The sequence below is a fragment of the Vreelandella sp. GE22 genome (assembly GCF_968212445.1).
In genome coordinates this window covers 1-56,580 of record NZ_OZ309110.1, presented here as the reverse complement: position 1 = coordinate 56,580, position 56,580 = coordinate 1, and the positions used below count along the sequence as shown (strand labels likewise).

47 protein-coding genes, 3 rRNA genes and 1 other RNA gene (1 of these 51 only partly in view) are annotated in these 56,580 nt (G+C 61.3%); 24 read left to right on the top strand and 27 right to left on the bottom strand.

Translation table 11 applies throughout. The features are described 5' to 3' along the window. The 7 genes from ACWHRL_RS00255 to ACWHRL_RS00225 all read left to right on the top strand — a co-directional run. Nucleotides 1–999, top strand: the 3' portion of a protein-coding gene (locus tag ACWHRL_RS00255; protein ID WP_447894805.1) for a type I glyceraldehyde-3-phosphate dehydrogenase. It extends 48 nt beyond the left edge of the window; the window shows 999 of its 1,047 coding nt (coding positions 49–1,047); the start codon falls outside the window, past its left edge; its stop codon occupies nt 997–999. 34 nt (nt 1,000–1,033) lie between these two features. Then, a complete protein-coding gene (locus ACWHRL_RS00250) occupies nt 1,034–2,206 on the top strand; it encodes a phosphoglycerate kinase (protein WP_447894804.1) in 1,173 nt (390 codons plus the stop codon). A 46-nt stretch (nt 2,207–2,252) separates the two neighbouring features. Next, nucleotides 2,253–3,317, top strand: coding sequence for a class II fructose-bisphosphate aldolase (fba, locus tag ACWHRL_RS00245; protein WP_447894803.1), 1,065 nt, complete (start codon nt 2,253–2,255; stop codon nt 3,315–3,317). Nucleotides 3,318–3,470: 153 nt separating this feature from the next. Next, nucleotides 3,471–3,809 (top strand): hypothetical protein, encoded by a 339-nt coding sequence (locus tag ACWHRL_RS00240; protein ID WP_447894802.1) that lies wholly within the window; start codon nt 3,471–3,473, stop codon nt 3,807–3,809. 253 nt (nt 3,810–4,062) lie between these two features. Further along, nucleotides 4,063–4,779: an HAD family hydrolase gene (locus ACWHRL_RS00235; protein WP_447894801.1), complete on the top strand. Its 717-nt coding sequence runs from the start codon at nt 4,063–4,065 to the stop codon at nt 4,777–4,779. Further along, a complete protein-coding gene (locus ACWHRL_RS00230) occupies nt 4,763–5,137 on the top strand; it encodes a translation initiation factor Sui1 (RefSeq protein ID WP_447527303.1) in 375 nt (124 codons plus the stop codon). Before ACWHRL_RS00235 ends, ACWHRL_RS00230 begins: the two co-directional genes overlap by 17 nt. 55 nt (nt 5,138–5,192) lie before the next feature. Next, nucleotides 5,193–6,101: a nuclease-related domain-containing protein gene (locus ACWHRL_RS00225; RefSeq protein ID WP_447527302.1), complete on the top strand. Its 909-nt coding sequence runs from the start codon at nt 5,193–5,195 to the stop codon at nt 6,099–6,101. A gap of 5 nt (nt 6,102–6,106) precedes the next feature. Here ACWHRL_RS00225 and ACWHRL_RS00220 read toward each other — a convergent pair whose 3' ends face one another. The 4 genes from ACWHRL_RS00220 to ACWHRL_RS00205 all read right to left on the bottom strand — a co-directional run bounded on the left by ACWHRL_RS00220 (nt 6,107) and on the right by ACWHRL_RS00205 (nt 12,701). Beyond that, a complete protein-coding gene (locus ACWHRL_RS00220; protein ID WP_447894800.1) occupies nt 6,107–7,438 on the bottom strand; it encodes a deoxyguanosinetriphosphate triphosphohydrolase in 1,332 nt (443 codons plus the stop codon). Nucleotides 7,439–7,763: 325 nt separating this feature from the next. Beyond that, nucleotides 7,764–7,879: ribosomal RNA gene (rrf, locus tag ACWHRL_RS00215) — 5S ribosomal RNA — on the bottom strand. Between the two features lie 105 nt (nt 7,880–7,984). Then, nucleotides 7,985–10,877: ribosomal RNA gene (locus ACWHRL_RS00210) — 23S ribosomal RNA — on the bottom strand. Between the two features lie 290 nt (nt 10,878–11,167). After that, nucleotides 11,168–12,701: ribosomal RNA gene (locus ACWHRL_RS00205) — 16S ribosomal RNA — on the bottom strand. The 16S, 23S and 5S rRNA genes sit together here, the layout of an rRNA operon. Nucleotides 12,702–13,244: 543 nt before the next feature. Between ACWHRL_RS00205 and pyrB the strand changes: the two genes are divergently transcribed. Further along, a complete protein-coding gene (gene pyrB / locus ACWHRL_RS00200; RefSeq protein WP_447894799.1) occupies nt 13,245–14,270 on the top strand; it encodes an aspartate carbamoyltransferase in 1,026 nt (341 codons plus the stop codon). Between the two features lie 65 nt (nt 14,271–14,335). On the opposite strand, the gene ruvX is transcribed toward pyrB, so the two are convergent. The 4 genes from ruvX to ACWHRL_RS00180 form a co-directional block, all read right to left on the bottom strand. After that, nucleotides 14,336–14,791, bottom strand: coding sequence for a Holliday junction resolvase RuvX (gene ruvX, locus ACWHRL_RS00195; RefSeq protein WP_447894797.1), 456 nt, complete (start codon nt 14,789–14,791; stop codon nt 14,336–14,338). Beyond that, a complete protein-coding gene (locus ACWHRL_RS00190) occupies nt 14,791–15,348 on the bottom strand; it encodes a YqgE/AlgH family protein (RefSeq protein ID WP_447894796.1) in 558 nt (185 codons plus the stop codon). Before ACWHRL_RS00190 ends, ruvX begins: the two co-directional genes overlap by 1 nt. A 70-nt stretch (nt 15,349–15,418) precedes the next feature. Continuing rightward, the gene (gene gshB / locus ACWHRL_RS00185) at nt 15,419–16,378 is read right to left on the bottom strand and encodes a glutathione synthase (RefSeq protein ID WP_447894795.1); all 960 of its coding nucleotides are present in this window, start codon (nt 16,376–16,378) and stop codon (nt 15,419–15,421) included. A 71-nt stretch (nt 16,379–16,449) separates the two neighbouring features. Beyond that, complete coding sequence (locus ACWHRL_RS00180; RefSeq protein ID WP_447894794.1) at nt 16,450–17,133, bottom strand: CvfB family protein; 684 nt, start codon at nt 17,131–17,133, stop codon at nt 16,450–16,452. Between the two features lie 155 nt (nt 17,134–17,288). Between ACWHRL_RS00180 and ACWHRL_RS00175 the strand changes: the two genes are divergently transcribed. Further along, nucleotides 17,289–18,917: a sodium:solute symporter gene (locus ACWHRL_RS00175; protein ID WP_447894793.1), complete on the top strand. Its 1,629-nt coding sequence runs from the start codon at nt 17,289–17,291 to the stop codon at nt 18,915–18,917. Continuing rightward, nucleotides 18,910–19,452 (top strand): hypothetical protein, encoded by a 543-nt coding sequence (locus tag ACWHRL_RS00170; RefSeq protein ID WP_447894792.1) that lies wholly within the window; start codon nt 18,910–18,912, stop codon nt 19,450–19,452. Before ACWHRL_RS00175 ends, ACWHRL_RS00170 begins: the two co-directional genes overlap by 8 nt. A gap of 31 nt (nt 19,453–19,483) precedes the next feature. Here the strand turns inward: ACWHRL_RS00170 and ACWHRL_RS00165 are convergent, their stop codons facing one another. The 3 genes from ACWHRL_RS00165 to ACWHRL_RS00155 are packed head-to-tail and all read right to left on the bottom strand — an operon-like array spanning nt 19,484 to nt 21,253. Next, nucleotides 19,484–20,236, bottom strand: a complete 753-nt coding sequence (locus ACWHRL_RS00165; RefSeq protein WP_447894790.1) for a 16S rRNA (uracil(1498)-N(3))-methyltransferase — start codon at nt 20,234–20,236, stop codon at nt 19,484–19,486. 22 nt (nt 20,237–20,258) lie between these two features. Continuing rightward, complete coding sequence (secB, locus tag ACWHRL_RS00160) at nt 20,259–20,774, bottom strand: protein-export chaperone SecB (protein ID WP_447894789.1); 516 nt, start codon at nt 20,772–20,774, stop codon at nt 20,259–20,261. 56 nt (nt 20,775–20,830) lie between these two features. Next, complete coding sequence (locus ACWHRL_RS00155) at nt 20,831–21,253, bottom strand: rhodanese-like domain-containing protein (RefSeq protein WP_447894788.1); 423 nt, start codon at nt 21,251–21,253, stop codon at nt 20,831–20,833. Nucleotides 21,254–21,510: 257 nt separating this feature from the next. On the opposite strand from ACWHRL_RS00155, the gene gpmI reads away from it, so the two are divergent. The 3 genes from gpmI (at nt 21,511) to ACWHRL_RS00140 (ending at nt 25,598) form a co-directional block, all read left to right on the top strand. Beyond that, the gene (gene gpmI, locus ACWHRL_RS00150; RefSeq protein ID WP_447894787.1) at nt 21,511–23,076 is read left to right on the top strand and encodes a 2,3-bisphosphoglycerate-independent phosphoglycerate mutase; all 1,566 of its coding nucleotides are present in this window, start codon (nt 21,511–21,513) and stop codon (nt 23,074–23,076) included. Beyond that, nucleotides 23,073–24,230 (top strand): murein hydrolase activator EnvC family protein, encoded by a 1,158-nt coding sequence (locus ACWHRL_RS00145; RefSeq protein ID WP_447894786.1) that lies wholly within the window; start codon nt 23,073–23,075, stop codon nt 24,228–24,230. Before gpmI ends, ACWHRL_RS00145 begins: the two co-directional genes overlap by 4 nt. 66 nt (nt 24,231–24,296) lie before the next feature. After that, nucleotides 24,297–25,598 (top strand): S41 family peptidase, encoded by a 1,302-nt coding sequence (locus ACWHRL_RS00140; protein ID WP_447527288.1) that lies wholly within the window; start codon nt 24,297–24,299, stop codon nt 25,596–25,598. 15 nt (nt 25,599–25,613) lie between these two features. Here the strand turns inward: ACWHRL_RS00140 and ACWHRL_RS00135 are convergent, their stop codons facing one another. The 4 genes from ACWHRL_RS00135 to ACWHRL_RS00120 all read right to left on the bottom strand — a co-directional run bounded on the left by ACWHRL_RS00135 (nt 25,614) and on the right by ACWHRL_RS00120 (nt 30,162). Then, nucleotides 25,614–26,870: a UbiH/UbiF/VisC/COQ6 family ubiquinone biosynthesis hydroxylase gene (locus tag ACWHRL_RS00135; protein ID WP_447527287.1), complete on the bottom strand. Its 1,257-nt coding sequence runs from the start codon at nt 26,868–26,870 to the stop codon at nt 25,614–25,616. Between the two features lie 51 nt (nt 26,871–26,921). Beyond that, entirely contained in the window at nt 26,922–28,154 is a 1,233-nt protein-coding gene (gene ubiH / locus ACWHRL_RS00130; protein WP_447894785.1) for a 2-octaprenyl-6-methoxyphenyl hydroxylase, read from the bottom strand. A 75-nt stretch (nt 28,155–28,229) separates the two neighbouring features. Beyond that, nucleotides 28,230–29,570 carry a Xaa-Pro aminopeptidase gene (gene pepP, locus ACWHRL_RS00125; RefSeq protein ID WP_447894784.1) on the bottom strand — a complete coding sequence of 447 codons (1,341 nt, stop codon included), beginning with the start codon at nt 29,568–29,570 and terminating at the stop codon, nt 28,230–28,232. Nucleotides 29,571–29,583: 13 nt separating this feature from the next. Continuing rightward, a complete protein-coding gene (locus ACWHRL_RS00120) occupies nt 29,584–30,162 on the bottom strand; it encodes a UPF0149 family protein (protein WP_447527284.1) in 579 nt (192 codons plus the stop codon). 175 nt (nt 30,163–30,337) lie between these two features. On the opposite strand from ACWHRL_RS00120, the gene ACWHRL_RS00115 reads away from it, so the two are divergent. From ACWHRL_RS00115 to ACWHRL_RS00105, 3 genes are all read left to right on the top strand, one after another. Then, a complete protein-coding gene (locus ACWHRL_RS00115) occupies nt 30,338–30,646 on the top strand; it encodes a cell division protein ZapA (RefSeq protein WP_447527283.1) in 309 nt (102 codons plus the stop codon). Nucleotides 30,647–30,702: 56 nt separating this feature from the next. Beyond that, nucleotides 30,703–30,886: non-coding RNA, 6S RNA (gene ssrS, locus ACWHRL_RS00110), on the top strand. Between the two features lie 4 nt (nt 30,887–30,890). Next, nucleotides 30,891–31,520: a 5-formyltetrahydrofolate cyclo-ligase gene (locus ACWHRL_RS00105; protein WP_447894783.1), complete on the top strand. Its 630-nt coding sequence runs from the start codon at nt 30,891–30,893 to the stop codon at nt 31,518–31,520. Between the two features lie 431 nt (nt 31,521–31,951). On the opposite strand, the gene ilvA is transcribed toward ACWHRL_RS00105, so the two are convergent. Further along, nucleotides 31,952–33,466, bottom strand: a complete 1,515-nt coding sequence (ilvA, locus tag ACWHRL_RS00100; RefSeq protein ID WP_447527281.1) for a threonine ammonia-lyase, biosynthetic — start codon at nt 33,464–33,466, stop codon at nt 31,952–31,954. 157 nt (nt 33,467–33,623) lie between these two features. On the opposite strand from ilvA, the gene rpiA reads away from it, so the two are divergent. Then, nucleotides 33,624–34,295, top strand: coding sequence for a ribose-5-phosphate isomerase RpiA (gene rpiA / locus ACWHRL_RS00095; protein WP_447894781.1), 672 nt, complete (start codon nt 33,624–33,626; stop codon nt 34,293–34,295). Here the strand turns inward: rpiA and waaA are convergent. The 3 genes from waaA to ACWHRL_RS00080 are packed head-to-tail and all read right to left on the bottom strand — an operon-like array spanning nt 34,292 to nt 38,093. Further along, a complete protein-coding gene (waaA, locus tag ACWHRL_RS00090; RefSeq protein ID WP_447894780.1) occupies nt 34,292–35,578 on the bottom strand; it encodes a lipid IV(A) 3-deoxy-D-manno-octulosonic acid transferase in 1,287 nt (428 codons plus the stop codon). The two genes, rpiA and waaA, sit on opposite strands and share 4 nt — an antisense overlap. Beyond that, nucleotides 35,578–37,008, bottom strand: coding sequence for a bifunctional D-glycero-beta-D-manno-heptose-7-phosphate kinase/D-glycero-beta-D-manno-heptose 1-phosphate adenylyltransferase HldE (hldE, locus tag ACWHRL_RS00085; protein ID WP_447894779.1), 1,431 nt, complete (start codon nt 37,006–37,008; stop codon nt 35,578–35,580). Before hldE ends, waaA begins: the two co-directional genes overlap by 1 nt. Continuing rightward, nucleotides 37,005–38,093 carry a glycosyltransferase family 9 protein gene (locus ACWHRL_RS00080; RefSeq protein WP_447894778.1) on the bottom strand — a complete coding sequence of 363 codons (1,089 nt, stop codon included), beginning with the start codon at nt 38,091–38,093 and terminating at the stop codon, nt 37,005–37,007. Before ACWHRL_RS00080 ends, hldE begins: the two co-directional genes overlap by 4 nt. Between ACWHRL_RS00080 and ACWHRL_RS00075 the strand changes: the two genes are divergently transcribed. Beyond that, entirely contained in the window at nt 38,092–38,820 is a 729-nt protein-coding gene (locus ACWHRL_RS00075; protein WP_447894777.1) for a 3-deoxy-D-manno-octulosonic acid kinase, read from the top strand. The two genes, ACWHRL_RS00080 and ACWHRL_RS00075, sit on opposite strands and share 2 nt — an antisense overlap. Here ACWHRL_RS00075 and ACWHRL_RS00070 read toward each other — a convergent pair. Next, nucleotides 38,802–39,893, bottom strand: coding sequence for a glycosyltransferase family 4 protein (locus ACWHRL_RS00070; protein WP_447894776.1), 1,092 nt, complete (start codon nt 39,891–39,893; stop codon nt 38,802–38,804). The genes ACWHRL_RS00075 and ACWHRL_RS00070 overlap by 19 nt on opposite strands. A 107-nt stretch (nt 39,894–40,000) precedes the next feature. On the opposite strand from ACWHRL_RS00070, the gene ACWHRL_RS00065 reads away from it, so the two are divergent. After that, complete coding sequence (locus ACWHRL_RS00065; RefSeq protein WP_447894775.1) at nt 40,001–41,041, top strand: glycosyltransferase family 9 protein; 1,041 nt, start codon at nt 40,001–40,003, stop codon at nt 41,039–41,041. On the opposite strand, the gene ACWHRL_RS00060 is transcribed toward ACWHRL_RS00065, so the two are convergent. Then, a complete protein-coding gene (locus ACWHRL_RS00060) occupies nt 41,003–41,764 on the bottom strand; it encodes a glycosyltransferase family 2 protein (protein WP_447894774.1) in 762 nt (253 codons plus the stop codon). The two genes, ACWHRL_RS00065 and ACWHRL_RS00060, sit on opposite strands and share 39 nt — an antisense overlap. Before the next feature lie 118 nt (nt 41,765–41,882). On the opposite strand from ACWHRL_RS00060, the gene ACWHRL_RS00055 reads away from it, so the two are divergent. Beyond that, entirely contained in the window at nt 41,883–43,532 is a 1,650-nt protein-coding gene (locus tag ACWHRL_RS00055; protein ID WP_447894773.1) for a sulfatase-like hydrolase/transferase, read from the top strand. Here ACWHRL_RS00055 and waaF read toward each other — a convergent pair. Both waaF and rfaD read right to left on the bottom strand, forming a co-directional pair. Beyond that, nucleotides 43,522–44,568, bottom strand: a complete 1,047-nt coding sequence (waaF, locus tag ACWHRL_RS00050; protein ID WP_447894772.1) for a lipopolysaccharide heptosyltransferase II — start codon at nt 44,566–44,568, stop codon at nt 43,522–43,524. The two genes, ACWHRL_RS00055 and waaF, sit on opposite strands and share 11 nt — an antisense overlap. Continuing rightward, nucleotides 44,561–45,517 carry an ADP-glyceromanno-heptose 6-epimerase gene (gene rfaD, locus ACWHRL_RS00045; RefSeq protein WP_447894771.1) on the bottom strand — a complete coding sequence of 319 codons (957 nt, stop codon included), beginning with the start codon at nt 45,515–45,517 and terminating at the stop codon, nt 44,561–44,563. The genes waaF and rfaD overlap by 8 nt, the downstream gene beginning before the upstream one ends. A gap of 107 nt (nt 45,518–45,624) precedes the next feature. Between rfaD and glyQ the strand changes: the two genes are divergently transcribed. The 4 genes from glyQ to gmhB all read left to right on the top strand — a co-directional run bounded on the left by glyQ (nt 45,625) and on the right by gmhB (nt 50,179). Continuing rightward, entirely contained in the window at nt 45,625–46,584 is a 960-nt protein-coding gene (glyQ, locus tag ACWHRL_RS00040) for a glycine--tRNA ligase subunit alpha (RefSeq protein WP_447527270.1), read from the top strand. Continuing rightward, on the top strand, nt 46,585–48,648 hold the full coding sequence (gene glyS, locus ACWHRL_RS00035) for a glycine--tRNA ligase subunit beta (RefSeq protein WP_447894770.1): 2,064 nt from the start codon (nt 46,585–46,587) through the stop codon (nt 48,646–48,648). 176 nt (nt 48,649–48,824) lie between these two features. After that, nucleotides 48,825–49,616, top strand: a complete 792-nt coding sequence (locus tag ACWHRL_RS00030) for an RIO1 family regulatory kinase/ATPase domain-containing protein (protein WP_447894769.1) — start codon at nt 48,825–48,827, stop codon at nt 49,614–49,616. Further along, on the top strand, nt 49,613–50,179 hold the full coding sequence (gene gmhB, locus ACWHRL_RS00025; RefSeq protein ID WP_447894768.1) for a D-glycero-beta-D-manno-heptose 1,7-bisphosphate 7-phosphatase: 567 nt from the start codon (nt 49,613–49,615) through the stop codon (nt 50,177–50,179). Before ACWHRL_RS00030 ends, gmhB begins: the two co-directional genes overlap by 4 nt. Before the next feature lie 104 nt (nt 50,180–50,283). On the opposite strand, the gene gyrB is transcribed toward gmhB, so the two are convergent. The 4 genes from gyrB to dnaA form a co-directional block, all read right to left on the bottom strand. Then, nucleotides 50,284–52,704, bottom strand: coding sequence for a DNA topoisomerase (ATP-hydrolyzing) subunit B (gene gyrB, locus ACWHRL_RS00020; RefSeq protein ID WP_447894767.1), 2,421 nt, complete (start codon nt 52,702–52,704; stop codon nt 50,284–50,286). A 39-nt stretch (nt 52,705–52,743) separates the two neighbouring features. Continuing rightward, a complete protein-coding gene (gene recF / locus ACWHRL_RS00015) occupies nt 52,744–53,847 on the bottom strand; it encodes a DNA replication/repair protein RecF (protein ID WP_447894766.1) in 1,104 nt (367 codons plus the stop codon). A gap of 102 nt (nt 53,848–53,949) precedes the next feature. Beyond that, entirely contained in the window at nt 53,950–55,053 is a 1,104-nt protein-coding gene (dnaN, locus tag ACWHRL_RS00010) for a DNA polymerase III subunit beta (protein ID WP_447894765.1), read from the bottom strand. A 63-nt stretch (nt 55,054–55,116) separates the two neighbouring features. Then, the gene (dnaA, locus tag ACWHRL_RS00005; RefSeq protein ID WP_447894764.1) at nt 55,117–56,580 is read right to left on the bottom strand and encodes a chromosomal replication initiator protein DnaA; all 1,464 of its coding nucleotides are present in this window, start codon (nt 56,578–56,580) and stop codon (nt 55,117–55,119) included.

Sequence of the window (56,580 nt, the reverse complement as noted above, 5' to 3'; positions counted from 1 at the left end):
ATCGGCCAGTGCGTTTTGCGTGCGCTGATCGAGCGCGGCCCCACGGAGCTCGAGGTCGTGGCGATCAACGAGCGCTCGGACCTGGCAACGATCACCTACCTCACCCGGTTCGACACCACTCATGGGCGCTTTCCAGGCGAGGTGGAAAACGACGGCGAAGCGCTCATCGTGGGTGGCCAGCGCATCCAGATACTCAACGAGCCCGACCCGGCGAAGCTGCCCTGGCGCTCGCTTGGCATCGACCTGGTGCTGGAGTGCTCGGGCAGTTTCAAGGACCGCGTCACCGCCGAAAAACATATCGAAGCCGGCGCGAAGCGACTGCTGTTCTCCCAGCCGGCGGAATCGGACGTGGATGCCACCATCGTATGGGGCATCAACGAGGATTCGCTTTCGCTCGAGCAGCGCATTCTGTCGGCGGCTTCGTGTACGACCAACTGTCTGGTGCCGCTTTTGACCGTGCTGGACGAGGCGCTGGGCCTGGAGCACGGCGTCACCACGACCATCCACTCGGCCATGAACGACCAGCCGGTGATCGATGCCTACCACCAGACCGATCTTCGCCTGACCCGCTCGGCGATGCACTCCATCGTGCCCGTGGACACGGGCCTGGCCGTGGGTATCAGTCGATTGATGCCGCGCTTTGCCGGACGCTTCGAGTGCTTGCACGTGCGCGTGCCGACGATTAACGTTTCGGCCATGGACGCCTCGCTCACCGTGCGCCGCGATACCGACGCTTGCGAGGTCAACGCGCTGCTGGGCCAGGCTGCCGAAACGCGCTTGGCCGGGGTACTGGGTTATACCGAGGCACCGATGGCGTCGATAGACTTCAATCACGACCCGCACTCGGGCATTCTGGATGCTACCCAGACCCGCGTAGCCGGCAAGCGCCTGGTCAAGCTGCTCTGCTGGTTCGATAACGAATGGGGCTTTGCCAACCGTATGCTGGACATCAGCCAACGCCTGGCCACTTTGACCGCCACCGCGCGCTCGAAACCATGACGCGTCACTGCCCAACCACAAGGAAGTCGCTTAGATGAACGTGCAAAAAATGTCCGAATTATCACTTCAAGGACAACGTGTACTGATCCGTGAGGACCTGAACGTACCGATCAAGCATGGCCGTGTGTCGAGTGATGCGCGCCTGCGCGCCGTTTTGCCGACCGTTCAAGCGGCGGTAAGCGCAGGGGCCAAGGTCATGCTGATGAGTCATTTGGGCCGGCCTACCGAAGGCGAGTCGGCACAGGAGTTCTCGCTGGCCCCGGTCGCCGAACGCTTGAGTGAGCTTCTGGGCCAGCCGGTCACGCTCTCGACCGACTATCTGGAGCAGCCGCCGACCCTCGATGACGGCCAGGTGGTGCTACTCGAAAACGTACGCTTCAACCGCGGCGAGAAAGGCGACGACGAGGCGCTTGCCAAGCGCTACGCTGCGCTTTGCGATATTTTCGTAATGGACGCCTTCGGCACCGCTCACCGCGCTCAGGCCTCGACCCACGGCGTTGCACGCTTTGCGCCAAAAGCCTGCGCCGGCCCGCTGCTGGCCCAGGAGCTGGAGGCGCTGGAGAAGGCGCTGGCCAACCCGAAGCGCCCGATGACGGCGATCGTCGGCGGCTCGAAAGTCTCCACCAAGCTCGACGTGCTCAACGCGCTTTCCGAAAAATGCGACCAGCTGATCGTCGGCGGCGGGATTGCCAACACGTTCATCGCTGCGGCAGGCTACAATGTGGGCAAATCGCTTTACGAGGCGGAGCTAGTCGACAAGGCCAAAACGCTGATGGCCACGGTCGATATCCCGCTGCCGACGGACGTGGTGGTCGCCACTGAGTTTTCCGAATCCGCTGAAGCGACGGTCAAGCCGGTCGACCAGGTCAATGACGACGAGATGATTCTGGATATCGGCCCTGAGACCGCCAAGCGTTTGGCCGGCCTTTTGAAAGAGGCGGGTACCATTTTATGGAACGGCCCGGTGGGGGTGTTCGAAATCGATCAGTTCGGTAAGGGCACCGAGGCGCTTTCCAACGCCATCGCCGAAAGCCCGGCGTTCTCGATTGCCGGCGGGGGCGACACCCTGGCGGCTATCGACAAGTACGCCATCAGTGACCGCGTCTCGTATATCTCGACCGGAGGAGGCGCGTTTTTAGAGTACGTCGAGGGTAAGGAGCTCCCCGCCGTGACCGCCCTTGAAGCCGCCGCCCGCGGCACCCGATAATTGCATCCACCTCATCCATCAAGACAGACAAACTTAAGGTGACTTCATGGCTTTAATCAGCATGCGCCAAATGCTCGACCACGCCGCCGAGCAGGGCTACGGCATCCCGGCCTTCAACGTCAACAACCTCGAGCAGATGCGCGCCATCATGGAGGCCGCAGACAAAACCGACTCGCCGGTCATCATTCAGGCCTCGGCGGGGGCGCGCAAGTACGCCGGTTCGCCGTTTTTGCGCCACCTGATTCTCGCCGCGGTCGAAGAGTTTCCGCATATCCCCGTGGCCATGCATCAGGACCATGGCACCAGCCCCGCGGTATGCCAGCGCTCGATTCAGCTCGGCTTCTCCTCGGTGATGATGGACGGATCACTCGGTGAAGATGGCAAGACACCCATGGACTACGACTACAACGTCGACGTGACCCGTCGCACGGTGGAAATGGCCCACGCCTGCGGTGTTTCCGTCGAGGGCGAGCTTGGCTGTCTGGGCAGCCTGGAAACCGGCATGGCCGGTGAAGAGGACGGCATCGGCGCGGAAGGCAAGCTCGATATGGAGCAGCTTCTCACCGACCCGGAAGAGGCCGCTGAGTTCGTCAAGGCGACCCACGTGGACGCGCTGGCCATCGCCATCGGTACCAGTCACGGCGCCTACAAGTTCACCCAGCCGCCCACCGGCGATACGCTCTCGATCCAGCGGATCAAGGAGATCCACGCCCGCATTCCCGACACCCACCTGGTGATGCACGGCTCCTCCTCGGTGCCCCAGGAGTGGCTGGATGTCATCAACCAGTACGGCGGCGAGATTCCGGAAACCTACGGCGTGCCCGTCGACGAAATCGTCGAAGGTATCAAGCACGGCGTGCGCAAGGTCAACATCGACACCGACCTGCGCCTGGCCTCCACCGGCGCGGTACGTCGTTTTCTGGCGCAGAACCCGGCTGAATTCGACCCGCGTAAATTCCTGAAAGAGACCGTCACGGCCATGCGCGATCTGTGTATCGCCCGTTATGAGGCCTTCGGCACCGCCGGTAACGCCAGCAAGATCAAGCCGATCAACCTGGAAGCGATGTTTGAGCGCTACGCGCGCGGCGAGCTGGATCCCAAGGTAAAATAACGCCGGGTTCCACACGTAAAGAAAAGGCGGCCCTGGCCGCCTTTTTTATTTGCCCGCCCCAGGCGCTAAAACGGTTGTTGCAGCGCAGCATCGGTGTAGTATGGCGCTTAGGGGCGCTTGGGCGCCTATCCCGCATCGTTACAGGTAGCTCTTATGAAACAAACGCCGTTTAGCGCCCCCTTTCTGCCCGTCATGGGCATCTACAAAGCGGGCTTCATGGCTTTCGAGCTTTGGAGCACCTCGCTTTCGACGATTACCGAGCGACAAAAGTTATGGCAGACGCAGCCGTTTTTCAGCCCCTCGATGATGCTGGAGAATCAGCGCATGGTTACCGAGAAAATCGAGGCGAGCCTGGAAGCCGGAATGGTGATGCAAAAGACCTTTCTTAACGCGCTAAGCGGCCATTACGCGCCCTGGTGGGTCACCAGCCAAAACACGCTTTCGCCCTACCATCGCCGCAGCCGGGCCAACTCCCGCCGACTCACGCGCTAAGGTTTTAGCTTTTGCATCGGCGCGGTTTGCGCCGGATTAGCTTTCGTCGTTGTAGCTTGAGTCGTTAGGTGAAGGTTTTAACACGCTTTTTGCCATTCCCTGCCATTACCCGCAGCCCCAAAAGGGCCGCGGCGGTAATATATAACTGTAAAAAAATTATAAAACAGTGTTCACAAAACCCTAAAAATCTCGTTCAATAGGCCAACGGTCGGCTTTTATCACTACACGCAGCGAAACGCTGCAAGGATCAACGATGCCGCTTCCACTTTTGTTGTTCGATTGTGATGGCACTTTGGTTGATAGCGAACCCCTTCTTGCCGAAGAGATGGCCACGGCGCTGAGCAGTGTCGGGCTGCCCTTCGAACGTAGCGATTACATGGGTGAATTCCGCGGCGCGCGCTTTCGCAATATCGTCGCCGAGCTTCAGGCCCGTTTCGGCGCCGTCGATGTCGAAACCCTCGATCAGGCCGAGCGCACCATGCGCGAAAATTTGGCTTTTCGCCTCGCCCAGGAACTTACGACGCTAACCGGGGTGTACGATGCGCTCGAAAATCTGAGCCATTTTCCCAGCGCCGTGGTCTCCAACGGTCCGGAAACCAAGATTCAGACCGCCCTCAAGGCTACTCGGTTAGACACCTACTTCGGTAAGCGCTTTTTCAGTGGCTATACGGCCAACTGCTGGAAGCCCGAACCCTGTCTACATTTACACGCAGCCAGTATCATGGGGTATAGCGCCGGTGAGTGCATCGCCATCGATGATGCCTTGGTCGGCGTGCGCGCCGCCTTGAAAGCGGGGATGACGGTCATCCACCTCAACCGCTTTCCCGAGACAGAAACCACGCCCGAGGGTGCGCTCGAGATTCGCAGCATGCGCGAGTTGACCGGGGTGGTGGAGCGTCTGGCCTTCGAACGAGAGCCCGCGGCAATACCCGAATCGTTAGTAGAGAAACAGTATGGCGTCATTACGTGACCAGTTGGGTGGTCTTGTATACTCAACCGAACAGGGTAAAACCTGCCCCGATTGCCGCGAACCGGTCGAGCAGTGTCGCTGCGAAGAGGCCAGCGAACAGGCGCGGATCGAAGCCCTCGATGGCATCGTGCGCATCCGCCGCGAAACCAGCGGACGTAAGGGCAAAGGGGTCACCACGCTAAGTGGCATTCCGCTTGGCGGTGAAGAACTCAAAACGCTTGCCAAGACGCTCAAGAAGCGCTGCGGTACCGGCGGCGCGGTGAAAGACGGTATCGTCGAGATTCAAGGGGACCATCGCGAAACGCTAAAAGCGGCGCTTGAAGCGATGGGCTACAAGGTCAAGCTGGCGGGTGGCTAGACGACCCGCCAGGCAAACACCGCAGAGTGACTCTGCTTACCGGTAAGGCACTGCAATGGTTTGGCTGGATTACCTGCTACCGCTCATTTTCCTGTTCCCGATGGCCGCCATGGCCAGCGTCGTTCTGGCGCTGCGCAGCCTGCACGATGCGCGGGTCCAATCGCCCTTCGATGCACCGCTACGCGAACCGGGTCAAGCCCTTCGCCACCGCCTCGACCAGGCCTATTCCAGCCTGTTTTTAAACGGTGCACTAGGCCCTATCATAAGCCTTGCACCGCTGGTCTACGGCATGGGGCGCATGCTGTTCGTGGTCCGTCAGGAGTGGATCGAATGGGCGCTCTACGGCCTGCTGAGTACGCTGTTGGTGGTGGCATTTTCGCTGCTTTTGATTCGCGACTACCAGCGCATTCGTCGGCTCAAACTGGGGCTCGCTTGCGAGCTGGCCGTCGGCCAGGAACTCGAGCGGATGATTCGCCCCGAAGCGCATCCCTATTACGTGTTTCACGACGTGCCTACCGATAGCTTCACCCTCGACCATGTCGTGGTCACGCCGCAAGGCGTCTTCGTCGTGGAAACCCGGGCGCGCACGCTGGCGATCAATACCCAGGGTAAAGAGGACAACCAGGTCGCGGTCGAGCGTGAACGGTTGCGCTTTCCCCACTGGCAGGAGCGCCGCCCGTTGCATAAAACCCGCCAAGGGGTGGCCTGGCTTTCTCAGTGGCTGGAGCAGCGCTGCGGCGTACCCGTCAAGGTGAAAGGCGTACTGGTGCTACCCGGCTGGGAGATCGACACGAGTGAAGCCGCGCCGGATGTGATGGTGGTCAGCGGCGAGCAGCTCTCGCGTCAGCTAAACCACATCACGACGGGGCCGCTTAGCGATATCATGCATGACAAGGTCATTCATGTGCTCATGGAGCGCTCACGGATCATGGAACCCCGCCATCTGCGTCAGCCGTCGGTATAACGCCTTTAGTCGCCGCGCAGCCGACCGCCCATCTCCTGCGCCAAATCCACCGCGTAGTGATCGGTCATCCCGCCGATGAAATCGAGCATCCGCCGATAGCTGTCGTAAAGCGTCCAGGAGGGCAGTGGCGTGTTCTCACCAATCAGCGCCAATACGCGCTGATGCTTGAACGAGCTCTGCCCGGTGTGATGCAGCTCGTGGGCCGCACCGATAAACGCCTCCAACAGAATCCCTAGCGTCGTATAGGCGCCGATCTCGAGCTTCGCCTTGCGCTCGTTTTGAAAGATCCGCTCTCTTGCCAACTGTTTAGCAGCCTGTACCCCCCACCCCAGGTCCGGATGGCAAAGTTCCAGCAAATCGTCGCCCAGTGTGCCGGTCAACAGTGCCTGCTCGTTTTGCACGAATACCGAGGCTACTTCGTTGACCGCGCGTTCCATGGCGGCCCCGCGCAATAGCGCAATACGCCGGCGTTGAGAGACGTTACGGCTGAGCATCTCGTCGTACTCCGGCGGAAACTCGCCGGCGACCTGCCGCAGAATCTCGACGACCTCTTCATAGCGCAGAATGCCCATCTCCAGGCCATCTTCCAGGTCGAGCAGCGCGTAGCAGATGTCGTCTGCGGCTTCGACCAGCCACGCCAACGGGTGGCGACACCAGCGCTGCTCGCCCTGGGGTAAAAGGCCCACCGCCTCGGCTACCTCTTTGAGTAACGCCTGCTCGGACTGATAGCAACCAAATTTGCCCGCCCGGCCGCCGTAGCGCGCCGTCCAGGGGTATTTCAGCAGCGTCCCCAGCGTCGCTGCCGAGAGACGCATACCGCCGTTGAACTGGTTGTACTCGATCTGGGTGATGACCCGAAAGCCTTGGGCGTTGCCTTCGAAGGTAAGCAAGTCCTCACACTCGGCCTCGGACAACCCCTCCAGCAGCCCGCTGCCCTGGGCGCGGCGGAACCAGTCGCGAATGGCGTACTCGCCGGCGTGGCCAAAGGGGGGATTGCCGATATCGTGACCCAGGCAGGCGGTCTGCACGATCACGCCCAGATCCGCCGGTGTAATCCATGCCGGGAGCTGGTCCTGAAGCAGCTCGCCTACGATCATGCCCAGCGAGCGCCCAACGCAGCCTACTTCCAGGGAGTGGGTCAGGCGGGTATGGATATGGTCGTTTTCGGTCAGCGGATGAACCTGGGTCTTGCGACCCAACCGACGAAACGAGCCCGAGAATACGATGCGGTCGTGGTCCTTGTGAAACGGAGTACGCCCCATTTCACGGCCAGTGGTTGAGCGCTTGTCGTGCAAACGGCGGGGCGAGAGCAGCTGCTCCCAGCGCATCTGTGTCATGGCAATCCTCCTTGAGACGTGCATTTTGACACAAACGGCGATCCGGCGTGAGTGGGCAGCGTGCTATACCGGCGCAGGACATTGCAGGAGCAGGCTTCAGGCCGCGATGCGGCGCACCGCGCCGCCGGGGTGGATGGCCGGCACGGTGCCGGATTCAACCCCGGGCGGCTGGGCGCCGCCATCGCCGAGGTGTCGGACCACCGATGAATCGGGCTCCTACAGGGGAGCGGAGGCACCGTGGCGGGCCCTGTTCGGGCCGTTTTCCTTTTCCTGCGCGCATAAAAAAGCCCCGAACACAAAGTGCTCGGGGCTTTTTCGAAGAGGTGCCTGACGATAACCTACTCTCGCATGGGGAGACCCCACACTACCATCGGCGCGTTGCGGTTTCACTTCCGAGTTCGGCAAGGGATCGGGTGGTTCACGCAAGCCATGGTCGTCAGGCGTAACTTTCAATGTATATCGGCTGACGTTTTGTGATCGTTTCAATGTATCCGGTGCTCTATCGAGCGTCGTTGTCACTACAGGACCAGACCCCTTGGGTGTTATAGGGTCAAGCCTCACGGGCCATTAGTACACGTTAGCTCAACGCCTTGCAGCGCGTCCACACCGTGCCTATCAACCAGCTGGTCTCGCTGGGCCCTTCAGGAGGCTCGAGGCCTCGGGGATGTCTCATCTTGAAGGGGGCTTCCCGCTTAGATGCTTTCAGCGGTTATCCCGTCCGCACATAGCTACCCGGCAATGCCACTGGCGTGACAACCGGAACACCAGAGGTGCGTCCACTCCGGTCCTCTCGTACTAGGAGCAGCCCTTCTCAAACATCCAACGCCCACGGCAGATAGGGACCGAACTGTCTCACGACGTTCTAAACCCAGCTCGCGTACCACTTTAAATGGCGAACAGCCATACCCTTGGGACCGACTTCAGCCCCAGGATGTGATGAGCCGACATCGAGGTGCCAAACACCGCCGTCGATGTGAACTCTTGGGCGGTATCAGCCTGTTATCCCCGGAGTACCTTTTATCCGTTGAGCGATGGCCCTTCCATACAGAACCACCGGATCACTAGAACCTGCTTTCGCACCTGCTCGACGTGTCTGTCTCGCAGTCAAGCACCCTTATGCTCTTGCACTCATTGCACGATGTCCGACCGTGCTGAGGGTACCTTCGTGCTCCTCCGTTACTCTTTGGGAGGAGACCGCCCCAGTCAAACTACCCACCACACACTGTCCTCGATCCGGATAACGGACCCGAGTGAGAACACCAATGATGCCAGGCTGGTATTTCAAGGTTGGCTCCCTCCGAACTGGCGTCCGGAGTTCAAAGCCTCCCAGCTATCCTACACAGGCAACATCAGTATCCAGTGTGAAGCTATAGTAAAGGTTCACGGGGTCTTTCCGTCTAGCCGCGGGTACACCGCATCTTCACGGCGATTTCAATTTCACTGAGTCTCGGGTGGAGACAGCGTGGCCATCATTACGCCATTCGTGCAGGTCGGAACTTACCCGACAAGGAATTTCGCTACCTTAGGACCGTTATAGTTACGGCCGCCGTTTACCGGGGCTTCGATCAAGAGCTTCGCCCAGAGGGCTAACACCATCACTTAACCTTCCGGCACCGGGCAGGCGTCACACCCTATACGTCCGCTTGCGCGTTAGCAGAGTGCTGTGTTTTTACTAAACAGTTGCAGCCACCTGGTATCTTCGACCGGTTCGGGCTGAAGGAGCAAGTCCTCTCACCCTAATCCGGCGTGCCTTCTCCCGAAGTTACGGCACCATTTTGCCTAGTTCCTTCACCCGAGTTCTCTCAAGCGCCTTGGGATTCTCACCCTGACCACCTGTGTCGGTTTGGGGTACGGTCGCATGTCATCTGAAGCTTAGAGGCTTTTCCTGGAAGCGTGGCATCAGTGACTTCCGGATCGTAATCCGTTCGTCTCGCGTCTCGGCTTTAAAGGGTCCCGGATTTACCTGAGACCCAGGCCTACTCGCTTTCACCAGGACAACCAACGCCTGGCTCACCTAGCCTTCTTCGTCCCCCCATCGCAATGACATCCGGTACGGGAATATTGACCCGTTTCCCATCGACTACGCCTTTCGGCCTCGCCTTAGGGGCCGACTCACTCTGCTCTGATTAGCATCGAACAGAAAACCTTGGTCTTCCGGCGGGGGAGTTTTTCACTCCCCTTATCGTTACTCATGTCAGCATTCGCACTCGTGATACCTCCAGCAGACCTCTCGATCCACCTTCATCGGCTTACACGACGCTCCTCTACCGCTCATCCCTAAGGATGAACCCGTAGCTTCGGTACCTGGTTTGAGCCCCGTTACATCTTCCGCGCAGGCCGACTCGACTAGTGAGCTATTACGCTTTCTTTAAAGGATGGCTGCTTCTAAGCCAACCTCCTAGCTGTCTGAGCCTTCCCACATCGTTTCCCACTTAACCAGGATTTGGGGACCTTAGCTGACGGTCCGGGTTGTTGCCCTTTTCACGACGGACGTTAGCACCCGCCGTGTGTCTCCCACGCTGCACTCACCGGTATTCGGAGTTTGCCTCGGGTTGGTAAGCCGGGATGGCCCCCTAGCCGAAACAGTGCTCTACCCCCGGTGGTGATACGTGAGGCGCTACCTAAATAGCTTTCGAGGAGAACCAGCTATCTCCGGGCTTGATTAGCCTTTCACTCCGATCCACAAGTCATCCAAATCTTTTTCAACAGATCCTGGTTCGGGCCTCCAGTTGATGTTACTCAACCTTCACCCTGCTCATGGATAGATCGCCCGGTTTCGGGTCTATATCCAGCGACTGGTCGCCCAGTTAAGACTCGCTTTCGCTACGCCTCCCCTATCGGTTAAGCTCGCCACTGAATATAAGTCGCTGACCCATTATACAAAAGGTACGCAGTCACCCAACAAGTGGGCTCCTACTGCTTGTACGCACACGGTTTCAGGATCTATTTCACTCCCCTCGCCGGGGTTCTTTTCGCCTTTCCCTCACGGTACTGGTTCACTATCGGTCAGTCAGGAGTATTTAGCCTTGGAGGATGGTCCCCCCGTCTTCAATCAGGGTTTCTCGTGCCCCGACCTACTCGATTTCACATGATCAGACTTTCGACTACGGGGCTATCACCCGCTACGGCCGGACTTCCCAATCCGTTCGTCTAGCCATTCACATGCTTAAGGGCTGGTCCCCGTTCGCTCGCCGCTACTGGGGGAATCTCGGTTGATTTCTTTTCCTCGGGGTACTTAGATGTTTCAGTTCCCCCGGTTCGCCTCGTATCCCTATGTATTCAGGATACGATACTGACCTTGTGGTCAGTGGGTTTCCCCATTCAGAGATGTCCGGGTCGCAGGTTGTTTGCCACCTCACCGAACCTTATCGCAGGCTACAACGTCTTTCATCGCCTCTGACTGCCTAGGCATCCACCGTGTGCGCTTCATTGCTTGACCCTATAACCCGAAGGAGTCTGGATCCCGCAATGACAACGATTGCCGGATACGCTTGAAACGTATCACAAAACAATTGCGTATCGAGATCACGCTATAAACACAGCCACCCTAAAGGCACTTGTCTTCATATCGTCATTCGATACTGTCAGCATGATATACATTGTTAAAGAGCGACTGCCATAAGCAGTGATAAGGCATCGCCGAAGGCGATTGACTTATCACTGCTCATTCAACAGCTACTTGATCAGGTAATTCATTGTGAGCGCTTGCCGGGAGAGTGACGCATCGTTTAAGGAGGTGATCCAGCCGCAGGTTCCCCTACGGCTACCTTGTTACGACTTCACCCCAGTCATGAACCACACCGTGGTGATCGCCCTCCAAAGTTAGGCTAACCACTTCTGGTGCAGTCCACTCCCATGGTGTGACGGGCGGTGTGTACAAGGCCCGGGAACGTATTCACCGTGGCATTCTGATCCACGATTACTAGCGATTCCGACTTCACGGAGTCGAGTTGCAGACTCCGATCCGGACTGAGACCGGCTTTCTGGGATTCGCTTACTCTCGCGAGTTCGCAGCCCTTTGTACCGGCCATTGTAGCACGTGTGTAGCCCTACCCGTAAGGGCCATGATGACTTGACGTCGTCCCCACCTTCCTCCGGTTTGTCACCGGCAGTCTCCCTAGAGTTCCCACCATTACGTGCTGGCAAATAGGGACAAGGGTTGCGCTCGTTACGGGACTTAACCCAACATTTCACAACACGAGCTGACGACAGCCATGCAGCACCTGTCTCTGCGTTTCCGAAGACACCCCGGGATCTCTCCCGGGTTCGCAGGATGTCAAGGGTAGGTAAGGTTCTTCGCGTTGCATCGAATTAAACCACATGCTCCACCGCTTGTGCGGGCCCCCGTCAATTCATTTGAGTTTTAACCTTGCGGCCGTACTCCCCAGGCGGTCGACTTATCGCGTTAACTTCGCCACAAAGTGCACAAGGCACCCAACGGCTGGTCGACATCGTTTACGGCGTGGACTACCAGGGTATCTAATCCTGTTTGCTACCCACGCTTTCGCACCTCAGTGTCAGTGTCAGTCCAGAAGGCCGCCTTCGCCACTGGTATTCCTCCCGATCTCTACGCATTTCACCGCTACACCGGGAATTCCACCTTCCTCTCCTGCACTCTAGCGTGACAGTTCCGGATGCCGTTCCCAGGTTGAGCCCGGGGCTTTCACAACCGGCTTGTCATGCCACCTACGCGCGCTTTACGCCCAGTAATTCCGATTAACGCTTGCACCCTCCGTATTACCGCGGCTGCTGGCACGGAGTTAGCCGGTGCTTCTTCTGCGAGTGATGTCTTTCCTGGCGGGTATTAACCGCCAGGCGTTCTTCCTCGCTGAAAGTGCTTTACAACCCGAAAGCCTTCTTCACACACGCGGCATGGCTGGATCAGGCTTGCGCCCATTGTCCAATATTCCCCACTGCTGCCTCCCGTAGGAGTTCGGGCCGTGTCTCAGTCCCGATGTGGCTGATCATCCTCTCAGACCAGCTACGGATCGTTGCCTTGGTGAGCCGTTACCTCACCAACCAGCTAATCCGACATAGGCTCATCCGATAGCGGGAGCCAGAGGCCCCCTTTCTCCCGTAGGACGTATGCGGTATTAGCCTGGGTTTCCCCAGGTTATCCCCCACTACCGGGTAGATTCCTATGCATTACTCACCCGTCCGCCGCTCGTCAGCGTCCAGCAAGCTGGACCTGTTACCGCTCGACTTGCATGTGTTAAGCCTGCCGCCAGCGTTCAATCTGAGCCATGATCAAACTCTTCAGTTTAAAATCATTGTGATTCTTGCCTGCCCCACATACGAAGACGTGACGCAGAGGCGAATCAATCCTGGCTCAAGGTTCAAACGAATTTGAAGAATTCGAAAATTCTTCTTGTGCGCTTGCCTTGATATAAGGTGACTTGTCACCCTCATCGGCAAACGCCCACATGAATTACCTGATCAAATTGTTAAAGAGCGGTTTCGCTTCGACTAATACTTGACTCGATGACCTGAGCCGGTTGCCGTAGCGAGGAAGGCGTATTCTACGCTCATCCTTGAATTTGTCAACCGCCGATTTTGGCGAGTGAAGCGAGCGAACAAAAAAACCGCTAACCTCCTGACAAACCGAGAGTTTTCACTCTCATTCACCGCTGGCAACGCCTTGCGTCCCCGGCAGCGGATGCGTACTTTACGGATTCGAAGGCTTGAGTGCAAGGCCTTTTTGAACAAAATGCTTCGATGGATACAGGAAGCTTATTAAAGCGTTTCGGCAAGGTGCGGGTTGGCGGTTACACTAGCGCTCTCGCCCACCATTTCACCGAGGTCCGTGATGAGCCCCCATCTGCTATCCGTTGACTCATTAAACCGCGAAAGCGTTAACCACCTTTTACGCGTTGCCGCGCAAATGGAGCCCATCGCCAGCCGCCAGCAGGTTACTCGCGTGTTGGAAGGCGCGGTGTTGGGTAATCTGTTTTTCGAAGCCAGTACGCGTACCCGCGTGAGCTTCAACGCCGCGTTTTGTCGTCTGGGGGGCAGCGTGTGCGATACCACCGGCTTTACCTTCTCTTCCATGGCGAAAGGCGAGTCGCTTTACGATACCAGCCGGGTCATGAGCGGCTACTGCGACGCCATCGTGATGCGCCACCCCGACCAGGGGTCGGTGGCCGAGTTTGCCGAGGCAACCAACGTGCCGGTCATCAACGGGGGCGACGGCCCCGGCGAGCACCCAAGCCAGGCGCTTTTAGACCTTTATACGATCGACAAGGAGTTTCAGCGCCTCGGCAAGACGTTAAGCGGTGCGCACATTCTATTGACCGGGGATTTGAAGTACGGCCGCACCGTACACTCGCTGATCAAGCTGCTCTCTTTATATGACCCGCTGCGAATTACGCTGGTCTCGCCGCCGGGCCTGGAGATGCCGACCTCGCTTATCGACCTGGTGACATCCCGCGGCCACCGGGTAGAGACACGCGAACATCTGGGCATGGACTTCAGCGACCTGGACGTGGTGTACACCACGCGGATTCAAAAAGAGCGCTTCACCGAAGAAATGAACGAGGGCTTCAAGGGGCTTTCCAGCGACTTCGTGGTGAACAAGGCGTTTCTGGACCAGTACTGCGGCAAATCCACCATCGTGATGCATCCGCTGCCGCGGGACAGCCGGGCCCAGGCCAACGATCTCGACGTGGATCTCAACGGCGACCCGCGGCTGGCGATTTTCCGCCAGACCGATAACGGCATCCCCATGCGTATGGCCATTTTTGCCACGCTTTTGAAAGTGGATGGGCTGATCGCCGAGGATCTGCGCCCGGTACGCTGGTTCGTGCCCGGCCAAACCGGCACGCTGGATATCTGACGCCCTGGCCATTTGGGTCGTGTAGAAACGACGAGCATTAAAAAGCGCTCTTTAAAGAGCGCTCTTTAGAGCGAAAGCCGCCCGCCGGGTAAGCCTTCCTGGTGGGCGAACCAGCCTTCCAGTATCAGCACGGCGGCAATGCCGTCGACACTCTCTTCACGGTAATTGCCCCGATGCCCCGCCTCCCGGGCGATCGCCTTGGCCTCGCGGGTGGAACCACGCTCGTCGACCATCTCGACCGGTTTGCCAAAGCGCCCGTGCAGGCGGTTGCCGAATTTGCGTGCCCGGGTGCTCATGGCCGATTCGCTGCCGTCCATGTTGAGCGGCAGGCCCACCACCAGCAGATCCGGCTGCCACTCCTTTAATAGCGCCTCGACACGCTGCCAGTCCGGAATGCCGTCCCGGGCACTTAGAGGGTCGAGTTCACGGGCGCTTCTTAAAAGCTCGTTGCCCACCGCTACGCCGATACGCCGCGTGCCGTAATCGAAGGCAAGTATCAGGCGCTGACCCGCCATGGCCATTAGGCGTGTCCTGCATCGCGGGTCATCAGATTAAGGTCGACGCCGAGAATACCGGCGGCGGCGGCCAGCCGCTCAGCGGGCGGGGTTTCGAAAATAACGCCGCCGTCGCCTTCCACGGTCAACCAGCTATTGTCCTTGAGTTCCTCTTCGAGCTGACCCACTTCCCAGCCAGAGCAACCCAAGCAGACCAGAAACTGCTCGGGGCCTTCGCCATCGGCCAGCGCTTTAAGAATATCCATCGAGGTGGTCAGCGCGATATTGTCATCGACCTGGACGCTTGAGTCCCACGCTTGGCTTTCGCCCACATGCAGAATAAAGCCGCGGTCCTTGTGCATCGGCCCGCCGTAGTAAACCGGCGCATTGCGATGGGGGCTGTCGTCTCCGCCCAGCGAGAGCTGCTCGAACAGCGTATCGAGGGTGATATCCATCGGGCTATTGAGAATCACGCCCATGCAGCCGTTGTGATCGTGGTCGCACAGATAGATCAGACTACCGGCGAAGTTGGCATCATCCAGGTGCGGCATGGCCATTAAAAAGTGGTGCTTTAAGCTTTGCATGCGTCTCCTATGGCGCGCGGAAATCCAGCGCGCCTCGCTTGATGTGCAGTAAATCGCGGGTTATTGGGCCTTACGAGGCGAGCCGACGCTCGACGGCGTCCAGTAGCAAGCCTGCGATATCGGTCCCGCGCTGGTCGTCGATTTCGCGCACACAGGTAGGGCTTGTGACGTTGATCTCGGTAATGTAATCGCCGATGACGTCGAGGCCTACGAACATCAGGCCCTTTTCCTTGATGGTCGGCTTGACCTGGTCGATCAGCCAGTGGTCGCGCTCGGTGAGCTCGCGGGCTACGCCACGCCCACCGGCGGCCAGGTTGCCCCGGGTTTCACCGGCAGAGGGAATGCGCGCCAGCCCAAAAGGCACGGGCTCCCCATCCACCAGCAGAATGCGCGTGTCGCCATCCTTGATTTCGGGCAGGTAGCGCTGGGCCATGATCTGGCGCTGACCGCGCAGGGTGAGCTGCTCGATCACCGCGCCGATGTTGCGCCCGTCCGGGCCGATATGAAAGATGCCGGTACCGCCCATGCCATCCAGCGGCTTGAAGATCACATCGCCGTGCTCGGCATGAAACGCGCGCAGTACGTCATCGCGGCTGGCCACGATCGTCGGCGTGCAGCACTCATGGAACTGCTGGGCGAAGAGCTTCTCGTTGCACTGCAAAAGCGCCGGGGTCGGATTGACGATCAGCACGCCTTCACGCTCGGCAAACCCGAGCAGATGCACCGCGTTGATGAACTCGGCGTCCACTGGCGGGTCCTTGCGCATCAAGACCGCATCAAGATCCGACAGCGGACGCGACTCGGTCTCGCCCAGATCGAACCAGTGCGCCGGGTCGTGGTGCACGGTGAGCGCGCGCATGCGTGCGTAGGCTTTGCCCGCCTGCATGAAAAGATCGCCCTGCTCCATATAGTAGAGGGTATAGCCACGCGCCTGGGCAGCCCACAGCATGGCCAGGGTCGTGTCTTTTTTGTAGGCGATGTCGCTGATGGGGTCCATCACGACGCCAAGCTGCAGATTCGATTGACTCATCGGGGCACTATCCATTCATAAACGTAGGGAAGCAGTATGCCGCACTGGTGATACGGCTCCAACCTCAGGGCTCAAGTGCCGGGCACCAGGCGTATTGCATCCGGCGCAAGCGTGATCAGTTGCTGCTTGTAAAGCCGACCGATCGCCTGCTTGAAGGCGCTTTTACTGACCCCCAGGCGCGCCTTGATCGCGTGGGCGTCGCTTTTATCGCCCAGCGGCAGATAACCGCCGCTTTCGCGAAGCGCAACGAGAATTTTCTCGCCCACCACGTCCAGGCGCGCCGCCCCGGGCGGCAGCAGCGAGATATTCACGCGGCCATCCTCACGGCGCTGCTTGACGTAGCCGGTGACCGATTGGCCACGGCGCAGAGGCTTGGTGATGTCGTCCTGATAGATCAGGCCCCAGTAGCGGTGATTGACCACCACTTTCAAGCCAAGATCGGTACGGTCGGCAACGATAATGGCGACTTCCTCGCCGTTTTCAAGGGGGGTGGCGTCGTCGCTCAAAAAGCGGTCCAGCCGCATCGTCGCCACCGGGCGGCCCTGGTCATCCTCGTAAAGCATCACCAGGACGCGCTTGCCAGGGTCGGGGCGAAAGCGCTGTTCGCTATAGGGCAGTAGCACGTCCTTGGGCGGGCCCCAGCGCAGAAACGCACCGGTATTATTGACAGCCGTTACCGTCAGGTAAGCCACTTCCCCTATTTGGGCGCTTGCATCGCTTGCCGACCTGGGGGTTGAGCGCGCGTCGTCAGCCATGAACAGCATCCTCGAAAAATGAGCCCTCATTATGGCGCCTGGCCCGCCCCCGGGCAAAGCCGCCGGAGTGTTTTTACCCAGGCGCGCTTGATTCAATGGCCTTAAGACAACCTGCTATGCTCAAAAAAGACACAACAAAAGGGCAGGAGAGGTATATGCAAGGGTTCACGTTGTTGGATACGGTCGTATTGATCGGTTATATCGCGCTGATCGCCTGGATCGGCTCGCGCTTTGGCAAGGACCAGCACAGTCCCGAAGATTACTTTCTGGGTGGGCGCAAAATACCCAGCTGGGCCATCGGGCTTTCGGTCATGGCGACCCAGGCAAGCGCGATTACCTTTATCGGCGCGCCGGGCTGGGGGTTCGAAGGCGGTCTCGAACGGCTGGTCACCTTCATCAATGTGCCGCTTGCGATGATCGTACTGATCCTGGTGTTCGTCCCGATCTTTCACCGCGCGGGGATTTACAGCATCTACGAGCTTCTGGAGCGCCGCTTCGGCCCGGGTACGCGTACGCTGACCGCGCTTTTGTTTTTGATCGCCCGCGGCCTTGCCACCGGCGTCGTGCTCTATGCCCCGGCACTGGTGCTGGCGGTCGTCACCGGCTGGAGTGTGAACCTCACCATCATCATCATGGCGGTGCTGGCCATCAGCTACACGGTGCTGGGCGGGATTAGCGCGGTGATCTGGACCGACGTCATCCAGATGTTCGTGCTCTGGCTCGGCGCGCTATTGAGCATGATTTTTTTGGTCACGAGCCTCCCCGGCGGATGGAGCGATGTGTTTGCCTTCGGCGCGGACTCTGGCATGTTCAACGCCATCGACCTGTCGCTTGACCCAAGCGTCACCTACTCCCTCTGGGCGGGCCTTTTTGGCGGCTTCTTTCTCCACGTGGCGTACTTTGGTACCGACCAAAGCCAGATTCAGCGTGTGCTCTCGAGCCCCTCGGTGCCGGATGCCCAGCGTTCGCTGCTGATCGGCGGTTACCTGCTCATTCCGCAGATGCTGCTGTTTTTGTTCGTCGGCATCATCCTGGCCGCCTACTACCAGCAAAACGGCCTGACCGCGCCGGAGAACCTCAACGAATTGCTGCCCCGCTACGTGGTCGAGACCTTCCCCTCCGGCATGGCGGGGCTGGTGATCGCCGGAGTGTTCGCCGCGGCGATGTCGAGTCTTGATTCGGCGCTCAACTCGCTCTCGGCGGTCACCGTGCGGGATTTCTACAGCCGCTATATAAAGCCCGATGCAAGCGACACCCACTACCTGAAAGCTTCCCGCTGGGCGACGGTCTTCTGGGGCTTTTACGCCACGCTCTTTGCGTTTTTCGCGGGTAATCTGGGGCCGGTCATCGAGGTGGTCAATCAGGTGGGCTCCTGGTTTTACGGGGCGCTTTTGGGCACGTTCCTGTTGGCGATTTTCAGCCACCGCAGCAACGGCCGGGGCGCCCTGGCAGGGCTCTGCACCGGCATGCTGGCGGTCTGGGCGACCACCGCCTTCATGGACATCTCCTGGCTTTACAACAACACCATCGGCGTGGCGGTGTCGGTCGGCGTGGGCTATTTGGTGAGCCTGACGAGCCCCGCGCCGCAAAGCGAGCAGCTCAGCGATGTCCTCATCGACGAGACCGCCCCGGACATGCAGGCGATCCTTGCCGCCCGGGCCAACAGCGCCCCGGAAGTGGGCTTCGAGGCACGCCTGACCCGGCGGCGCTGCCTGGGGCTCGCGGCGTGGTTTGTGCTGATGCTTGCCCTGCTCGCCTTGCTTCAGGGATGGGCGAATGGATAAGCCTTTAACGCTTGCGCGGCGTATCGACTTCGACGCCGCCCAAAAACGCTTCAAACGCTTGGGCGCCCAGCGCTTCGAGCCGGTCTGGGTGCCGCTCTGGGCATTTGCCTTGGGCACATCGCCCCACACGCCCTGCGCGTGGCTGCTGGCAAGTCTTACCCTGCGCCGACCGATGCTTTTAACCAGTGCCATGCTTGCCAACCAACAAGAGCGCCCCGCCAGGGAACTGGCGCTCGAGGGTAGTGAAGCACCCGCCACCGACGCCGTCACCAGGCAGTGGTTTTGGGAGCGAATGGCCAACCCCAAGCGCTGGAAGGTGCAGCTACTAAAAGGCCCACCAACGCCGCTCTGGCTGCCCTGTTGGCTTGGCTACTCGAAGGGGCGCCAGCACCGCGTGATAGTGCTGAGCGGACTTTCCGGCGAAACCCTGCCGGTACTCAAACCCGTGATACTCGACGGGCTCGAACGGGCGGCACGGCAAAACACGCGCGGTGAACCGCTTTTGGAGAAAGGAAGGATGAAAAGCGAAAGTTGATTCAGAAGGGGTGCATCATGTAAGTAAGCGCTTACATATCGCCAAAGTGGTGCTGAAGAAGGGTCAGCGCAACCACCGGGGCGGTTTCGGTGCGCAGTACCCGCGGCCCCAGGGTCAACGGTGTGAAGCCCATGGCCTGGGCTGCGCTAATATCCTGCTCGGTCAACCCCCCCTCCGGGCCGATCAATAGCGCCGCTCTTTCGGGGCGCTCGATCGAATCGAAGCGGTTGCCGGTGGCCAGGTGCAGCATCAGCCTGAGCGGCTCATCCCGCGCGCCAAGCCAGGCCTCGAGCGCCATGGGCGGATGCACCACCGGCACCGTCGCCCGCCCGCTTTGCTCGCAGGCGCTTTCGGCCACCGCTTGCCAATGGGCGTGCTTTTTGGCTTCGCGCTCGTCTTTCAAGCGCACATCGCCGCGCTGGGTATAAAGCGGGGTGATCGCCGCTACGCCCAGTTCCACGGCTTTCTGGATGGCGTAATCCATCCGGTCGCCCTTGGAGATCGCCTGGCCCAGGTGAACCGCCAAGGGCGACTCGCCTTCGCCTAACCACACGGTTTCGACCTGGGCGATGGTACGCTTGCGCCCGGCCTCGACAAGGCGTACGCCGGCCTCCTGGCCGTTACCGTCGAACAGCACCAGCGGCGCGCCTTCCCCCATGCGCAAAACCCGGGTGACGTGACGCGCCGGCCCTTCCGGTAGCTCCACCCGGGCACCGACGCTGAGCGCGGCGCTCACGTAGAGGCGCGGCATTTTACCGTGCTGAGCGTACCAGTCGGCTTTCATGGCGTGGTCCTGGGCGTGCGACTTAGTGGGTATTTTCGGTAGCGGCCGGATCCTGCTGCGCTTCGCGCTTTTTGCGCTGGGCGTACATGGCCTCGAAGTTGACCGGTGCCAGCATCAGCGGCGGGAAGCCGCCCCGGTTGACCAGGTTATCCACGCACTCGCGGGCGTAGGGGAACAGCAGGTTCGGGCAGAACGCACCGAGGGTCTGGTCGAGCTGCGCGCCTTCGATGCCGGCGATGCGAAAAAGCCCTGCCTGCTCTACTTCGGCCAAAAACGAGGTCGTGCCGGTTTCGCTGTCGTTGACCTGGGCGGTCACCTTCACCACGACTTCATACTGATTTTCGTCGATTTTGGTGCTGGTGGTGTTCAAATCCAGATTGACCTTGGGCTTGAACGACTGCTTGAAGACCGACGGCGAATTCGGCGCCTCGAAAGAGATGTCTTTAACGTAAATACGCTGCAGCGAGAATTTCAGCTGGGGCTTTTCGCCTTCGGCTGCGCCAGCGTCGGCTTGAGGGGCATTGTTGTCTTCCGCCATGGGAGTTCTCCTGATGATTTATACGTTTGAATGAGCTGCGCCGCAGCGCAAAAGGCTTACTTTTTCACCACCGGCAGGCCGTCGGCTTGCCACTGCGCCATGCCGCCCTTGAGCTTGTTGGCGCGCTCGAAGCCCGCCTTGGCGAGCTTGGCTTGAACGGTGCCCGCGCTCTGGCCATGCTTGCACACCACGATGATGGGCTGGTCTTTTACTTTCTCCAGCTCCTTCATGCGGCTGTCCAGGCTGCTTTGGGGAATGTTGCGCGCACCGGCGATATGGCCGGCCTTGAACTCTTTACTCTCGCGCACATCCACCACCACCGCGTCTTCGCGGTTGATGAGCTGGGTGGCCTGCGAGGAGGTCACGGCATGCGTCGACGCATTGCGGGTTTCGTAGACGAGCCACGCCAGCAGCACCAGCAAAAATGCGCCCACCAGCAGGGGGTGGTTCATTACGAATTCGAACAGCTGATCGATCATCGCGAACACAATCTCTTGGTATATGCAAAAAAAGCGGCCAGGCCACTGTCAAACCCGACAAGTATACACGTCACGGACCGGTAAGCGCAGGTCATGACGCCTAACGACTGGCTGCGTTATGATGCCCCAAGCGGGCACGCGCCGCGACCCCCACCAAAAGGGCATGCTGGAAAAGCCACGCAAGCGCACCGCTTTTCCAGCACGTCTTTATTATCGCAGGATGTTTTTACACCACGATCCGACATAACGAGGCTTCAATGGCTACATCGACCCCGCGCCCGGTAGCGCTGATCATTCTGGACGGCTACGGCCACAACCCCGATGCGGCGCACAACGCCGTGGCCGCCGCCAACACGCCGAACATGGACGCGCTCTGGTCATCGCGCCCACACGCCTTCCTTCACACCGACGGCGAACACGTGGGCTTGCCCGAAGGGCAAATGGGCAACTCCGAGGTCGGCCACATGAACCTGGGCGCGGGGCGCGTGGTGTATCAGGACTTCACGCGAATCACCAAGGCGGTCAAGGAGGGCGAGCTCGAACACATCGCACCGCTTACCCGGCCCATCGACGAAGCGGTGGCCAATAACCGTGCGGTGCATCTTTTAGGGCTTTTATCGCCTGGCGGCGTTCATAGCCACGAGGATCATTTTCTCGCCATGGCGGAGCTTGCCGCCAGCCGCGGTGCCAAGCGCATCTACCTGCACGCCTTTCTCGATGGCCGGGACACCGCGCCGAAAAGCGCGCTGGCCTCGATCGAGCGCGCCAATGCCAAGCTTTCCGAGCTGGTCGGGGCGGACAACGGCTTCGTCGCCTCATTGATTGGGCGCTTTTACGCCATGGATCGCGACAATCGCTGGGAGCGCGTGGAAAAAGCCTACCGCCTGCTCACCGACGGTGAGGCCGAGCACACTGCGAAAAGCGCCGAGGCCCTGGTGGACGCCGCCTACGCGCGGGGTGAAACCGATGAGTTCGTCACGCCAAGCCAGGTACGCCCTGCTGATCACGGCGTGACCCTGGAAGACGGCGACGCGGCGATTTTTCTCAATTTCCGCTCCGATCGCGCCCGGGAGCTGACCCGCGCCTTCGTCGACGACGACTTCGACGGTTTCACCCGCCAGCGCCGCCCGGCACTGGCCGGCGAGGGCCTGGTGATGATGACCCAGTACGCCGCCGACATTCCAGCCCCGGCCGCCTTTCCGCCCACGGATTTGACCGATACCCTGGGGGAAGTGGTCGCCAAGCGGGGTTTGAGCCAGCTGCGCATCGCCGAAACCGAGAAGTACCCCCACGTGACGTTTTTCTTCTCCGGCGGCGAGGAGAACGAGTACGAAGGTGAAGAACGCATTCTGGTGCCCTCGCCGCGGGATGTGAAAACCTACGACGAAAAGCCCGAGATGAGCGCTTTCGAGATCACTGACAAGCTGGTCGAGGCGATCGACAGCCACCGCTTCGATTTGATCGTGTGCAACTACGCCAACGGCGACATGGTCGGCCATACCGGCGACTTCGACGCAGCGATGAAAGCCATCGAAACCGTGGACACCTGCGTGGGCCGGGTGGTCGAGGCGATCGAGCGGGCCGGCGGGGCGTGTCTGATCACCGCCGATCACGGCAACGCCGAGCAGATGGTCCACCCGGAAACCGGCGCGCCGCAAACCGCCCATACCACCTTCCTGGTACCTTTGATCTACGTGGGCGAGCGCCAGGCCGCGCTTGAAGAGGGCCGTCTTTGTGATCTAGCGCCGACGCTTTTGACCATGATGGAACAAAACGTGCCCGACGCCATGACCGGCAAGCCGCTGCTTACTTTTTCATCATGATGAAACGCCCCGCCTGCGCCCTGCGCCGCACGCTGCTGAGCACCGGCGTTGTCCTGGCGCTCAGCGCCGGGAGCGCGGCGGGCCAGGACGAGCGCGCCGCTCGGGAGGAGCTCGACGCCCTGGGCCAACAGATCGATTCGCTGGCCACGCGGCTAAGCGAGACAGACCAGGCCCGAGACAGCGCGACCCAGGCGTTGGCGGAGGCGGAAACCGAGCTTTCCAGGACCCACCAGCGCCTGGATACCCTGCAGGCCGAGCGGCGTACCCTGGACGATGAAACCCAGGCCCTGCGCCGCCACCGGGACCGCCTTCAGAGTGAGCGCACCGGCCAGGTGGCGGCGCTCGCCGAGCAGTTCGCCGCGCTCTACCGGCTGGGGCCGACGCCGCAGTTGAAGCTTCTGCTCAATCAGAGCGACCCGGCCCAGCTCGATCGCATGCAGGCCTACCTGAACCGCCTGACCCGGGCGCGCCAGCAAAAGCTCGACGATATTGCCCAGCTGGATAGCGCCCTGGCCGAGACCGAAACCGAGCTTGATGCACGTCAGACACGGCTTGCGGCGCTGACCGATGAGCTCGAGACGCAAAGCGAAAAGCTGGCCGAAACCAGCGCCGAACGCCAAAGTGTGGTGGCTACCCTGGACGACCGCTACGCAAGCGAAGCCGACCGCCTGGCGGATCTCAACCAGACCCGCGAAGAGGCCGAGGCACAGCTTCGCCGCATTCAGGCGGAAATGGCGCGGCTGGCCGAGGCGTCGCCGACCACCCACATCGGCCGTACCCAGGGCGATCTCCCCTGGCCGGTACAGGGGGCGATCAGCGCGGGCTTTCGCGGCCAGGACGGCGTTCACTACAACGGCATCGTCATAGAGGCCAGCGCCAATACGCCAGTCACCTCGGTCCATGCCGGGCGGGTCGTGTTCGCTGACTGGATGCGCGGCTTTGGCAACCTGTTGATCATCGACCACGGCGACCAGGTCATGACCCTCTATGCCCATATGCAGCAGTTCAGCGCTCGGCCGGGCCAACAGGTGAGCCGCGGCGACGAAATCGGCCGGGTGGGAAATAGTGGCGGCCAGAGCCGCGCCGCGCTTTACTTCGAAGTAAGAAACCGTGGCGAGCCAATTAATCCACAGCGTTGGATTGCGCGCCGCTGACGGGATAAGCTGACACGACTATACACGCGGCGTCCTTCACGCCGCCCACTGCCTTGCGGAGTCTGCATGACGCGAACTGTTAACGAGGTAATGGCCCCCGCCAGGCGGCTGATGGTGACGCTGCTACCGCTGGCGCTGCTGGCCGCCCCGCTGCCGCTAACGGCCCAAGGCGTAGACGCGGCCGATCAAGACGAGCTGCCGCTGGAGGAGATCCAAACCTTCGCCGAGGTATTCGAGCGCATCAAGCGCGGCTACGTCGAAGAGGTGGACGACGCCACCCTACTGCGTAACGCCATGCGCGGGCTTTTGAGCGAGCTCGACCCCCACTCCGCTTACCTGGACGTGGACGAGTTCCAGAGCCTACGTGAATCCACCCAGGGCGAGTTCGGCGGGATCGGCATCGAGGTGGGCACCGAAGGCGGCCAGCTGATGGTGATTACGCCGATCGACGATACCCCCGCCTCCCGGGCGGGGCTGCTCGCCCGGGATATCATTTTGACCATCGACGGTACGCCCACCGAGAGCCTGTCGCTGCAGGAAGCCGTCACGCTGATGCGCGGCGAGCCCGGAAGCGAGCTCAACCTGACGATTCTGCGCGCCGGCGAAGAGAGCCCCCGGGACATCACCCTGGCCCGCGAGGTGATACGCAGCGAAAGCGTCAAGCACGAGCTGCTGGAGTCCGGCTACGGTTATCTGCGCATTAGCCAGTTTCAATCGCGCACGCCAGAACAGGCCAGCCAGGCACTCGAGCGCATGGCCCAAAACCAGCCGCTGGAGGGTTTGGTGCTCGACTTACGCAACAACCCCGGCGGCGTGCTGCAGGCCGCGGTGGGCGTGGCGGACCTTTTCCTGGACAACGGGCTGATCGTCTACACCGAAGGGCGTCTCGACAATACCGAGATGTCGTTTTCCGCCAACCCGCAGACCCCGGCTCGGGACATTCCGCTGGTGGTACTGATCAACGGCGGCAGCGCCTCCGCCGCCGAAATCGTGGCCGGTGCGCTGCAGGATCAGCGCCGGGCGGTCATCATGGGCACCGAAAGCTTTGGTAAAGGCTCGGTACAGCAGATCATGCCGCTGGGTAACGGCGAGGGCTTGAAGCTTACGACCGCGCTCTACTACACCCCCAACGGGCGCTCCATTCAGGCCCAGGGGATCACGCCGGACGTAGACGTGGTACGCGGGCGCCTCGAGGTCGCCGAAGGGCGCCGCGAAATTCGCGAAATCGACCTGGAGGGCCACCTGAACAACCAGGCCGGCGCCGCGCGCGAGCGCAGCGGGCTTTCCGAGCGGCTGCGCGACGACTACCAGCTCAGCGAAGCGCTCAATCTGCTCAAGGCCCTCAACGTGGTGGACCGCCGCCGCTAGGCCTTAAGCTTTGGCCTAGCGGCACGTTTGCGGCAGGCGACCCCGCTCCCCGGTCGCCTGGCGCATGATCAACCGTTTGAGGGGCACCGCCTGATTCATACCACTCAGCCCCAGGTTGCGTGCCAGCGTCAGCACCGGCAGGCGGCTGCCAAAAAGTCCCTTGAACCCCTTCATGAGCGCAAGCATAGCAGCGTTGTCCAAACGGCGGCGGCGCTCGAAACGCGAAAGCGTCGAAAGCTCGCCCCAGGGGGCGCCGCGCCGCCAGGCGTACACCACTTCTTCGGCGAGTACCGCGGCATCCATCAACCCCAGATTCACCCCCTGGCCCGCCAGCGGATGAATCGTGTGGGCGGCGTCGCCCACCAGCGCGAAATGTGGCTGTACGTAGGTGTTGGCGTGGCGCTGAATGAGCGGGAAGCGATAGGTTTGATCCAGCACCTCGACGCCGCCCAGCCGATGGCCAAACGATTCGCCAAGCGCCGCCCCCAGCGCCTCCCGAGAAAGCCCTTCCAGGGTGTCCGCGTGCTCGGCCGTGGTCGACCAGACGATCGAGCAGTAGCGTTCGTCGCCGTCGACCGTGAGCGGCAAAAAGGCCAGCGGCCGGCCATCGCTGAACACCTGGCGGGCGCAGCCGCCGTGAGGCTTTTCACAGCGCACGGTGGTCACGACCGCGTCCTGGGCCATGGATTCTTCGGTGGTCTCGATCCCGGCCAGTTCACGCACCGCCGAGCGGGCGCCATCGGCGGCGATCAAAAGCGATGTTTGCAGCGTACGGCCATCCTCGAGCACCAGGTAGCGCCCCTGGGGCGTGGTTTGCAACGCCGTGACCTTAACGCCGTAAAAAAGGCTCAGCGCGGGCAGGCCCAACACCTGCTCGTTGAGCGCGGCCAGCGTGACGCTGTTCTCGACGATGTGGCCAAGCACCGGCGTGCCGGCCTCGTCGGCGGAAAAATCGATGCTGCCGCTGCCCTCGCCGTCCCATACGTGCATATAGCGGTACGGGGTGACCCGTTTGGCGGCCATGGCGGGCCAAGCGCCCAGCTGGGTTAAAAGCCGCTGGGACACCGGGGTCAGCGCGCTTACCCTGGGCGTCGGCGTTGTCACGTCGAGGGTTTTCAAATCGAGCGGCGCGGCGTTGGCCTCGACCAGTGCGGTGCGCATGCCGGCGCTGGCCAAAAGCCCCGCCAGGGCGGTGCCCACCATGCCCGCGCCGACGATGACCGCATCGAACGGCTCGCGGGTGTTGCGCGATGACGCCTGTTGGGTATGCATAACCTTCCTTGTCGTGAGTGGTAGAGGGTGGGCCGTGGATGACCGGCCGATTTAGCGCTCGAGGCCCATGGCGCGACGCGCCAGGCTGCGCCTCAGCGGGCCGATGAGATTGAGGCCGATCAACCCCGCGGCGCGGGCGTGAGGCAGCAGCGGAAACGAGGCGCCAAAAAGGCGCACGAGACTGTCGCTAAAGCGGATCACGTTGGTGCGATCTCGGGCCCGGCTCTGCTCGAAGGCGAGCAGGGTGTGCATATCACCGAGCCCCCGGCCCTGCTGCGTGCCCTGCTCGAGCGCTTCGACCAGGTCCATCACCGAGCGCAGCGCCAGGTTAAACCCCTGGCCCGCCACCGGGTGCAGCGCGTGGGCGGCGTTGCCCAGCACCGCAAGCCCCGGGCGAACCGGCTCCCTGGCGGTGACCAGAGACAGCGGGTAGCTAAAGCGCTTGCCCACTTTGGTAAAGCGGCCCACCCGGTCGCCAAAGGCGCGCTGTAGCTGATCCAAAAACGCCCCGTCATCGAGCGCCATGCGCGCGTGCTCGGCACCGTTTTCATGGGTCCAGATCAGCTCCATGGCCTGGTTGGGCAACGGCAACAGCGCAATCGGCCCTTCGTCCGTGAAGCGCTCGAACGCCACACCGTGATGAGGCTCGCTAATGCCTACGTGGGTAATCAGCGCGGTCTGCTCGTAGGAGCGCCGCTGGCTTTCGATGCCCAACTGCTCCTTGAGCCCGGACCGCCCGCCATCCGCCAGCACGGTCAACGCGGCGTGAAGCGAGTCGCCGGTCGACAGCGTCAGCCGATGGCCACCGCCGTCGGCGGCCATGGTGTCGACCTTCGCCGGGCAGTACCAGTCGATAGGCAGCTCGCCCAGTTTTTGATGCAGCACCTGGCCCATCCAGGCATTGGGGATAACGTAGCCCAGGGCGTCGACGCCCAGCTCACTAGCATTGAGGCGCGTGGCGCCCAAACGGCCGCGCTCGCTGATATGAATACGCGAGATCGGTGAGGCCTCCTGCTGCATCGCCGCCCACACGCCGAGCTCGCGAAAGCGCTGCGCGGAGCCGGCGGCGATGGCACTGGCCCGGGCGTCGAAACTCGGCTGCCAGGTGGGCGCCTGGTCCGGGGACGAAAGCGCAGTGGCCTCGACGATCGCCACGCTCAAACCATGACGCTCGATCAGCGGCGCCAGCGCGCAGCCAAGGCTTGCCCCCACCAGCCCGCCACCCACGATCACGATATCGTAAGCAGCCGTTTTTGAAGCTTTTTCAGACGCCTTCGTGGGCATTAAGCGGCCTCCCTAAGCCATTCGTAATTTCGTAACGTAACTTACATAAAGATATTTTCTGACGTTTTAATCTGGTTACTTATTCGCCATTAACGCTTCGATATCAGCAACCTGCTTGGGCACGTCTGTGGTGAGCACCTCGCCGCCGGTTTCGCTCACCGCGACGTTATCCTCGATACGAATACCGATACCGCGATAGGACGCCGGGATATCGTCGTCGTCGGGCACGTAAAGGCCAGGCTCCACGGTAACGACCATGCCCGGTTCGAGCGGGCGCGGCGTTTTTTCATCCAGCCGGTAGGTGCCGACATCGTGAACGTCCAGGCCCAGCCAGTGCGAGGTGGAGTGCAGATAGAAGCGCCGATAGCTTTCATCCTCGATGCGCGCCTGCACATCGCCTTCGAGAAGCCCGAGTTCGACCAGGCCGCGGGTCAAATCCTCGACCACGTTAGCGTGAATAGCGGCCAGGGTGGCGCCGGGGACCACGTCGGCCACGGCGCGCTCCTGGGCCTTGAGCACCACCTCGTAAAGTGCGCGCTGCGCCTCGTTGAAGCGCCCGCTGACCGGGAAGGTACGGGTAATGTCGCCGGCGTACAGGTCGAACTCGGCGCCGGCGTCGATCAGCACCAGCGAATCGCGCGTAAGCTCGGCGCTGTTTTCAATATAGTGCAACACGCAAGCGTTAGCGCCGCCGCCAACGATGGTGCTATAGGCCGGGCCGCTGCCACCCTGCCAGACGAACTCGTGCTCGAGCTCGGCCTGAAGCTGGTATTCGAAAAGCCCGGGCGTACAGGTGCGCATGGCCCGGCAATGGGCGCGGGCGGAAATCGCGCAGGCATGGCGCAATAGCGCAAGCTCCGCCGGGCTTTTGACCAGCCGCTGGGCGTGGATCAATTCGCGGCTATCGAGCCAGCCCTTGAGCGCGGGCAAACCGCGGCGCTTGCCCGCTTGCGCGCTCGCCAGCGCCTCTTCGGCGATGGCGAGCGCTTCGGGCTGATCCAGCGGCGCGTAGAGCAGCGTGCGCCCTTCGAGCAGGCCGGCCAAACCCTCTTCGCACTCGACGTTCTCGAAGGCTTGATCGATATCGTGGTGCGCCACTACGCCGCTGGCACCCAACCGGCGGCCGGTCCAGGCCTCCAGGGTAGCGTCGCGGTCCTGGCAGAACACCACGCTTTGCCCCGCCTCCCGGCCAGGCAGCAGCAACAGCAGCGCGTCGGGCTCGGTGATGCCGGTCAGATAATAAAAGTCGCTTTGCTGGCGAAAGGCGTACTCGCTGTCGTTGGAGCGGGTCGCAAGCGAAGCGCCGGGAACGATCACGGCGGCATCGTCGGGGATCTGCGCCATCAGCGCCGCGCGGCGGGCGCGGTATTCGTCGTTGGCGATCGCGGCGGGGCGCGCAAGCATCTCGGGTAACATCAAAACTCCTTGATCAGTGAACCGGGGCGTCGGTCTGCTCTACCTGGGGCTGGCCCGGGTGCTGCTCGGTGTAGAGCATCATCGCGGCCATGCGCGCATGCTCGCTCAGCGCGAACAGATCGTTCTCGTTTTCCGGCGAGTCGTCGATGTCCGAATCGATCTGGCCAAAGTTCGATAGATCGTCGATCGCCTCGGCGAGCGGCTGCGACCAGCGCTTTTTGAGCGCCTCATCGGCCACCTCGTCGATGACCTCCATAAAGCCTAGCGCCCACTCCTTGAGCGCCTGGGCCTGCTCGCCGAGGGAGAAAAGCTCGTCGGGCAAAAGCGGCGCGTAGTTCAAGTCGCTGGCGCTTAATGCCTCCAGAGTTTGCCGGCGCCAGCCAAGCAACCGCTCGGCGCTTGGCTCGTCTTTGGGCTGCTCGACCCCCAGGCTCATACAAACTTCATCGAGCCAGGCCTCGGCGCTGACATCGCGAAGCGCCAGAAGCGCGCAAAGCCGCCCGTCGAGGAACGCGGGTGACTGCATGCTGCCGTGAAGAAGAAAGACGTCGGCCACGTCGGAAAAGTCCTGGCGCTGTTCAATGAGGGACATGGTGTTCTCGCTTTTACGCTTTAAAAAATGGGCAAGGGGCCGACATGAAACACCCGAGCGGGCGAGTGCGCGTTGACCCCGCGCAAGTGGCTCTCTTATAGTGAACGCCGACCTGCCTTCCTATACCGTGATGTTAACGCATTCGGGCCCTGACGTGCCCGTGCCGGAGCCTTCGATGAGTAACGCCAAGCGGCCAACCAAAGAAATTACCCTGCTGGGTCGCGGCTACATGATCGCCTGCGACACCGGCGAACAAGCCAAGCTTGAACGCGCCGCTCGCTACCTGGACCGCGCCATGCAGGGCATCCACAAGCAAAGCAGCGTGCTGGGCAGCGAGCGCATCGCCATCATGGCGGCGCTGAATATCACCCACGAGCTTCTCGAGGCGCTTGACGAACACAAAGCGGGCGAGGCGAGCCTGAACCGGCTGCACGACCGGCTGGAGCGTGCCTTACAAGGTACCCGCCCGGCGGAGCAGCCCTAGGGCAAACCGTTAAGCCCGGGTCTATGGCATCGGGCCTGGCTCTGTTAAGATAAGCGGGTTCTCTGGAGTGTGCGCCAGTCGTTATAGTCCCTCGAGCCTATGCGATGTACCCAGGGGGCCAAATGCTAGCCAGACCCGTGTGCATGTCCGTGCGTCGGAAAGCCTGACGGTCTGGCTGCGGCCACCCACTCTGAACCAGTAGGTTCAGGGCCAGAATGACAGCGGCACTCTGGGGAACCCTATTTTGAACGACCACACCGTGATCGACGCCCAACGTTTTGATAAAAACGCCCTGCGCCGCGAACTTCGCCGCAGACGGCGCAGGTTGAGCGAAGCGCAGCAGCAAAAAGCGGCCACCGCGCTTTGTCAGCGTCTCAAACACCTTCCCGAACTTCAGCGCGCCAGCCGCGTAAGCCTCTATCTGCCCGTAGGCGGCGAAATCGACCCGACCCCGCTACTTGGCTGGTTGGCCAAGCGCCGCGTGCAGGTCTACCTGCCGGTGCTACGCCCGCTAAGCCACAATGCGCTCTGGTTCGTTCGCTTCGACGACGATACCCCCATGGTCGAGAACCGCTTCGGCATCCGCGAGCCCTGCACCCGTTTTGGCGCCAGGCGCCACAACCGGCTGCCCGCCTGGGCGCTGGATACGCTCATCGTGCCCCTGGTGGGCTTCGACGCTCAGGCCAACCGCATGGGCATGGGCGGCGGCTTCTACGACCGAACCCTCGCCTTCATGCGCCGCAAAGGCCCAAAGCCCAACCTGATCGGCGTGGCTCACGCCTGTCAGCAGGTGAACGAACTAGCCGTCGAGGCCTGGGATATCCCGTTGAACGCGGTGGTGAGCGATCGAGGGATCGCACGGCGTAGCTCATGAACGAAAAAACGAACGAAAAAAAGGGCTGATAGAAATCAGCCCTTTTTTTAAGCGTGTGTGTCAGCGGTTGGTTGCATCATACCCGGCGCTGACCTTGCCAGTGGCGATCAGCTCCCTGCCAATGCCTGGGCGTATCCGGTGGCCAGTACGCCTAGAAGAAAAACCACCGTTAACGCCATCACCACATCGGGCTTTTTACGCCGCATGCCTTGTCTCCAACGTCTTTATTCGTTGCCAATGCTTTAAAGCGCGCCATCTGGCTGTCGTATCAAGAGATGGCCCACTTGACTAATTTTCAAAGCCGACTATAGAGCCAAGAGCGGGCAGCTGACAATAGCTCAAAGAGCCCTTTTTAGGGCTTATTTAAACGTTTTAACACATTCCAGACGCTTGTGTGCTCTGATACGCAAAGTTAGTGAATACTTACACCGCTACGCCATGAAGAGCTTGTAGGCCGGGTTGTCACTCTCCTGCCAGTAGCGATAGCCAATGGCGTCCAGATACTCGGCCACGTGGGTGCGGTCGATGCTGGGCACCTGCATACCGACCAGCACGCGCCCGTAGGCGGCGCCGTGGTTGCGGTAGTGAAACAGCGAAATGTTCCAGTCGTGGGGCAGCTGGGTGAGAAAGTTCATCAAAGCGCCGGGACGCTCGGGGAACTCGAAACGGTAAAGCTCTTCCTCGAAACGCTCGCTGGGCCGCCCGCCGCTTAGGTGGCGAATGTGCAGCTTGGCAAGCTCGTTATCGGTGAGATCCTCGACCTGGTAGCCGCCCTCCGTCAGCCGGTCGATCACGGCCTGGCGGTCCTCCCCGCCGGGTTTGACCTGAACGCCGACGAAAATATGGGCGTCACTGTCATCGGCGTAGCGATAGCTGAACTCGGTGACCATGCGCCGACCCAAAGTACGGCAGAACTTCTTGAAACTGCCGGGCTTCTCTTCGATGGTGACCGCCAAAATCGCCTCGCGCTGCTCGCCGAGTTCAGTACGCTCGGCGATATGCTGCAATCGATCGAAGTTGGTGTTGGCACCGGAGTTGATGCACAAAAGCGTTTCCCCCTCGGCGCCGGTTTGTTGCACGTACTTCTTGAGCCCAGCCAAAGACAGCGCCCCGGAGGTTTCCGACACCGCCCGGGTGTCCTCGAAAATATCCTTCACCGCCGCGCAGATCTCGTCGGTATTGACCGTGATCACGCCGTCGATCAGGGTTTTGGCCAAGCTAAACGGCACCTCGCCGATCTGCGCCACCGCCACGCCTTCGGCGAAGGTGCCGACCTGGTCGAGCACCACGCGCTCGCCGGCCTCGAGCGCGGCCTTCAGGCACGCGCTGTCCTCGGCCTCGACGCCGATCACCTTGATGTCCGGGCGCAGATATTTCACGTAGGCGGCCACGCCGGCGATCAAACCGCCGCCACCTACCGGCACGAAAATCGCGTCCAGCCGTCCGCTATGCTGGCGCAGTATCTCGACGCCGATGGTGCCCTGGCCTGCCACCACGTCGATGTCGTCAAAAGGCGGGATGTAGGTGTAGCCGTGCTCCTCGATTAGCATTTGGGCGTGGGCGGCGGCATCGGCGAAAGCGTCGCCCTTGAGCACCACGCGGGCGCCGCGGGAGCGCACCCCCTGGACCTTGATCTCCGGGGTACTGCGCGGCATCACGATGGTCGCCTTCACGTTCATCAGCTTCGCCGCCATGGCCAAGCCTTGGGCGTGGTTGCCGGCGGAGGCGGCGACTACGCCTTTCGCCTTCTGCTCATCGGATAGCTGGGCCATCTTGTTGTAGGCGCCGCGAATCTTGAACGAGTACACCGGCTGCAGGTCTTCACGCTTGATCAAAATCTGGTTGTTGAAGCGGCGCGACAAAAAGGGAGCGGCAGAGATAGGCGTTTCGCAGGCGGCCTCGTAGACGCGGGCCTGCAGAATCTTTTTGACGGTAGCTTCGAGCATGCGGATATCCAGATTGTGAAACGGCCCGGTCGGGCAGGAAAAGCCCTTATTGGTAGCAGATCGCGCCTAATGGCGTCCAGCGTTATACGCGCGCATCAACACGCAAGACCAGAGGCGTTATACTGACGCCGCCCTTACACTGCCCCGGAGCCCCCTTATGACGCAGGACGAGCTAAAAGCCGCCGTTGCCGACGCCGCCATCGCCGAGATTACCCCGCACCTGGAGAAAGAGACTGTGCTGGGCATCGGCACCGGCTCGACGGCTAACCTGTTTATCGAACGCTTAAAGCCGCTTCGCGACCGTTTCAAAGGCGCCGTGGCGAGCTCGGATGCCTCTAAAGCGCGCCTCGAGGCGCTGGGCATCGAAGTATTCGAACTCAACGATGTCGGTGACGTACCTTTTTACATCGATGGCGCTGACGAAGTGAACGCTCACTTTCATATGATCAAGGGCGGCGGTGCGGCGCTCACGCGTGAAAAGATCGTGGCCGCCTGCGCCAAACGCTTTATCTGCATCGCCGATGGCTCCAAGCGCGTGGACACCCTCGGCGAGTTTCCGCTGCCGGTCGAAGTGATTCCCATGGCGCGCTCGTTCGTCGCGCGAGAGCTTACCAAACTCGGTTTCGAGCCGGTCTATCGCCAAGGCGTGGTGACGGATAACGGCAACCAGATCATCGATTGCTTCGAGGTCCAAATCACGGACCCGGTCGAGATGGAAACACGCATCAACGCCATCGTCGGCGTGGTCACCAACGGCCTGTTCGCCGCCCGCGGCGCCGACGTGCTGCTACTCGGCACTAAAGAGGGCGTAAAGCGTAGTGAGCGCTAACTCAAAAACTCATCGAGGCCGTCCAGGGTGCGTTTAAGCGCGCCTTGATTCGCCCGGATGACGGCTTTGCCCGCTTCGCCGCGCGCCCTGGCAGCGCCGGGGTCAGCGAATAGGGTTTCGAGCGCCTCTGCCAGCGCCTCGAAGGTGGCGACCTGGGAGAGCGCGCCCGCCTCGAGTAGCGGCGCCGCCACGTCGTCGAAGTTCTCGAGCGACGGCCCACAAAGCACCGGCAGGCCGAGTGCGGCGGGTTCGAGCACATTGTGCCCGCCCAGCGCCACCAACGAGCCGCCCACAAACGCTATATCCCCCGCCGCGTACAGGGTGGCAAGTTCGCCCAAGGTATCGCCCAGGTAAACCTGCACGTCGTCGGTCACGCCCGCCTGCGCACTTCGCCTGGCCGTTGTGAAACCCTGGCGCTTGCAAAGCGTCGCGACCTCGTCAAAGCGCTGCGGGTGGCGGGGTACGAGGATTAAAAGCGCTTCTGGATAACGCTTTTGCAGCGCCTGATGGGCGCTTAGCAACAGCGCCTCTTCCCCGTCCCGGGTCGAGCCCGCCACCCACACCGGGCGCTGGCGCTCACCCAAAAGTAAGCGCTTACTCTCTTCTAACGCCCTACCATCAATAGAAACATCAAACTTGAGCGAGCCCACCACGCTAGTGCGCCCGGGCATGCCCAGGGCGTGGAAACGCTCGGCATCGCGTGTGGATTTGGCGGCAAGCCAGGTGACGTTTGAAAGCGCGGCGGCCATCAAAGGTTGAATACGCTGGTAGCGCGCCAGTGCCTTTGCAGAGAGCCGCCCGTTGACCACGGCCACCGGCACGCCACGCTTTTGGCAAGCATGGAGCAGGTTGGGCCAGAGCTCGGTTTCGAACATCAAGGCAAGCGTCGGGCGTAGGCGGACGACGAACCGGCGGGCGGCGCCGGGAAAGTCCAGCGGTAGAAAGCGGTGAGCCAAGCGCGCCTTGAGCGGCTCGGGCTGGGCGTCGATCAGCGTTTGGGCTTGCTTTGCGCCGGTGGCGGTCATGGTGGTGATCAAAAGCGTATGACGCGGGTAGCGCGCCAGCAGCGCCTCGATCAGCGCGCGCGCGGCGCGCACTTCCCCCACGGAGGCGCAGTGTAGCCAAATGCGCGGTGCCGGGGGGAGCGCGCCAAGACCCAGGCCAAGACGCTGGCGGCGCGGGTAAGTGGGCACTTGCTCACGCCAGACCCGCTTTAATATCAGCGGCGAGAGCGCGTAGAGCGCCGCACAGTAGAGCCCCTTGGCAAGCCCGGGGCGCTTCATCAGCGCTCGCGCTCGAGGATGGTGTCGATCATGGCCGAGGTCGACACGCCGTCCTCGAAGCCGAGCACCTTCACTTCGCCGCCGTTTTCGAGCACGGCCGTGCTTCCGGCGATCTCCTCCGGGCGGTAATCGCCGCCTTTGACCAGAATATTGGGGAGCACAGTTTCGATCAGCGCCGCCGGGGTGTCCTCGCTAAAGGGGACGACCCAGTCCACCGCGCCGAGCCCCGCGAGCACCTGCATGCGCCGCTCGAGCGGGTTGATGGGCCGCCTGGCACCTTTCAGCCGGCGGATCGAAGCGTCGTCGTTGACCGCCACGATCAGCCGGTCGCCGAGGCGCTTGGCCTGCTCCAGGTAGCTTACGTGGCCCGCATGGAGGATATCGAAGCAACCATTGGTCATCACCACCCGCTCGCCGCGCTGGTTGGCGGCGCGCACCGCTTTGACCAACGCCTCGCACTCGGTCACGCCGAACTCGGCAGGCTTGTCGCCGTACTGGGCGCTGGAAAGCTCCTCCACGCTGAGCGTGGCGGTGCCGGGCTTGGCCACCACCAGCCCGGCCCCCAGGTTGGCGAGCATCATGGCATCCGGCAGCTCGCTGCCGGCGGCCAGCGCCAGCCCCATCAAAGCGATCACGGTGTCGCCGGCGCCGGTGACGTCGAACACTTCCTGGGCGCGGGTGGGCAGGTGAAGCGCGGGGTGATCCTTGCGAATCAGCGTCATGCCTTTTTCGCTGCGGGTAATCAAAAGCGCATCGAGTTCGAGCTCGGCGCGTAATGCCTCACCGCGGCGCTCCAGGGCTTCGTCGCTTTCGCATACGCCCACCACCGCCTCGAATTCGGCCAGGTTGGGAGTAATCAAACTCGCCCCGCGGTAGCGAGTAAAGTCGGTGCCCTTGGGGTCGATCAAAACGCGCTTGCCACGGGCCCTGGCCATGGCGATGAGTCGCTCGACCTGGTTGAGCGTGCCCTTGCCGTAGTCCGAAAGAATCATCACCTCGACATCGTCAAGGGCACCGTCCACTTGGCCGAGCAGGTCATCGGTCTCCACGCCGGCAAGCGACTGCTCGAAGTCGAGCCGGATCAGCTGCTGGTTACGGCTCATCACCCTTAACTTGGTAATCGTCGGGAGCCGCGGGCTCACTTGGAAGTGAGTGCTTACATTGGCGCTCGCCAACTGCTCTCTTAAAAGCGCGGCGTGTTCGTCGTCGCCCACTACGCCGGCAAGCGCGGTTTGCGCGCCGAGCGCGGCCACGTTGAGCGCCACGTTCGCCGCCCCGCCTGGCCGGTCGTCGGCCCCTTCCACGCGGACCACCGGGACCGGCGCTTCCGGGGAAATACGCGAGGTATTGCCGTGCCAGTAGCGGTCGAGCATCACATCGCCCACCACCAGAACGCGGGCGTGCTGCAAAGTGGTTAAATCGACTTTCATCCAATGACCCCGTTGTGGTGGGTAGCAGTGTGCTCGAGCAGCGCGTCGAGCTTTTTGATCACCTCGTCGGTGCTGATCAGATCCATGGCGTCAGCGTGGCGCACCCGCTGCCCCCAACTGACCTCGTCCACCGATTTGTTCAGATAGGTACGCACCGCTTGCGGGTAGGCATTGACGGCGAACTCTTTCCATAGATACGGCGCGGCGCGCTGGGGGTTGGTGGTGGCGTAAAGCCCAAGTGTCGGCGTGCCCAGGGCATTGCCCATGTGGGCCGGACCGGTATCCGGGGCGATCACCGCGCGGGCCTGGTCGATCAGCGCCAGTACGCCCTTGAGCGATGTACCGCCAATGGCGTTGACGACGCTGCCCTTCTTGCAAAGCGCTTCGATCGCATCGCCCATTTCACGCTCGGCGGCGCTGCCCCCACCGGTTAGCACGCTTATAAGGCCGTGGTACTGGTAGGCGTGATCGATCACGCTGGCGTAGCCCTTGACCGACCAGTTGCGAAAGTTTCGAAGCCTTGCGTTGCTGCACGGGTTGATCACCAGGTACGGCGCCTGGCCTGCCAGCGCCTGGGCCTCCTCATAAGCGGTCGGGGGAATCGCCAGATCCCACTCCAGCCGGTCGTCCTCCACGCCCAGCGCTCGTGCAAAGTCCATGAACGACTCGAGCACGTGGGGGTGGCGGCGCGGGGTAAGCTGGTGTTGGGTGAACCAGTGCTGGCAGTCCTTGGCGCGGGCCTTGTCATAGCCCAGGCGCACGTCGGCCTTGAGCCCGAGCGACAGCACGCTTGCGCGGATCGCCTGCTGCATGTGCAAGAGCACGTCGAAGCGGGTATCCGCGAGGGTGCGCCAAATCTTGCGCATGCCCGCCAGGCCGGTCGCCTTGTCGAACACGATAAATTCGACCCCGGAAAGACCCGACAGTAAACTGTGCTCGCCCTTGCCGATGATCCAGGTGATGCGCGCCTCGGGCCACTGGCGCTGCAAGGCGCGCACCGTGGGCACGAGATTGCACACATCTCCCAGCGCCGAAAGGCGTAAAATGGCAATATGGCGAGGATTCTTGGGCAAAGAGGGCTTCATGCGCTTAGCGGCACTCCAGCAGAAAAATTGGCTGATTCTACACGATGTAGACAGTTTAAGTGACGACACCTCGCCACACCAACCTGGGCCCGCGCTCTTCGACGGCGACCAGTGGCGCCGCCAGGGCCATGTCGTAGGCGAGGCGCCGGGGCGCGGCAGTAGCCTGTTCCTTCGCGCCGGCGATGAGCAATGGGTGCTGCGCCCGTACCGGCGCGGCGGGCTGATCGCCCGACTCAGTGAAAAACGCTACCTGTGGCTCGGCGTCGAGCGCACCCGCGCCTTTCGCGAACTGCGCCTCACCGCCGCGCTTTATGACCAGGGCCTGCCGGTACCCCGCCCCATCGCCGCTGGCGTCACCCGCAAGGGCGCAAGCTACGAAGCTGCGCTGATCACCCGGCGCATTCCCGACGCCCGGGCGCTTGCTTCGCTTCTTGCCGAGAACGCCGCCAGTGAGGCGCTACTGAAAAGCGTGGGCGCGATGATCAAGCGCTTTCACCTGGCCGGGCTCGACCACGTGGATCTCAACGCGCGCAATATACTAATCGACGCGCAGCATACGCCCTGGCTGATCGACCTGGACCGCTGTCGGCTACGCCCGCCGGGGCGCTGGCAGGCGAGTAACCTCGAGCGCCTTGCACGCTCGATGGCCAAATTCATGGCCTCTCCCGATACCGCCATGATGGCCATCGCCGCAGGCTATGACCACAATCAAGCCAGCGCGTCGTAGTAGCCCATGAGCTTTGTGACGTGGCGCTTGTTGCTGTAGTGCTGCTCGACGCGCTGCCTGGCCGCCGCCCCCATGGCCTTGCGGCGCGCCTCGTCGTCGATCAGCGCCGCCATGCCGTCGCGCCATCCATCGACATCGAAAGGATCGACCAGCACGCCCGAAGACGGGTCGACCAGCTCGGGCAGCGAGCCGGTATTGGCGCCGATGATCGGCATGCCGCAGGCCATGGATTCGATGATCGTTAGACCAAACGCCTCGTTTTCCGAGGGGATACACACCAGATCGAGCACCGGCAGAATCTCGGTCAAATCGCTGCGGTGGCCCAAAAAGCGGATTTTTTCGGCAAGCGGGGTGTTCTCGATCATCGCCTGGAGCTCGGTATAGAAATGCTCGGTGCCGCCGGAGGCGTAGTCGGTGCCGCCAATCGAAACGGCGAAAAACGCGCATTCCGGGGGAAGCTTCAAAAGCGCCTGAACCCATACGTCCTGGCCCTTGCCCGGCGTTACTCGCCCGGGCAGGCCAATGGCCACCGCGCCTTCTGGAATGCCGAGCTCGGCACGCTTGGCGCTGACCGCGCCGGGCGTTCGAGCCGGATGATACTTGTCGATATCCACGCCGTGAGGCAGGCAGATGATCCGCTCCCGCGCCAGCGGCAGGTTCTTGACGTTACGCGCATGGGTGGCCTGGCTAATCGAGAGCACGCGGTCCACGCTTGCGTAGGCGAAGCGGTGGTAGGGGCTTTTCTTGGCCCGCTGGCCGCCCACGTGGTCGGTGTACAAAACGCGAATGCTCGGCAGCAAAAGCTTCAAAAGCGAGGTCAGGCGCAAGTCGCTCGATTTATGGCAGTGAATCACCCGGACGTTTTCGTCGATCAGCCAACGGCGAATACGCAGCGCGCTTTTGAGCGCCTGCACGTTGCTCTCAAACGCCAAAAAGGTGACGCCATTGCGCTCGAAGTAGGTCTCGATTCGAGTCTCGCGCAGGCACAGTCCGATGACCTCGACCCCGGCCTCGAGAAGGTCCTCGATCACCCGGTCGACATAAAGCTCCATTCCTCCTTTGCCGTCGGACATGCAAAGTTGCAGCACTTTCTTCGCCATCATCGCCCCGCTAAACGCGCCGTTAAACAAGTTCGTCGTTGTCTTGTAGTATACAGGCTGCAATTAACCGGGTATTCATCATGGCGCAGAAAGTGCTGGTCGTGCGTAACGACAAAATTGGCGATTTTATGCTGGCCTGGCCGGCCCTTGCCTGTCTCAAAAGCGCCACTCCTCCACCCCACGTCACCGTGCTGGTTCCTGCCTACACCCAGGCGTTGGCCCAGGCTTGCCCCTGGGTGGACGAGGTCATCATCGACCCGGGCCCACAGGGCGACAAGAGCGCCCAAAAGGCGCTGCTCGAGGCCATCAAGGCCGCAGGTTTCGACGCCCTGCTGACACTTTTTTCCACTCCTCGCGTTGGCATGCTGGGCTGGCGGGCGGGTATACCGCGGCGCCTGGCGCCGGCGACCAAGTGGGCGCAAATCTTCTACACCGACCGCATCACCCAGCGCCGCTCGCAATCGAAAAAACCCGAGTACCAGTACAACGTGGACCTGGCCTGCGCGCTTTTGGAAAAGCTCTCGCTCAAGCTGCCCCACCTGCCCGCCCCGCCCTTCTGGCCACTGGACGACGCCCTGCGCGCCCGCGAGCGCCAGGCGCTGGTCGGCCAAAAAAACGCTTTCGCGATCGTGGTGCATCCGGGCAGCGGCGGCTCGGCGGTGAACCTCACCACCGCGCAGTACGCCGCGCTGGTGCGCCAGGTGGATGAACAAGTAGACGCCCCGCTTTGCTGGCGAGTGAGCGCAGGCCCCGGTGAAGACCCCCAGGCCCAGGCGCTGGTCGAAATGCTCGCCCTGGAAGACATTAGCGCCGCGCGCTTGGCGCCCAGCGAGAGCGTCAAGGCGTTTGCGCTACAGCTGGCCGGGGCCGACATGCTGATTGCCGGTTCCACCGGGCCGCTGCATATCGCCGGCTGTTTGAATATCGCCACCGCCGGGTTTTACCCGGCCAAACGCTCGGCCACGCCGCTTCGCTGGCAAACCTGCAACGCCGACGATAAGCGCCTGGCCTTTAGCCCACCGGAAAACGCCGATAGCCAGGACATGGCCGCCATCGATATCGACGCGGCGGCTGCCGATATTTCAGCGCTTGTCCGCACCCAGCTGATGACGCACCCATAGCGCGGCGTACTTGTTGAAGGTGGAGTGCGCGGAGAGAATAGCGAGTAGCAGCCCCTGGCGGCCGTCCAAAAAGCCTGCCTTGAGCAGGTACATCTTGATGAAGCAGCCCAGCCCATGCGCCACGCCCTGGCCGATGGAGGCTTTTTTGCCCTGGGCTGCGCGCTGCTCGGCCCAGGCATCGGCGTAGTGGGCGGATTTCTCCAGGTAGTGGCGCACGTCGCGGTAGGTGTAGTGCAGTAGATCGCCATTCAGGGGCTCGACGCTTAGCGCCTCGGGCACGACGAGTTTTTCGTGCACGAGTGCCGCGTTATAAGAGGCGCCCCCCTTGGGGTAAAGGCGCAGGACCCGGTCCGGGTACCAGCCACTGTGGCGGATGAAACGGCCAAAGCACCAGGAGAGCCGGCTCAGGGCGTACACCGTCGGCGGCGCCTTGACGGCGTTTTCGATGCTTTCGCGAAGCTCATCGGTGACGCGCTCGTCGGCGTCTATCATCAGGATCCAGTCGCCTTGCGCCAGCGCCTCGGCGCGCTGACGCTGGACGCCAAAGCCTTGCCAGTCGGCGTTCACGTTGACATTGTCGGTGAACTCCCGGGCAATGGCGCACGTCTCATCAAGGCTTCCGGCGTCGAGAACGACGATCTCATCGGCCCAGGCCAGGGTTTCGAGGCAAGCGCGAAGGTGATGCGCTTCGTTTTTGACGATCAGTACAGCGGAAATGGCCACAGGTCACCTTTGCCAGGTACGGGGTGTTAATCGTTGCCGGCCGGGAATCTGCCACCCGCACACAACACATTTGCTAAGCTAGCATACTCATTTGATTCACGATGGAAAGGGATATGGCATGGCGTGGATAAGGACCTATCGACTCACCCCTTGGCTGCCGCTTATGGTTCTAGGGCTAAGCCTTGGCTACGCCGTGACGGTTGTAACGCGCCTGCCCTGGTGGACGCTTTTCATCATCGCCGCCTTTTGGATCGGCGCGGGGCTCAAACTTCGCTGGGGCAAGCCCCGGCGGGCACGCTATCGCGCCGTATGGCCTTGGTCGCTGGTTCCCTTGAGCCTTCTGGGCATTTACGTCTACCTGGCCGATAGCTTTGGCAACGTGGACCTGGGGGCGGTGTTTTTCCACCTGCAGGCGGGCATCACCAACCACGGCGGCGGCGGCAAGGTCGTCATCGCCGTGCTCTATACGCTGACGATGATCGCGGTGCTTGCCTCGGTGACCTGGATGGCCCGTCACGACCAGCGCTGGCGGCTTGCCGAGCGCTTTTTCGCGCTGGCGATCCTCGCGATCAACCCGCTGCTTTATGGTTTGGGCCAGCGCAGCGCGGCCATTGTCACCGACGACGGCGAGTGGCTCGACCGGCGCTACACGCCGCCGCCGCGGGTCAGCCAGAGCGATCCACCCAACCTGGTGCTGATGTACCTGGAGAGCCTGGAGCGTACCTACGGCGACGAACGCTTTGGCGATGCCTACGCCGATCTGGAGGCGCTGGGCGAGCGCGGGATGGTCTTCGAAGGGGTGCGCCAGATGGAGAACACCGGCTGGACCATGGCCGGCATGATCGCAAGCCAGTGCGGTGTGCCCTTGATGCCGGCGGGGCTTTTGCACGACACCCAGTTCGAGCCGCTACAGCAGGTAGTGCCCGGAGTGGAGTGTTTGGGCGACGTGCTGGCCGGGCAAGGCTACCGGCTCAGTTATCTGGGTGGGGCCAGCTCGCAGTTTGCCGGCAAAGGGCTTTTTTATCGCGGCCACCAATTCCAGACCGTCAAAGGCAAGGAGGAGTGGGTCGAGGAGCTCGATAACCCGGAGTACCTCAATAGCTGGGGTGTTTATGACGATACGCTTTACGATCAGACCGAGCAGGAGATACGCCGTTTGAACAGCGAGGATGACGGCCCTTGGGCGGTGGTCAATCTAAGTCTGGCCGGCCACGCCCCCCACGGCTTTCCCTCGCAAACCTGCATCGACCGCCAGGGCGAGTTCGACGGCCAGGATATTCTCTACTCGGTGGAGTGCTCGGCCTGGCAGGCGCGGGAGCTAATCGAGCGCCTGGACGATGAGGGCCTTTTGGACAATACCCTGGTCGTGGTGTTGAGCGATCACTTGACCATGCGCGTCTCGGTGTGGGACCAGCTCACCGCCCTCGACCGGGACAATACCCTGATCATGCTGGGCGATCACATCGAGCCTCAACGCATTCGGCGAAACGCCACCATGCTCGACGTATTCCCCACCCTGCTGGAAGCGATGGGCCTGCCTTTAAATGAGCACCGGGCGGGACTTGGCGTGTCGCTATTGGGCGATAGCTCGACGCTTTCCGAGGCCCACGGGCTAGAGGTACTCAACGAACGCCTGCGCGAAGAGACCGCGCTTCAACACAGGCTCTGGGAGGGCTTGACCCCGCAACGCCGCGCCGCACCGACGCCGTCCGAACAGGCCCTTGAAAGGCCGGACGCCGTTACCAGCGACGTGGACCTCAACCGCTGACGATAACGTTGGACGCGCCTTTGTGAGCTGCGTGCAGAGCGTTATAAACCTGCTGCTCGGTCAAATGGTTCAAGCAGTTGGTGTGGCCCAACGGGCAGACGCGCTTGAAACAGGGCGAGCACTCAAGCCCCAGGTAGTGGATCGTCGCGCTGTCGGTGAGCGGCGGCGTATAGCGCGGCGACGACGAGCCGTAGAGCGCATGAATCGGCACGCCCACCGCGGCAGCTACGTGCATCAGCCCCGAATCGTTGGTCACCACCTGGCGGCAATCGGCGAGCAAATCCACCGCGTCCGCCAGCGCGGTCTGCCCGCACAGGTTGTAAACGTGGGGAAGATCGCGTTTGATTTCTTCGCCCACCGCATGATCCTTCGGCCCGCCGAAAATGCGCACCTCGAACCCGTCATCGATCAAGCGCTTGGCCAGGGCGTGAAAATACGCCGGCGGCCACTGCTTGGCCGGGCCATACTCCGCGCCCGGCATCATTCCCACCGCCGGGCGCGACGAAAGCGCGAGCTTCAAACGCAGGTTCACCAGGTTGTCTAAATCCACGTCGAGGCGCGGCGGGGCAATCGCGAAATCGCCGTTGAGGGTCTGCTCTTGGGGAAAGCCCAGCGAGACGAAGCGCTTCACGGTCTGGTCGAGCACCGTTTTGTCGAGCTTACGCGCCTCGGTCAAAAGCCCGTAGCGGTACTCCCCCAAAAAGCCCACTCGCTCGGGGATACGGGCCAAAAACGGTACCAGCGCGGCCTTCCAGGAGCGGGGCAGCACGATGGCCGTATCGAACCGCCCGCGAAGCCGCGCCGCCAGTTCGCGACGGCTTTTCAAACCAAACTCGCCGTGGCCTGCCGACAGCGCCAACACTTCATCGACCTGGGGCATACGCGCAAGAATCGGCTGCGACCAGCCGGGGGCGACCACGCTGAGCGTGGCGCCCGGGTAGCGCGCCTTGAGTTCGATAAAAAGGCTCTGGGCCATCACCATGTCCCCCACCCAGGAGGGACCCACGACCAAAAGCCGCTTGGCGGTGTTAGCCATTGAGCCACTCCAGGTAGGCTTTCACGCCCTGGGCGACGGTCTTGAATTCTACATCGCACCCGGCTTCTCGAAGGCGCCCGATATCCGCCCGGGTGTAGCTCTGGTAGCGACCCTTGAGCTCTTCGGGGAAGTCGATGTAGTCGATCTGGCCCTTGCCGTAGTAGTCGATCACCGCCTCGCCGATCGCCTTGAACGGCTCCGCCCGGCCGGTGCCCAGGTTGAAAATACCCGAGACGCTCGGGTGATCCAGAAACCACAGGTTTACATCGACCACGTCGCCGACATAGACGAAATCGCGGCTCTGCATGCCGGCCTCGAACCCATCGTGGGCGCCAAAGAGCTTGAGCGTCTCGCCCGCGCTCACCTGGCGGTGGTTATGAAACGCCACGCTCGCCATCTTGCCCTTGTGTTGCTCCCGCGGGCCGTACACGTTGAAGTAACGAAACCCGACGACCTGGGTGGAAAGCGTCGGCATACGCGCCCGTACGTGCTGATCGAACAGCAGCTTCGAGTAGCCATACACGTTGAGCGGCTTCTCGAACGACGGGTCCTCCTTGAAGACCTCACTGCCACCGTAGGTGGCCGCGGAGGAGGCGTACAACAGCGCCACGCCATGCTGCTCGCAATACTCCAGCAACACCTTCGAGTACTCGAAGTTGTTTTCCATCATGTACTGACCGTCCCACTCGGTGGTGTCCGAGCAGGCGCCTTCGTGGAAAACCGCCTCGATGGCGGGCAGGTCGTTGGGCTCGCCGCGTAGTGACGCCTTGACCTCGGCAATGAAGTCGTCCTTGTCGCGGTAGTCGAACAGCGTGCAGTCGACCAGATTGACGAACTTGGTGCCGTCCGACAGGTCGTCGACCACTAAAATGTCGGTGCGTCCGCGCGCATTGAGCGCTTTTACGATATTGGCGCCGATAAATCCGGCCCCGCCGGTCACTACGATCATAAGATCTCCTTCAAAAGCGCTCTGGTTGGCTTTGGTGCCTATAACCCATCTGCTTGGGATTGTATACTTGACGGCTTCTGAATTCATGGCCAATGGTGCTTTTTGCGATGAGTGTCTCGACGAACCAATCGACACCGGATGTGTCGACCTTTCAAGGCTTGATCCTTGCGCTGCAGCAGTACTGGGCGGAACAGGGCTGTGTGATCCTCCAGCCGCTGGATATGGAAGTGGGCGCGGGAACCTTCCACCCCGCCACCTTCCTGCGCTCAATTGGTCCGGAGACTTGGAACGCCGCCTACGTGCAGCCTTCAAGGCGCCCCACCGACGGGCGCTATGGTGAAAACCCCAACCGCCTGCAGCACTACTACCAGTTTCAGGTGGTGATGAAGCCTTCGCCGAGCAACTTCCAGGAGCTTTACCTTGGCTCGCTCAAACGCCTGGGGCTCGACCCGCTGGTCCACGACGTTCGCTTCGTCGAAGACAACTGGGAGTCCCCTACCCTCGGCGCCTGGGGGCTTGGCTGGGAAATGTGGCTCAACGGCATGGAAGTGACCCAGTTCACCTACTTCCAACAAGCCGGGGGTATCGAGTGTTACCCGGTCACCGGCGAGTTGACCTACGGTCTCGAGCGTATCGCCATGTACCTGCAGGACGTGGACAGCGTGTACGACCTGGTATGGGCCATCGCCCCGGACGGCAGCCGCGTCACCTACGGCGATGTCTACCTGCAAAACGAGCGCGAGCAGTCGACTTATAACTTCGAGCACGCCGACGTCGATCACCTGTTCGCCAACTTCGACCACCAGGAGCAGGAGTGCCAGAAGCTGTTGGCGGCTTCACTGCCGCTGCCCGCTTACGAGCAGGTGCTCAAGGCCTCGCACACTTTCAACCTGCTGGATGCGCGCCACGCGATCTCGGTCACCGAGCGTCAGCGCTTTATTTTGCGCGTGCGCACGCTGGCCCGCGACGTGGCCCACGCTTATTTCGAATCGCGCAAGGCAGCAGGCTTCCCGATGGCCTCCGAGGCCCTTCGCCGTGAACTACTAGACGACCAGGGAGACGCATAAATGGCCGCTGATACGCTACTACTCGAGCTTGGCGCTGAAGAACTGCCGCCGAGCGCCCTGGATGCGTTGTCGGACGCGTTCGCCTCGGGAATCGAAAAAGGGCTTACGGATGCCGAGATCGGCTTCGAGAAAGTGATCGCCTACGCCACGCCCAGGCGTTTGGCTGTGCGCGTCGAGGCGCTGGCCGACAAGCAGCCCGACCGCGAAGTCGAAAAGCGCGGCCCGGCATTGGCCGCCGCCTTCAAGGACGGTGTGCCCACCAAGGCCGCCGAAGGCTTCGCGCGCTCCTGCGGGGTCAGCGTGGACGAGTTGATTCACCTGGAAACCGACAAAGGCACCTGGCTTGGCTTTCGCGAGCACCAGCCCGGCGAGAGCGTTCAGGACCTGCTGCCAGCGCTTCTTCGCAAGACGCTGACCACCCTGCCGGTGCCCAAGAACATGCGCTGGGGCGCTTCTCGTGTCGAGTTCTCTCGCCCGGTTCACTGGCTTTTAGCGCTTTACGGCAGTGACGTGATCGCCGCCCAGGCGCTGGGGTTGGAGGCGAGCCGTACCACCTACGGCCACCGCTTCCACGCCCCGGATGCTCTTCAGCTTGCGCACGCTGACGACTACCTGGCCACCCTGGAGAACGCCTATGTGCTGGCGGATCGCACCAAACGGCGCGAGCGCATCCGCGAGCAGGTGCTGGCTGAGGCGGAGGTTCACCATGCAAACGCCGTCATCGACGAAGACCTGCTGGTAGAAGTAAGCGGTTTGGTCGAGTGGCCCGTCGCGCTGACCGGCACCTTCGACGAGCGCTTTTTGAAAGTACCCGGCGAGTGTCTGATCTCGTCGATGAAGGCGAACCAGAAGTACTTCCACCTGCTGAGCGACGACGGCGCGTTGAAGCCGCTGTTCATCACGGTGTCCAATATCGAAAGCCAGGACCCGCAGCAGGTGATCGCGGGTAACGAGAAGGTGATTCGCCCGCGCCTGGCGGACGCGGTGTTCTTCTATGATACCGACCGCAAACAGAGCCTGGCCTCGCGCATTCCCCAGCTCGAGCACGTGGTGTTCCAGCAGCAGCTCGGTACGCTTGCTGACAAGGTGCGCCGCAGCACCGCGATCGCCACGTTCATTGCCCAGCAGATCGGCGGCGATACCGGCCATGCCCAGCGCGCCGTAGCATTGGCCAAGTGCGACCTGGTGACCGAAATGGTGCTCGAGTTCCCCGAGCTTCAGGGCATCATGGGCCGCTACTACGCCGAGCAGGACGGTGAGCCCGCCGAGGTCGCCCAGGCGCTGGAGGAGCAGTACCTGCCGCGCTTCGCTGCGGACGATATACCGCAAAGCCAAGCGGGTAAGGCGCTGGCACTGGCCGACCGCCTCGACACACTAGTGGGTATCTTCGCCATCGGTCAGCGCCCCACCGGCGCCAAGGACCCCTTCGCCCTGCGCCGTGCCTCCATCGGCGTGCTCAACATCCTGGTCAAAGGTGAGCTCGACCTGGACCTGGGCGAGCTTTTGAACGTGGCCGCCGAACAGCACCGCGAGCTCGCCTCGGCGGAACTGGTCAACGACGTTCTGACCTACATGCTGGACCGCTTCCGTGCCTGGGGTCAGGAGGAAGGCATTACCGCGGAGATGTACCTGGCCGTACGCGCCCGCCCGGTGACCAAGCCGCTGGATTTTGCTCGCCGCTTGCACGCGGTGAAGGCGTTTACCCAGCGCGAAGAAGCCCAGGCGCTGGCCGCCGCCAACAAGCGCGTCTCCAACATTCTCAGCAAACAAGACTTCGACGGCAGCATCGCCGTGGAAGAGACACTGTTGCAGGAAGACGCCGAGCGCGCGCTATTTGACGCCGTTTCCCAAAGCCAGACCCAGGTCGCGCCGCTGTTTGCCGCCGGCGACTACCAACAAGCGCTGGATAAATTGGCAACGCTCAGGGCGCCGGTCGATACCTTCTTCGATGAGGTGATGGTCATGGCCGATGACCCGGCGATCCGCCAAAACCGTTTGGCGCTTTTGGCAAGCCTTCAGGCGCTGTTCCTCGAGGTGGCGGATATCTCGCTTCTGCCTCAGTAAAATACTGGCGCTCGTATTCAAGGGGACCCTCGGTCCCCTTTTTTATGATGCTTGTTAGCGCAATACCGACTTGCGAAACACGCTGTTTCACGTGAAACACTCAGCGTATTTTGCTAGGTTAATAGAGCTAGCGAGCCGCTGAAGGCGCCGCCCCCACGCTCGAAAAAGAGACCCCGATGTACGAAACGTTTTTAAAGCAGACCTACCCGGAGCAGCAGGCGTCCATGGCCGCGCACACGGTCGATGGCGAAAAGGTATGGTTAAAGCGGGCGGCGAAACGCAATTCACGCCTCGCCTACGCGCCGCTCAGTCTTTTAGCCAGGCTCACCAGGGTCGAAGCGCTCAAGCCCGTCCCCAACCTGGGCGGTGAGCAGAGTATTCAAACCGAAGTGGCCAGGCTACAAGCGCTGGACGCAGCGGGCTTCAACGTTCCCACCGTGCTGGCCGCGGATGACAACGCGCTGCTTCTCGCCGATGCCGGAACCCCGCAGGCCCCCGCCACCACGCTGCTCGATGCGCTCAAGCGCGCCTCGACACAAGCCGAGGTCGATACGCTACTTACACTCGGCATCGATTCATTGGTCGATCTGCATCGCCATGACGCCTACCTAAGCGAGGCCTTCGCGCGCAACATTCTCATCACGCAAGGCAAGGTGGTCTTCATCGATTTTGAAACCGACCCGGGCCAGGTACATACGCGGGTCAACTGCATGGTCCGCGACTGGTACTGCCTGATTTTCTCGCTTTACGGCAAACTGCATAAGTCACCGCTTGCGCGCGAACGATTGACGCCGGCGTTCATTGCCGGGCTCGAAAGCGAGCGCGAGGACGTCGTCAGCCAGTTCAATGCAATGCTGCCTGCGCTTCTGCGCCTGCGTAAAATTCCCTTCAAACACCTGGGCGGCGACGGGCGTAAAATCGATGTAACGTTGCGCTCGCTTACGGCCTTGCACGAGCACCTCTCATGAGCCCTAACCTGCCCGCATCAGCAAGTAAACTGGTGATCCTCGATCGCGACGGCGTGATCAATCACGACTCGGATCACTACGTTAAATCCCTCGATGAGTGGGTCCCCTACCCCGCCTCGATTGCCGCGATCGGCGAGCTTACCCGCGCAGGCTTCACCGTAGCAGTGGCGACGAACCAGTCCGGCCTGGCCCGGGGCTATTTTAGTGAGGCGACGCTTGCGGCCATGCACGACAAGCTCACCCACCTAGTGGAAAACGTAGGCGGCACTATCGCCCATATTGCTTACTGCCCCCACGAACCGGCCGACGATTGCACCTGCCGCAAGCCGCTGCCCGGCCTTTTGCAACAAATCCAGCACGCACTGAATCTTGAAAGCCTAAAAGGCAGCTGGATGGTGGGCGATAGCTTGCGCGATCTTCAAGCCGGTGTTGCAGTAGGCAGCCAGCCGGTACTCGTAAAAACCGGCAAGGGAGCGCGAACGCTTGAGAAGGGTGAGGGGCTGGAGAACGCCCTGGTATTCGATGACCTGGCGGCGTTTACCCGGTGGCTACTCGCCGCTTAAGGCGTACAAGAGGTTGGAAGCCGCAGAATCGCAGGTTCAAAACATAAAAAAACGCCGCGCTTAGCGCGGCGTTTTTTTGGTCATGTTTCACGTGAAACAAAGCACTAGATATCGAGGTTAGCGACCAGCGCGTTGGTTTCGATGAAATCACGGCGAGGCTCGACTTCGTCGCCCATCAGCGTATTGAACATCAAATCCGCGGCCACGGCGTCTTCGATGGTCACGCGCAGCATGCGGCGGCTATCCGGGTCCATGGTGGTTTCCCATAGCTGGTCCGGGTTCATCTCGCCCAGGCCCTTGTAGCGCTGTACCGAGAGCCCTCGTTGGCCTTCGTTCATCAGCCACACCAGCACCTCGGAGAAGTCTACAACGGGCTTCTTGCGCTCACCGCGGGCGATAAAGGCGCCCTCTTCCAGCAGATTGTTCAGTGTCTCGCCAAGCGCCGACATGGCGCGGTAATCGGCGCTCTCGAAGAAGTCGAGACCCCATACGTACTCGGTGGTGACACCGTGGGCGATGAGCGACACCGTGGGCAGTAGCAGGCCACGTTCGCTGTCTTCCTTGAGCGCGAAATGGTAGCGCGGCCCCCCTTCGTAGGCCACCCGTTCGTCCATGGCGGTTTGCAGCTCGGCAATCCAGTTCTCCATGGTGACCCGATCCTTCAGGCTGGTTTCGCCTTGCAAGGCGCTTGCGTAAACCGCCTGACGCAGCACCTCGATCGGAAATACTCGGCCCAGGCGATCGATACGCTTCATCACATTGCGGTACTGATTCACCAGTGCTTCGAGCTGAGAACCAGTAATCGCCGGCGCATCCGCATTGACGTGAAGCCCTGCACCGTCGAGCGCCGTGGTGGTCAGGTAGTCGATCATCGCCTGCTCGTCTTTCAGGTAGAGCTCTTGCTTGCCGCGCTTGATCTTGTAAAGCGGCGGCTGGGCAATAAACACGTGGCCGCGCTCGATAAGCTCGGGCATCTGGCGGAAGAAGAACGTCAACAGCAGCGTGCGGATGTGCGAACCGTCGACGTCGGCATCGGTCATGATGATGATCGAGTGATAGCGAAGTTTGTCCGGGTTGAACTCTTCGCGGCCAATACCACAGCCAAGCGCGGTGATCAGCGTACCGACTTCCGCCGAGGAGAGCATCTTGTCAAAGCGCGCTTTCTCGACGTTGAGGATTTTACCCTTGAGCGGCAAAATGGCCTGGGTGCGACGGTCACGGCCCTGCTTGGCGCTACCGCCGGCAGAGTCACCCTCCACCAGGTAAAGCTCGGACTGGCTGGGATCTTTCTCCTGACAGTCGGCGAGCTTGCCGGGTAGACCCGCGATATCAAGCGCCCCTTTACGGCGGGTCATATCACGCGCTTTGCGCGCCGCTTCCCGGGCCCGGGCAGCATCGAGCATCTTGTTGACGATAGCCTTCGCCTCGTTTGGCTTTTCAACTAAATACTCGCCCAGCAAACGGCCCATCTCCTGCTCGACGGCGGTTTTCACCTCGGATGAGACCAGCTTATCCTTGGTCTGCGAGGAGAATTTGGGATCCGGCACCTTCACCGAAATAATCGCCGTCAGGCCTTCCCGCGCATCGTCACCGGCCGTGCTGACCTTGGCTTTTTTCAGCAGGCCTTCGGTTTCAATATAGTGGTTCAAGGTCCGCGTCAGCGCCGCACGGAAGCCGGCAAGGTGCGTACCACCGTCGCGCTGGGGAATATTATTGGTATAGCAGTAAATGCTTTCCGTGAAGGTATCGCTCCACTGCATCGCTACTTCCACCTCGACACCATCATCACGGATCGCGTTGAAGTGGAACACTGGGTTCAGCGTTGACTTGTTCTGATTAAGATGATCGACAAAGGCTTTTAAACCGCCTTCGTAGTGAAACAGCTCTTCCTTCCCGCTGCGCTCATCCATTAAACGAATGGCAACGCCAGAGTTTAGAAACGATAGTTCACGTAAGCGCTTGGCAAGAATGTCGTAATGAAACTCGATATTGGCGAAGGTATCGGTCGAGGGGCGAAAGTGAACACGGGTGCCGCTTTTCTCGGTTTTACCTACAACGCCCAGCGGTGCCTGGGGCACGCCATGCCTGTAGAGCTGCTCGAATACTTCACCCTGACGCCAAATGGTCAGTTTGAGCTCTTCCGAGAGCGCGTTGACCACCGATACACCGACACCGTGCAGTCCGCCGGACACTTTGTAGGAGTTGTCGTCGAACTTGCCACCGGCGTGGAGCACGGTCATGATGACTTCCGCCGCCGATACGCCCTCTTCTTCATGAAGCTCGGTAGGAACGCCTCGTCCGTTATCGCTAACGGTGATGGACTCGTCCGGGTGAATTACCACGCGAATCTCGCTACAGTGGCCCGCCAGAGCTTCATCGATGGAGTTATCCACCAGCTCGAAGACCATGTGATGCAGCCCGGTGCCGTCGTCGGTATCACCGATGTACATACCGGGGCGCTTGCGTACCGCATCAAGCCCTTTGAGCACCTTGATGCTTGATGAATCGTAAGCCTGCTCGCTCATTGACCACTCCGTCGTGAAGTCTGTCTCGTTCCGTGTCATCTACCCGGCTGAGGCCAGTCGGCCGATCCCGTTATCGTCATGTTTCACGTGAAACATCTTGATGTGGGTCGCCGGCTGCCAAAGCTCGCTTAGCGCTTGTGGGTCGACGCTGGTAATAAATACCTGGCACTCCATCTCTTCCAAGAGTTCGCAAAAAAGTCTGCGGTGCTGATGGTCGAGCTCTGCCGGTAAATCATCTATCAGATAAATACATTGCCGTTTGGCGCTGCTTTCCAGAAGCCGCCCCTGGGCCAGTTTTAGCGCACTGACCACCAGCTTCTGCTGGCCTCTGGAAAGCACCTCGATAGCGGGCTGTTTATTAAGTCTTATACGCAGGTCCGCGCGCTGCGGGCCCTGCTGGGTAAATCCCATTTGCTGATCGGTCTCGCGGCTGGCCTTCAATACCTCGGCCAAAGAGCGCTTGGCATCCCACCCACGGGCGTAGCGCAGTGACAGCCCCTTGGTCGGCAGCAGCCGTTTTAGCGTCTCTTCGAATACCGGTAGAAAAGCGTTAAACCAGGTTTGCCTCAGCGCGTCCATCCTTTCGCCGGACTCACAAAGCTCCTGCTCCCACACGGCGATTTCAGCATCGGTTATTCTACCACGCCTTAGCAGTGCATTCCGATGTTTCACCGCGCGCCGGGCACGCTTCCATGCGGTCAAAAAGTCGTGTTTCACGTGAAACACGCCCCAATCCATGAATTCACGCCGTCCGGCGGGGGATCCTTCGAGTAGACGAAACGCATCCGGGTTAATGAGCTGCAGTGGCATGGCGTCGACCAGCTCTGCCAGGCGCACGTCCTTTTGCCCGCGCAGGCGCAGCTCAAGCTCGCGCTCGGCCCGCAAGCGGCGCACCCCAAGGGCTACCTCCGGGTCACCGGCCAAACGCCCGTAGAGCGTCATGGCGGCGGCCTCGAACTGAATGGCGTGCTTGAGCTGGTGGGTGCGAAACGAACGCCCCATACCCAGAATATGAATACCTTCCAAAAGGCTCGTCTTACCGCTGCCATTCTGCCCGTAAATCAGGTTGACGTGCGGCGACGGCGCCATATCCACTGGCGCAAGATTACGAATGCCTTGCAAGTTGAGCTGGGTCAGGCTCATTAACGGGGTTCGCCTTTACTGCCGGGGGTCATGGAAAAGCGGCGCCTTCTTCAAAGGCGCCGCATCGTGAACTAAAGCGAGGCTTCACTCGTTCAGGAACAATCAAAGCCGCATGGGCATGACCACGTACAGCGCGTCGCCGCCGCCGGGCTCTTCCAACAGGGCGCTGCTGTTGGGGTCGGCCAGGGTCATCTGCACGCGCTCTTCGTCGAGTACTGAAAGCACGTCGACCAGATAGCCGACGTTGAAGCCGACCTCCATGGCGGGTCCGGTGTACTCGATGGCCACGTTTTCCTCGGCCTCTTCCTGTTCCGGGTTATTGGCCATGACCTTGAGGTTGCCCTCTTCCAGGTAAAGGCGCACCCCACGGTACTTCTCGTTGGAAAGAATCGCGGTACGCGAGAGGACCTGTTTGAGTTCGGCGCGCTCGGCAATCAACACCTTGTCGCCGTTTTTCGGCACCACTCGCTCGTAGTCCGGGAACTTGCCGTCGATCAGCTTCGAGGTAAAGGTAAAATCACCGGTGTGGGCACGCAGATGCGTGGCGCCCAGGGTGAGGCTGACCGGCTCGTCGCTGTCGTCGAGCAGCCGCGAAAGCTCCAGGATACCTTTTCTGGGCACGATCATTTTCTGACCTTGCTCGATGTTGACGTCGGTTTCCCGCGAGCACATGGCCAGGCGGTGCCCGTCGGTTGCGACGGCGCGCAGCAGTTGGCTCTGAATATCCAGTAGCATGCCGTTCAGGTAGTAGCGTACGTCCTGCTGGGCCATGGCGAAGGACGTCGATTCGATCAAGTGCTTGAGCGTGCCACGCGGTACGCTGAGCTCCTGGCTGCCTTCGCCATCTTCGATATTGGGGAACTCGGCCACGGGAAGCGTCGAGAGCGTAAAACGCGAGCGGCCGCTGCGCAGTACCGCGCGCCCCTCCTCCACCGCTAACTGAATTTCGGACTGATCCGGCAGAGATTTGCAGATATCCATCAGCTTGCGTGCGGGGACGGTCGCGCCGCCTTCCTGGTCCACCTGACTTGCCACCGTGCGGCCGACCAGCTCGACCTCGAGGTCGGTACCGGTCAGCGCGACCTGGTCCCCTTCGACCTGGATCAGCACGTTGGAGAGCACCGGCAGCGTTTGGCGGCGCTCGACCACGCCCGCAACCAGCGTCAGGGGACGTAGTAACGCCTCTCGGGAAATTGAAAACTTCATCACTACTCCAGGTTAAATGGTCGTCAGCCGCATCTGGCTTTTTAAGTGGATTTTTACAAAGCCTTAACTGGTGAGCAGGCGCATGAGGTTTTTGTAATCCTCGCGGATATCCGCACTCTCTTCCTGCAGGGTCTTTACCTTACGACAAGCGTGCAGCACCGTCGTGTGATCGCGCCCGCCAAAGGCGTCGCCTATTTCCGGCAGGCTGTGGTTGGTCAGCTCCTTGGCCAGCGCCATCGCCACTTGCCGGGGCCTGGCCACCGAGCGCGAGCGCCGCTTGGAGAGCAGATCCGCCACCTTGATCTTGTAGTACTCCGCCACCGTGCGTTGAATGTTGTCCACGCCAACCTGCTTGTCCTGCAGCGCGAGCAGATCCTTCAGCGATTCGCGAATGAAGTCCTGGGTGATGGGCTTGCCCATGAAGTGCGAGTCGGCGATGACTTTCTTGAGCGCGCCTTCGAGCTCGCGCACGTTGGAGCGAATTTTTTGCGCGATGAAAAAGGCGGCGTCATGCGGCAAATCGACGCTGGCTTGATCGGCCTTTTTCATCAGGATGGCAACTCGAGTTTCGAGCTCCGGCGGCTCGATGGCAACGGTTAGCCCCCAGCCAAAGCGTGACTTCAAACGCTCTTCGACCCCGTTGATCTCTTTGGGGTAGCGGTCCGAGGTCAAAATCATTTGCTGGCCGCCCTCCAGCAAAGCATTGAAGGTGTGGAAAAACTCCTCTTGGGAGCGCTCCTTACCGGCAAAAAACTGGATGTCATCGATCAACAGCGCATCGACGCTGCGATAGAAGCGCTTGAAATCGTTGATGGCGTTGAGCTGTAGCGCCTTGACCATATCGGCCACGAAGCGCTCGGAGTGCAGATACACCACGCGAGCGTTTTCGCGCCGCCCGGCCAGGGCGTTACCCACCGCGTGCATCAAGTGAGTTTTACCCAGGCCCACACCACCGTACAAAAACAGCGGGTTATAAGCACCGCCGGGGTTTTCCGAGACCTGGCGTGAGGCCGCCCGGGCCAGCTGGTTCGACTTACCCTCGACGAACTTGTCGAAGGTGAAATTGGGGTTGAGTCCGCTGCCGTGTTTGAGGCTGCCCTCTACCTGCACCTGGCGCTCGCTGCTGCGCTTGTTTTGAGGCTCTTCACGCAGCGTTTCGATTTCGCGTTCGTCGGCGATATCGCCGCGCGGTGGCGTATGTACCGCCGGTGCGGAAGGGCGCTCAGGAGCGGCGGAGACCGGGTTACCCAGATCCCGGGGCTGGGGGGCCGCAGCGGCGCGACGGCTGCCGACGGTCAAACTCACTTTAGGCGGCTTGGCCGGGGCGAGCTCGCGGATCAGCTCGCTAATGCGTTTGGCGTACTTATCGCTCACCCAGTCACGCACGAAGCGGTTAGGCGCCAACAGACACAACTCGTTGGCGCCCCCTTCTTCGGCCTGCAAGGGGCGAATCCATGTATTGAACTGCTGGGAGCTTAGTTCGTCCTGCAGATAATCCAGGCACTGCTGCCAAAGCGCGAGTGACAC

What these genes read in the sequence shown, in the direction of transcription:
- gshB (WP_447894795.1), bottom strand. Translation starts at nt 16,378, where the DNA reads ATGAGTCAATCGAATCTGCAGCTTGGCGTCGTGATGGACCCCATCAGC.
- glyQ (WP_447527270.1), top strand. Translation starts at nt 45,625, where the DNA reads ATGAGTGTCTCGACGAACCAATCGACACCGGATGTGTCGACCTTTCAA.
- pyrB (WP_447894799.1), top strand. Translation starts at nt 13,245, where the DNA reads ATGAGCCCCCATCTGCTATCCGTTGACTCATTAAACCGCGAAAGCGTT.
- ACWHRL_RS00120 (WP_447527284.1), bottom strand. Translation starts at nt 30,162, where the DNA reads ATGTCCCTCATTGAACAGCGCCAGGACTTTTCCGACGTGGCCGACGTC.
- ACWHRL_RS00240 (WP_447894802.1), top strand. Translation starts at nt 3,471, where the DNA reads ATGAAACAAACGCCGTTTAGCGCCCCCTTTCTGCCCGTCATGGGCATC.
- ACWHRL_RS00075 (WP_447894777.1), top strand. Translation starts at nt 38,092, where the DNA reads ATGCGCTTAGCGGCACTCCAGCAGAAAAATTGGCTGATTCTACACGAT.
- secB (WP_447894789.1), bottom strand. Translation starts at nt 20,774, where the DNA reads ATGGCGGAAGACAACAATGCCCCTCAAGCCGACGCTGGCGCAGCCGAA.
- waaF (WP_447894772.1), bottom strand. Translation starts at nt 44,568, where the DNA reads ATGGCTAACACCGCCAAGCGGCTTTTGGTCGTGGGTCCCTCCTGGGTG.
- ACWHRL_RS00115 (WP_447527283.1), top strand. Translation starts at nt 30,338, where the DNA reads ATGAGTAACGCCAAGCGGCCAACCAAAGAAATTACCCTGCTGGGTCGC.
- ACWHRL_RS00140 (WP_447527288.1), top strand. Translation starts at nt 24,297, where the DNA reads ATGACGCGAACTGTTAACGAGGTAATGGCCCCCGCCAGGCGGCTGATG.
- ACWHRL_RS00235 (WP_447894801.1), top strand. Translation starts at nt 4,063, where the DNA reads ATGCCGCTTCCACTTTTGTTGTTCGATTGTGATGGCACTTTGGTTGAT.
- ilvA (WP_447527281.1), bottom strand. Translation starts at nt 33,466, where the DNA reads ATGCTCGAAGCTACCGTCAAAAAGATTCTGCAGGCCCGCGTCTACGAG.
- ACWHRL_RS00165 (WP_447894790.1), bottom strand. Translation starts at nt 20,236, where the DNA reads ATGAAAGCCGACTGGTACGCTCAGCACGGTAAAATGCCGCGCCTCTAC.
- gyrB (WP_447894767.1), bottom strand. Translation starts at nt 52,704, where the DNA reads ATGAGCGAGCAGGCTTACGATTCATCAAGCATCAAGGTGCTCAAAGGG.
- ACWHRL_RS00220 (WP_447894800.1), bottom strand. Translation starts at nt 7,438, where the DNA reads ATGACACAGATGCGCTGGGAGCAGCTGCTCTCGCCCCGCCGTTTGCAC.
- ACWHRL_RS00145 (WP_447894786.1), top strand. Translation starts at nt 23,073, where the DNA reads ATGATGAAACGCCCCGCCTGCGCCCTGCGCCGCACGCTGCTGAGCACC.
- gmhB (WP_447894768.1), top strand. Translation starts at nt 49,613, where the DNA reads ATGAGCCCTAACCTGCCCGCATCAGCAAGTAAACTGGTGATCCTCGAT.
- ACWHRL_RS00250 (WP_447894804.1), top strand. Translation starts at nt 1,034, where the DNA reads ATGAACGTGCAAAAAATGTCCGAATTATCACTTCAAGGACAACGTGTA.
- ACWHRL_RS00030 (WP_447894769.1), top strand. Translation starts at nt 48,825, where the DNA reads ATGTACGAAACGTTTTTAAAGCAGACCTACCCGGAGCAGCAGGCGTCC.
- recF (WP_447894766.1), bottom strand. Translation starts at nt 53,847, where the DNA reads ATGAGCCTGACCCAGCTCAACTTGCAAGGCATTCGTAATCTTGCGCCA.
- ACWHRL_RS00065 (WP_447894775.1), top strand. Translation starts at nt 40,001, where the DNA reads ATGGCGCAGAAAGTGCTGGTCGTGCGTAACGACAAAATTGGCGATTTT.
- fba (WP_447894803.1), top strand. Translation starts at nt 2,253, where the DNA reads ATGGCTTTAATCAGCATGCGCCAAATGCTCGACCACGCCGCCGAGCAG.
- ACWHRL_RS00175 (WP_447894793.1), top strand. Translation starts at nt 17,289, where the DNA reads ATGCAAGGGTTCACGTTGTTGGATACGGTCGTATTGATCGGTTATATC.
- ACWHRL_RS00225 (WP_447527302.1), top strand. Translation starts at nt 5,193, where the DNA reads ATGGTTTGGCTGGATTACCTGCTACCGCTCATTTTCCTGTTCCCGATG.
- ACWHRL_RS00155 (WP_447894788.1), bottom strand. Translation starts at nt 21,253, where the DNA reads ATGATCGATCAGCTGTTCGAATTCGTAATGAACCACCCCCTGCTGGTG.
- dnaN (WP_447894765.1), bottom strand. Translation starts at nt 55,053, where the DNA reads ATGAAGTTTTCAATTTCCCGAGAGGCGTTACTACGTCCCCTGACGCTG.
- hldE (WP_447894779.1), bottom strand. Translation starts at nt 37,008, where the DNA reads ATGAAAGTCGATTTAACCACTTTGCAGCACGCCCGCGTTCTGGTGGTG.
- ACWHRL_RS00230 (WP_447527303.1), top strand. Translation starts at nt 4,763, where the DNA reads ATGGCGTCATTACGTGACCAGTTGGGTGGTCTTGTATACTCAACCGAA.
- ACWHRL_RS00055 (WP_447894773.1), top strand. Translation starts at nt 41,883, where the DNA reads ATGGCGTGGATAAGGACCTATCGACTCACCCCTTGGCTGCCGCTTATG.
- waaA (WP_447894780.1), bottom strand. Translation starts at nt 35,578, where the DNA reads ATGAAGCGCCCCGGGCTTGCCAAGGGGCTCTACTGTGCGGCGCTCTAC.
- ruvX (WP_447894797.1), bottom strand. Translation starts at nt 14,791, where the DNA reads ATGGCCATGGCGGGTCAGCGCCTGATACTTGCCTTCGATTACGGCACG.
- rpiA (WP_447894781.1), top strand. Translation starts at nt 33,624, where the DNA reads ATGACGCAGGACGAGCTAAAAGCCGCCGTTGCCGACGCCGCCATCGCC.
- ACWHRL_RS00170 (WP_447894792.1), top strand. Translation starts at nt 18,910, where the DNA reads ATGGATAAGCCTTTAACGCTTGCGCGGCGTATCGACTTCGACGCCGCC.
- rfaD (WP_447894771.1), bottom strand. Translation starts at nt 45,517, where the DNA reads ATGATCGTAGTGACCGGCGGGGCCGGATTTATCGGCGCCAATATCGTA.
- ACWHRL_RS00180 (WP_447894794.1), bottom strand. Translation starts at nt 17,133, where the DNA reads ATGGCTGACGACGCGCGCTCAACCCCCAGGTCGGCAAGCGATGCAAGC.
- ubiH (WP_447894785.1), bottom strand. Translation starts at nt 28,154, where the DNA reads ATGCCCACGAAGGCGTCTGAAAAAGCTTCAAAAACGGCTGCTTACGAT.
- gpmI (WP_447894787.1), top strand. Translation starts at nt 21,511, where the DNA reads ATGGCTACATCGACCCCGCGCCCGGTAGCGCTGATCATTCTGGACGGC.
- glyS (WP_447894770.1), top strand. Translation starts at nt 46,585, where the DNA reads ATGGCCGCTGATACGCTACTACTCGAGCTTGGCGCTGAAGAACTGCCG.
- ACWHRL_RS00080 (WP_447894778.1), bottom strand. Translation starts at nt 38,093, where the DNA reads ATGAAGCCCTCTTTGCCCAAGAATCCTCGCCATATTGCCATTTTACGC.
- ACWHRL_RS00070 (WP_447894776.1), bottom strand. Translation starts at nt 39,893, where the DNA reads ATGTCCGACGGCAAAGGAGGAATGGAGCTTTATGTCGACCGGGTGATC.
- pepP (WP_447894784.1), bottom strand. Translation starts at nt 29,570, where the DNA reads ATGTTACCCGAGATGCTTGCGCGCCCCGCCGCGATCGCCAACGACGAA.
- ACWHRL_RS00190 (WP_447894796.1), bottom strand. Translation starts at nt 15,348, where the DNA reads ATGCAAAGCTTAAAGCACCACTTTTTAATGGCCATGCCGCACCTGGAT.
- ACWHRL_RS00135 (WP_447527287.1), bottom strand. Translation starts at nt 26,870, where the DNA reads ATGCATACCCAACAGGCGTCATCGCGCAACACCCGCGAGCCGTTCGAT.